Genomic DNA, 48039 nt, shown 5'->3' on the forward strand with positions numbered 1-48039 from the left:
CTTCGATCGCACGATATTCATCCAAGCTGTAGCGGCGCGAGATGGTAGAAATCATAGGTCTTAGGCGATCGCATTAGCTATAACACAACAATATTATTTTGTCACAGATTTACTTGTGAGGTGATATAATCCTGCGGTATATATTTATATTCTTTTTTCTACAAAAGACTTTATCTTTCTGGTTAGCTGTCTACGATGTCTGCAAGAGATAGATTTCATGAACTGGTTAGAACTGCCCTTGAGAAGGAAGGGTGGATAATTACTCATGATCCGTACCACATTGATTTGGGGTTTGTTGATTTTTACATAGACTTGGGTGCGGAACTGTTGCTAGCAGCGACCAAGGATGAGGAAAAGATTGCAGTTGAAATCAAAACGTTTTTGGCACCCTCAACTATTTCTGAGTTCCATACTGCAATTGGACAATTTATTAACTACCGCATTGCGTTGGAAGATGATGATCCAGAGCGGAGGTTGTATTTGGCAGTTCCCCTCGACGTTTATAAGCGATTTTTCAGATATCCATTTATTCAAACGGTTATTGTCCGTAACAAAATTCCCCTTTTGGTGTATGACACACAAAAACAGGAGATTGCAGAATGGATAAGCTAAATTTGTATCGTGAACTAATTCAGAAATTATTGACGGCGCGAGCAAAGTTGCGTTCTAATAGCGATCCAATAGAAAGTCAAACCATTTTTGATACTACAAAAGACCACTATCAGCTTGTGCATGTGGGATGGAAGGATAGTAGTACCCGGATTTATGGCTGTGTGCTGCATCTAGATATTAAAGATGGAAAAATTTGGGTGCAGCATGATGGAACGGAGGATGCGATCGCAGATCAACTCGTGAGCGAGGGAGTGCCTAAGCAAGATATTGTGATAGCATATCATGCACCTCATGTACGACAGTATACAGAGTTTGCTGTAGGCTAAATCTATTTAAAAAGCCTGTTTGCGAATAACGATCGCAAACAGGCTTGACTTTTTTATACTTCTAATTAGGCTTGTTCCCAAAGCTGACGTACATAGTCAGGTAGCCAGCTAGCAATTTCCTGAATCCGCTCTTCGGAAAGTTCGTCTTTGGTGGCAGAAAACACTGCTTTAACCGCTTGCTCTCGTTCGACCGATCGCGGCATTCCACTTTCATTAGCAACTCGGAACAGGAAGCGATCGGAATCAATCTTGAAGATGCCTGGGCCTTGCCAGGGTGGACGAACCCGGCTCAAAAATCCCACAATTGGATTGGTGTCTTTCCAGAGATCGGACACTTCAAACTGGAGTGCTTTCTCATCAGTAGGCACTGCCTCTGTATGTAGTTCTGACTCGACGCGATCGCTGGCTTCTGTGGTCATTAAGTCGCGCATGACGCGAAATACAACTTCGGTAAAGTCTCTTGCATCATAGGGATCTGCAAATCCGGCTTTGACCTGGACTTTTTCTAGGAACGAGCGATGTTCGTCAGCGATCGCAGTTCGAGTATCTTCAATCTCTGTTGGGTCAACTTCTGGAATATCTGTTCTAAAACTTTGATCTGGCATTGTTTTTTCTTCTGGTTATTAATTTTGAGTCTTTATGCTTACTTTATGTAAGGTCGCACAAATCAAAAACCCTTGTAATCTTCCAGAAGTTTGAGATGGTATCTATTCAAAAGTTAGAAATTTCTTTGATCTGCTCATAGCTGTAAAGTCATGGTTGAGGTGAGGAGAGCAATACTTCTGATGTTTGTGCCGGTCAGTGCCGAAAACCAGTCAAAATAAATGAGTTGGTATAAAATCAGCCGAAACAAAGATGCTAGAAACAACAAACATCGAAATTAACACCTCCTATGTCAAAGTACCCAACGATGACTTAGAAATCGATGCTTACTTAGCTCAACCAGCACAAAAAGGGACTTTTGGCGCGATTATAGTCTTTCCAGAAATTTTTGGAATCAATAGTAATATTCGAGATATTACAGAATTAATCGCCAAACAAGGATACGTGGCAATAGCTCCGGCGATGTATCAACGTATTGCTCCCGGTTTTCAGGCTGACTTTAGTGCTGAAGATGTTGGGTTTAGTCCAGAAAGCTATAGGCTGGGCTTGGAATATTATCAACAAGTGAAGTATCAAGAGATATTCAGCGATATTCAAGCTACCATTACTTATCTCAAAACTTTACCCAATGTCAAAAATAATGCAATTGGTGTGATTGGTTTCTGTTTTGGCGGTCATGTCGCTTATATGGCTGCGACTTTACCCGATATTAAAGCCACAGCTTCGTTTTATGGTGGCGGGATTACCACTGCTAGTTATGGTGAAGACACTCCAACCATTAATCGCACCTCGGAAATCCAAGGTACTATTTATGCATTTTTTGGTACAAGAGATACATTAGTTTCCCAGGAAGAAAACGAGCAAATTGAGGCAGAATTAAAGAAACATCAAATCAATTATCGTGTATTTCGATACGACGCCGGACATGGATTCTTCGCCGGATTTTTCAAAGACAAGTACCCATTTATGGAACAACACCCAAGTTACAATCCTGAAGCTGCTCCTGATGCTTGGCAACATGTTATAGAACTGTTTAAAAACCACTTGTGAGAAATCCGGGAATCGCATCGATCATGCAAGGTGCGTTACGTGAACAACAACAAACCCTGCTTTAGTAAGCTATGTGTCAGCCAGAGGCATACCGAAAATTATATGTATCTGCTCTAAAAAAATATACATAATTATTTGTACAATAAACAGATATATAATTTCCGTCTTCGTGTATGCCTTTATTCTTAGAGCAAGTTGAAAAGACAATACAAGAAATCGACTGTCTTGCTGACCCTTTAAGTCAGCGATATGGACGTTTACTTAACTGGCAAAATCCACCTGATCCGTTTTGGCATTATGGGATTGGTCTGTCAGATACACGCATTTTTGATACAGGTCGTGGGTTGTGTTCCTTTGAAAGAAGGGAGTCAAAATTTGTTGTTGGCATTGACCATATTGCTTTTGAGCCGAAGCAAACAATTGAGCGGCTCAAACAAGCCCTTCATGTTTTTGCTAATTGGGAGTACACTTTCACTGGCTGGAATTGTGAACACCTTGGTCGATTAGTTGCAACAGATGAACCAAGATGTTATCAAAGTAGTTTCATTTGGTGGTTGTCCGATATGACTCCTGAAGGAAACCACAAAACCGCACATCAAATCTTTCGAGATTACCTGAAGAAGGTTGATCCTAGTCTTACTCGGTAGTCCCATCGCTTGATTGCGTAGAAATTGTTTTTCAACCAGCCTCCGTAAGCGCAGCCTATTTACCCCTGATGATCAACTCGAATTAAAATATCTGCGTATATACGAAGCAGCTTTTTGTAGACATCGCACTCATTGAACAAGAGTGCGATCCTATTGCCTTTAAGCTTTTGAGTTTTTAAGCAGTAATTGACAACCACATAAAAATGGGTTTGGACTTTCGATGCGATCGTCTGCAAGCACTTCAATGGGAAGCTTGCTGTTGTAAATCAATTCGTCATAATCCATCAATGCATTCCACTTGATCTTGCCAGTTGGGAAGCCTAGCTGTGAACTACTATCTGATATTAATTCTTGCCATTTCTGAATTTCTGGATCTTGTGATTTGCAGTAATCGAGAATGGCAATCAAGGCACCAGGCTTAGTAACTCGCAGAATCTCTGCAAGGGCGCGGACTGGATCGCTAACGACACAGAGGGTAAATCCCGATGCTGCTGCATCAAAACTATTATCAGGAAAATCAAGATTGCAGAGATCCGATACCTTAAAGGTGATGTCTGCGGATACGGGCTTTTTACGTGCTTCATCCATCATCTTCTCAGAAAGATCGACACCGACGACACGTACATCTTCAGGATAGGCTGGAAGATTAAGACCAGTTCCTACCGCAGCATCTAGGACAGTTTGTCCTGGTTTTAGCTGCAAGGAAGCAATTAAGGGTTCGCGCTCAATGTGCCAGTAACGCTTCATAATTGCGTCATAATCCATCGATCCGCGATCGTAGGTTTCAATCACCTGATGTATTTGCATAAATTTTTTAACAAACAGAACTTCTGATTTGAACTATCTGTTCAACTGTATAATCTGTTAGCGCCCAAAATTTATATATTCTCTTACCAATAAAAAAACTTCATTGTATATTCTTTTACCAACAAAAAAACTTCATAATAGACATATTCTCTGATATACCTTGACCGACTATAGCAGCGAAGTGACAAGAGCGGTTGGTGTATTATCAATAATAGCGAGCGATCGCTTTAAACAGCAAATCATTGCTCAAGCTTCGTAAATTAGCAAAGGTATTGTTACTAACAGCACTTTCCAAGTCAATGAAGTGTACCCCTCCTCAACTTGAAATCTGCTGTATAATTCAAAACTATCTACATCTTCCTGTTCCCCCAAGCCTCAGCCATAATTCATATTTCAACCATTCCTTAGCCGCAGAGGAATCTGAATGATAAACTCGGTTCCTTTTTCAGGAGTTGAGAAACACTCCAGTTTACCGTTATGTTTTTCTGTGACAATTTGATAGCTGATAGACATACCCATGCCGGTTCCTTTGCCAACGGGTTTGGTAGTGAAAAAGGGATCGAATATTCGTTGCTGTAAATCTTTGGAAATACCGATTCCGTTATCTGCGATCGCCACTTCTAACCACGTTGAATTAACTACCGATGTGCGAATCTTAATTTGGCTGGGATTTTCTTTAATTTCCTGATAGGTAAGCTTAGTATTATTTTCTTCTAAAGCATCAATTGCATTTACTAAAATATTCATAAATACCTGATTGAGTTGTCCGGCATAGCATTCTACTAGGGGTACAGTGCCATAGTCTTTAATCACCTCAATTTCAGGTTGTTCTGGTTTCCCTTTGAGGCGGTGCTGCAAAATCATCAAAGTACTGTCGATGCCTTCATGAATATCGACCCGTTTAAATTCCGCTTCATCGATGCGAGAGAAATTCCGCAGCGACAGTACAATTTGGCGAATGCGATCGGTGCCTACTCTCATTGAAGACAACATTTTTGGCAAGTCTTCCTGCAAGAACTCTAGATCGATTTCTTCAGCAACGGTTTGAATTTCAGCAGCAGGGTAGGGATTATATTGCTGATACAACTGCATCAGTGCTAATAAATCCTGAGTATATTCCTGCACGTGGGCGAGGTTGCCATGAATAAAGTTAACTGGATTATTAATTTCGTGTGCAACTCCAGCCACTAATTGTCCCAAACTAGACATTTTTTCACTTTGAATAACTTGAGATTGAGTACGCTGCAATTCTCCTAATGCATTTTTAAGTTCAGTAGTGCGTTCTTCTACCCGTTCTTCTAGTTCTTCTTTGTTTTTCTCTAAAGCACTAAAGGATTCGTGTAATTGCCCTGCCATCTGGTTGAAAGAGTTAGATAGGGTATTAAGTTCTTGAATGGGGCTAGTTTCTAATGTCTGATTGAAATTACCAGATGCCATTGCCTCACTTGCCCAATTCAAACGCAAAATCGGGCGGACAATCCAATGAGAGGTAAACACGCCCATCACTGAGGCAACGACTAATGCGCCCAAACAAAGAGCGATCGTGGTGCGCGTGTTGGCGTTAATTTGTGCCATGAATGCGTTTTCTGGCACACTCACTACCATCAGCCAATCCAAGCCATATTTGTCACGCCAAGGTAAAACATGGACAAAATGCCGTTTTCCTTCCATCTCAAGTTGAAAATCTGTGTCTTGGGTGATAGAGCCAAACCCAGAGGTTTGGAAATGTCCGGCAACGTTCTGGATGATTGGGTTAGAACTATCGATCGCGTGCAATCGCCGGATCTCTTGATTGACCACGACAAAAGGCTTCTCTTTAGCAGAACTGGCAATTAATTTGCCATCCCGCTCCAAAAGGAACACCTGCCCAGACTTACTAATATTCAAACTGCGTAAAAAGTGGCTGAGTTTCAATAGGTGAATGTCTGTTGCAATCATTCCTAATAAGCGATTTTGCGAATCATAAATCGGACGACTAGCAGAGGCGCTGATGTAAGGTCCCGTTGGCAAATTTGTAGTCGCAATCTTTGCCCAAATAGGTTTACCAGCAGCGATGGGTTGGGTATACCAAGATTCAGTAAAATTGTTCCAAGTCCATCGAGTATTTATTTGAGTTCGATTACCTTGATTATCTGTGGCATAAGTGAAAGTATTATTGGGAAGCTTGGCAGTCCAATCATCAATAGTAATGGTTTTGCCATCATAACGAGCAACTCCTAGCCCCTCACCCGTTGTTAGTCCAATACCAATATAAGTTAGGTCATTAGCCTGCATCTGATCCCAGAAATACTTGCCAAGGGTTTCGCGATCGTTCACATCCAATAGTCCCCTGTGAATAGCATCTGCGTTGATCTGATTAAGTGTTTGCGGAATGGAAAGATAAGACTTCAGGTGTTCATCGACGACATCGCTGGTGCGCTCTATCAACTGTTCGGCTAGGTCGTTAACTGCTCTTTGTCCATTTTTAAAAGACAAATAACCTACTAAGCTGACTGCTGCAAAAATTTGGATAAGGAAGGGAACAATAAGAACAATCTGTAATGGTAACGCTTTAGCTTTGCTGAAATAGGGAGTCTTCATTACTGGAAGCTGAAAATTGTGCTGATTTGCTTCTATAGTTCCCAAGATGTTCGCATACTCACGTTTGTTGAAATTTTTTTGTCAAGTCAAAGGCGGCTTTAGGGTGAAATGGTACTTTCTTAAGCAAAAATTGCTGCCCAGATTCCCAACTTCTACCCTCCGGGTGTCTGTAAGAAGTCAGGGATCTAAATCCAGCGATTTAATTTAGTAAGTGACATTTAGATTTAGGGTGCGTTGCGGGGGTTTCTTCTCCTGTATTCGCCTTGTTTCCCCACAGGGAAATCAGGCATTACCCACCTAACTGGCTGACTCCCAATTGTCGCTGGCGTGACACAAAAAAATCAGAGTTTGAGACGTTCTAGATATTAGTAATAGCATCAGCACAAAATTTGGTTTTTTTAATGTAGTTTCATCAGTTCAACTTTTAAATTTGGAGTAATTTATGCAGCAATTTCAAGTAACATCAGATAGTTTGAATATACGTTCAGCACCGATTGTTGATGAAGCTAATCAAATAGCAACTCTTCCAAAAGGATATATTGTATCTAAAATAAAAAATTCGGATAATGACAAGTGGTGGAAGGTTGCAACTATCCTTGAAGGAAAAACTTTAGAAGGTTTTGTCGCTCAAAAATTTCTTAGTCCAGTCACAAAATTTTCGATCGAGACTGTTCTTAAAATTGGTGACATTCCCATTCTCCAGGCAAATGGAGAATCTGCATTTTTCTATGAAGCAGGTATGAGCATTAATGCTGATGGTGCGCCTAATGCTTATCACCCCGCAGATAAAGGGATTGATTTTTTGGCAAATGCTGGGAGTCCAAATAACTGGTGGGCACTAGCTGTAAATAACAACGGCAATCCATTTATTCAAAGTAGTACCGATCCATATCCTGGATACTATATTTCTACAACTGCATTATTTGACTCTGGATTTGTTAAACAAGATCCACATCGATATGTTGATTCAACAAAGATTCCGTATATTGTTCTTCCGGGAAATGGTGATTTTAGAAAGGCTACAGGCGTTAAATTAGGAGATTTTGCAGTTGTTTACAACACTAACAATGAAAAACTCGCTTTTGCAATTTATGCTGATGTTGGCCCTAAAAACCAGATTGGAGAGGGTTCAATAGCTTTGTCTCAGGCTGTTGGAAACGATCCATTAGTACAATCAAGAGTCAGGCGAGGAATTGCCAAGGATATCGTTTATATTGTTTTTCCGGGTTCTGGCAATGGAAAGCCAAGAACAATTTCAGAGATAGAAGCTGAAACTAAACGGTTTTTTGAAATATGGGGTGGCGTAGAACGGATCAAGTCTCTATAAAAGTGTACCTGATGGAAAATCTGAGGTGCGATCGCATCTAATATGTTCGGTTGCAGCTAATACTTATCGGTTAAGGGGAAAAGGGAAAGAAAAAACCTTTAACCCTTCCCCTTTAACCTTTTCCCCAAACCCAAGCCTGATACCTGTTCCCCTCATTTTCAGTAATAACGCACATCCTAAGTTGTCGCTGCTGGTTTCTTTCCATTCTTGCCCTCCACACTGGCAACGAATGAAGGTTGCTCATTACTGGGAGTTGGTGACTCGCCTCGTAGTCTTTTACGACGCTGTTTTTTAGGAACTCCTCCCGCCATACCGTACTCTACACTACTTTTGCCATATCGAGTTCCAACTGCCATTAGCATGTGTTCTGTCATATCTCCCAGTTCGTCTTCTGTTTCCAGCATTTCCCGATACAATTTATCCAAGCTAGAAAGCGCACTGTTATATGCATTTTCTTTAGTTCGCATCGTTTCGATCAGGGTTGAGAAGGCAGGTAAGGTGAGTCCATTGCCTAAATCTAAACTTGGATCGATAGAGTTTATGCTAGCCGCACGACGCACTGCTCTTTCTAACACTGAGGAAGTTCTTTTTCTCCGAGCCACGATCTACACCTTCTAATACAGTACGGTTAATATTCTTTACCTTAAAAAATTTCCGTATAGATCAGCCTGAGAGAATTCCGGCAAATCTGTAATGTTTTTTGCTACACAGAGATAATTACAGCAGATTGCGCGAACTACTTAAATGAGAAAGCAAACTGGGGTTTGAGAAAGTAAAAGCTGCTTTTGCTTGCGGAAAACACCAAAATGAGAAAGCAAACTGGGGTTTGAGAAAGTAAAAGCTGCTTTTGCTTGCGGAAAACACCAAAATGAGAAAGCAAACTGGGGTTTGAGAAAGTAAAAGCTGCTTTTGCTTACGGAAAACACCGAAATGAGAAAGCAAACTGGAGTTTGAGAAAGTAAAAGCAGCTTTTGCTAACTAAATTTGACTTTATCTATTTTCCCGATGCAGTAATCAGATTATGGTCATAGTAAAAATTTCAAATCGAAAATGGGTATAGCAAAATACAATAAAAAACTGTATTTTGTAAAACTAGTTAGGCAGTTTGCGGGCGACTACCATCCTTTTTTGCCTTGTACATTGTCTATAATTACAAAAGTCTAAATGGTAACACGCCGTGACCTTCAATTTGACTATTCCTTGCTCTGCTGGCGAACCAATCAATCTCACTGTCAGCGTGGGAGAAAACCTATTCATTCTTGGTGCTAACGGTACTGGCAAGTCCAGTTTGATGCAACAGTTATATACTCCTTATCATGCTAATGCGCGACGAATATCGGCACATCGCCAAAATTGGTTTTCTTCCAATGCAATGGATTTATCACCCAAGCAAAAGCAAGACTATGAATCCACTATGCGAAGCGTAGACACCAGTCTACACTCGCGCTGGAGAGACGATTACGCTACACAACGCACGAGCATTGCGATCTATGACCTCATTGACGCCGAAAACGTGCGTGCTCGATCAATTGCCGGTGCAGTCGATAGTAACAACATTGAGCTTGCAAAGACTCTTTCAAAGAAAGATGCTCCTATAAAGCTCATCAATGAGCTTCTACGTCTTTCAAATATTCCTATTGAGATATCTGTCGTTGAGAGCGCTCAGGTAGTTGCAAGCAAATGTGGCGGCACCCCCTACAGCATTGCGGAGCTTTCGGACGGCGAACGTAATGCCTTATTAATCGCGGCAAACGTACTGACTGTTAAGAACGGTACATTGTTACTAATTGATGAGCCGGAGCGCCACCTTCATCGCTCCATCATTTCACCGCTCCTAACACATTTGTTCTCCATACGGCATGATTGTGCATTCATTGTGTCTACGCACGACGTGATGCTGCCCCTCGATAATCCGGGCGCACGTACACTGCTTATCCGAGGCTGCACTTATGCTGGATCTTCCGTCAGTGGTTGGGACGCGGATCTTGTTCCCCTCGACACTGAGATCGATGATGACCTCAAAAAGGACATCCTTGGCGCACGCAGAAAGCTCCTATTCATCGAAGGCACCGAACGAAGCCTTGATAAACCGCTTTACAGTCTAGTGTTTCCAAACGTCTCCGTTGTTGCTAAATCGAACTGCCGTGATGTTGAACATGCTGTTTCCAGCATCCGGGACGCTGGCGATCTTCACTGGCTTCATGCTTTTGGTATCGTTGATAACGACCGACGGACGGAAGCGGACATTAACCAGCTCAAACAGAAGGGTGTATATGCCCTTTCGGTCTTCTCTGTCGAGTCGATCTATTACCATCCATCCGTTCAAGACCTTGTTGCACAGCGCTATGCAGTCGTTACTGGAGATGACGCTCCTACTCGTCTCGCTAATGCCAAAACTGCTGCGATTGCAGCAGTCCAGCCACATGTTCAACGCTTGAGTGAGCGAACTGCTGAAAAGGCTCTTCGTGAAGAGTTTTTTCGGCATTTGCCTCGAAGAGAACAAATTGCTAATGGTGAACCCATAAATGTTTATATTGATGGGGTTAGTGTTGTCACAGCAGAACGTGAAAGGTTACAAAATGCACTTGATGCTGGCAATTTGGCAGAAATTATCTCACAATATCCGGTTCGCGAAACGCCTGCCCTAGACAAGATCGCAAAAGAACTTGGGTTTCAAAACCGTGAACAGTATGAGAAGGCTGTACGGAAACTACTAATGGATGACAATGAGACACTAACTTTTATGAAATCTCTCTTCGGCACGTTGGAATCTGATATTGAGGCAGCATGATTGTATGTAATGCGATCGCATCCCTCTGTAAGATGCGTTGCGCTATGTTACACTAGTTTGTCTACATTTGACTAAAGCTCGGTTCTAATAGAACCGAGCTTTGATTGAGATTTTATTTGATGAGCGTCATAGCACTTAGAGGATGTTTTAAAAGTCCCGAAATTGATAAATTTGCAGTTCTGCACTGGGTTAAGTACAACGCCAGATTAAGGTTTTAGCTATGTACTAAGATACAGTGCTTTGCTAACTATGAGAGCAAAAAGCCCTTTTTAAACATCATCTTAGACAAGCGCAATTACTTTTGTATTAAGACAAAGGAATTTTACTTCCGAGTTAGGTTAAGCAGTTCTTTGGGAGAAGCAAGTAAATCAATAGCCACGAAGTAAATTTGACCTTGAGGATCGAGTAAAAATCGCCAAGCAATATTCATCCCAACATTACCGCCAAACCAAGGAGTTTCGACCGTACCAGTAATTTTATGCTGTGTATAACCATCTTCTATGGTTTCCGAAACGCCTTTGGTTGGCTTCATCACTAACCCTTGTCCCTCATCTCGTAGATAGGAAGTGATCGCTTCTCGACCAACAATTGGTTTTTGGAATGGTGGTTGCAGCGCACCATTGTTAGCAAATAAAGCAACAGCAGCTTCAAAGTTATCTGCATTCATCGCTTCAATGTATTTCAGCACTGTCGGTTCTGTAACTCCCTCAATAGTAAATTTGGGACTTAGAGATGCACGTGGAAACTTAAAGTTTATGACTTCTGCCTGTTTGTTATCAGCCACAGACGGATCGAAGCCCATATTTACTACAGTATTGCGTAGTACAGTAATTTGCTGACTCTGATCGATTCTCTGAACAGCTTGTAGCACTGTTTTAACTTCAGTTGACATTTGATAGCCAACTGGCATAGGAGCAACGATACCCTCTTTCATCCACTCTCCTAACTGCCACCAGAATCCCAGCTTGGCGTTGACACCAAAGTATGCATAGGAACGGCTAATAGGTGTATCAGCATTACTCGCTAAATCACTCATTAATTGCGTTTGCTCTTCATGAGACATCCGCTTAATATCGTTGAATATACCTTCCATTAATTGGAGATTTGCTTTTCCGGGAGCAGCTGGAGTAATTGTACGACCTAGTTCAGCGTAGGCATACCAAAGAAATGCCAGTTGATCCTCAATGTTGAGTTTAGCAAACATTGCTGTAGTGGCTGGAACAGCATCTGCCACTTGAGTGCTAGAGAAAATATTGCGTGCGGAATCGATAGTATAACTCATGCTTATTACCTTAAAGATTTAGCTATTTAGTAGTTGCTTTCGGCGACAATTTTGCAGTCTAGGGAATAAATCTAGAGCATTTTTCCTGGATGACACAATTATCTCTAGATATCCAAATCCGAATTATTATCATTCACTATGGCATCATAACTGGTAAACGTTAACAAAAGACTAAGGCTTAGAAGATTTATCTGATGAATATCATTGAAGGAAATGTATATCCACTATTTTTTTCAAATTTATAGTTTAATAAAAGTTCTGTTTTGAAAACCATATCTTCCTAAAGAAAGATATGTGGCTATATATTATCTATCTATATAGATAAATGTATCTGCATTTTAGACTTTTTTAGCAATAAAAATACAATTGCTCAATTGCTCAACTTTGTTTAAAACTGGCCGATAGTATTTCGGATAGTGAGGCACATTGTGGGATGCAGGATTTCTGCCAGATTTATATTCCACCAGAGACTATTGCTTGAGCGATCGCAGATGCAATCGAACAACCTGATGACATGGATGTTAGCAAAATTCTTATGCGCCTTACCGCCAGCCCTTATTGATTTTAAAGGTCGGATACTAGGTTAAAGAAAAATTTATTTTATTTGCGATCGCCATTTGTTTAAGGGATGACTTTGCCTCAATCCATGAAGCCAATCGCCTGGAGGTTATCTGTAGGTCAGTTGCTCAATCCTACCTAGACTGTATTAAATAATTGATTACACCTAAAATTATTAAATGAGCCGGGTAGAACACATAAAACCATCTAGCCCGCGAACCTTGTCTACCATTGAATTGAAAAACAATGAATCCTGCAAAAACTGCCCAAATTTGAAATATATAATTAATCGATAGAATTACTAAAATAAAGTGCAAGATGCACCAGTAGAGCAACCATACACCGGGTCTGAGTTTGTCTATTAAAGACATCAATAAAATTACTCCAATCCCATATCCTCCATACTCAAAGCCCAAGACCTCAGAAAGTGCTGCACACAATCCAGTAATTATTAATTGTTGCCATAATTGCGAGCAAAGCTTTACTAAGCGCAACATCACAAGTCCAAGAAGAAGCGTGAAGAGAATATTAAACGAGTACTTTTGGAAAACAAAAGTATAGATTGGCTGAGATATAATTGCTGTAATTAATAGCCTGCTTCCATAGCGGTATACATTTTGAGTGTGTTTTTCGCCTTTAGCCAGAAGCCATGCAAATAGGGGAAAGCTCAATCGCCCAAAAAAGTGCAATATTAAGAAGTCTGGCATTAGCAAATAGCACACATGATCCATAACCATGAACACTGCTGCTAAAATTTTAATGTTGAAAGCTGAAACTTTAATCATAACGCTGAGTTTTACCGTCAAAATTGCCAAATAGGTTCTTAACGATCGCTTACAGGTTCAAAAAATATCCTGAGTGAAATCTTCCGCTTCTTGGGAGTTGCCCAAACCTTCAACGCCAGTTCGCCGCCCAAGGAGAATCTTAGCTTGCTGGGTTGGCTGTGGTTCCCCAACCTATCTATAGATTCATAAAGCCGATGAATGAAAATCAAGATTTCAGGACTTACGCACAGTCTACAAATTCTCGGCGCTCTTGGCGTCTTGGCGGTTCGATAAATTAAGCTTTTTAGCAATTTTTGCGTAAGTCCTGGATTTCTAATTTTTATTTGGTAACAGTAATAAAAGAGCGCTACTAAATACTAGCAATTTGATAACATTAACAAAGTTGATGATTGTCTACGATCCAAATTAGGCGATGTCTACGACGGGCTAACGCCTACGCCCTCTTCAGCAGATTGGCAAAAACACTATGGCAAAGCGTAAGAAAAGCAATCTCCAGTGGATAAAAGAAACGCTTGAACTAAAACCCGATCATCGCTGGGAATCTCCATCAGGCTACAAAATATTTGTAGGAGATAGAGGCGCTATTCGCTTGAATGTTCCCCAAGACTGGGTTTTGGAGCCACAAGAAAAATCTTTCAAGTTCCTCGATAAAAAACCGCCCAACGATGATTGCTGTCTGGAAGTATCTTTCAATCGTCTGCCACCCAATGACTGGAGCCAGTTTCCGCTAAAATCCACGTTGAAGAAAGTCCTGGAAGACGACAGCCGCAACATCATTGCCAAGGGAGAAATTATTACCGTCAAGCGTCAAACTGCCAGAATTGTCTGGACAGAGATGAAGTTCATTGACACTCAAGAAGAACCACGGGAAGCTTTTTCGCGGACTTGCATTGGTTTGGGGTCGAATGTTCAGTGCTTGATTACATTCGATTATTGGGCAGATCAAGCAGAACAATTAATACCTGTTTGGGATGAAGCAATCCGTAGTCTCACATTAGGGTTGTATATCCGCGACCCCATGACTGGTTTGGCTTTCCCAGACTGAAGCCCAAGAAAGCAAATATCAATGAAAACACTATTCATCTTAGTTGCTCCAAAAAGAGCAAGTAAAACTCATATTGGAATTTTAGTCAATGCTCAGAGTCAGCGGCGATCGCTCATCAGATTGTAGTCGAAAAACATGGTGGAGCGATCGCTGTTAATTCAACTTTAGGTGATGGTACTGAATTTATAATTACGCTCCCAGTCAAAGGGGGATGAAGAGGCACAGGGGATAATTCCTAACTCTTAACTCAGCACTCTCAATGCCCAATCCCTTTATGCTAGATTTGAAGCGGGATAGTAATAAAGTTACAAAGCTATGGTTTAGGTTCTAATGCCTAACTGGTGCGCCATCTTTTAGTATGAGCGTATACCGCCGAGTACTTTAAACTATATTGCTTGATTAGCTCAGTTGGTAGAGCAATCGACTCATAATCGATCCGTCACAGGTTCGACTCCTGTATCAAACCCCAGGAAGTTAGCTCACTGGTAGAGCAATCGACTCATAATCGATGTGTTGTAGGTTCAATTCCTATACTTTCACCCAACCCTGTCCGGGTCAAAAGACAATACCCTTCCAAGGTAGCCAATATGGTACGGGAGAAATCCCAAAACGGTTCAAGTCCGTCATTTTCCAAACTCTGCGGTGTAAGTGTTCTGCTGTCGCTCATTACTCGTAAGGGCGATCTTCGGTAGCCACAGTCAAGGAGTAAGCGCAACTGCATTTCTTCCTAACTTGAGTATGTCCCTTCGTTTTCTACATCTAGTTTTCCTTTAGGATTCTAGATTGGTAAATTGAACGGTATATTTGAGCGCGGTTCTTTTTCTAGATTGCCATTGAGCAGTCTGGTAAAAGTAACAGCAATCTTAATCCAGTTTTTGAGAAGCTTTTGCCCACACCTAAACTGTAAACACTTGCACTTGCAGAGTAAAAAAAGCTTTTGTATTATGTACAGCAAAAATATAACTACTACCCCATTAGCGGCTGAAAGTAATCTAGAAAGGTTACGAACTGATAATTTAGCACTTTTGCGATCGCATGGTTTAGCTGAATATAATACTGCCGAAGAAATAGCCTTTGCAATGGGAATAAGCCTGGAAAAACTGCATTCTTTAACAACTAGTACATCCCTAACTACACATTATCTCCCCTTCAAAATTTCAAAAAAGACAGGTGGAGAAAGAATTATTTCTGCACCAAAGCCCGAACTTAAAGCTGCTCAAAGGTGGATTCTAGAGAATATTTTAGAGAAATTAGAAATTCATAATGCAGCGCACGGCTTTTGCAAAAATCGTTCGATAGTCACCAATGCTAAACCCCATGTTGGTGCAAATGTAATAGTCAATATTGATTTACAGAATTTTTTTCAGTCAATTTCTTACAAACGTGTCAAAGAATTATTTTCTGGATTTGGTTATTCAGAATCTACGGCGACAATTTTCGGGTTGATTTGTACAACTGCTGAAATAGCAATAAATGGACAAATTAACTATACAGCTTCAGAAAACCGCCATTTACCTCAAGGTTCGCCTGCAAGTCCTGCTATTTCTAATCTAGTTTGCCGTAATCTCGATAGTCGCCTTGCTGCGATCGCTGAAAATCTTGGGTTTTGCTATACGCGCTACGTTGACGATTTAACATTTTCTGCTTTTGAGGATGCATCGTCCAAAATATCCAATTTGATTAAAAACACTAAATTTATTATTATTAATAGTGAAAATTTTACCGTTAATGATAATAAAACCAAGATTTCCGGTAAATCTGTGCAGCAAGAAGTAACAGGTGTTATTGTAAATACGCAATTAAATATATCTAAAAAGACATTAAAAGCCTTTCGTGCAACTCTATATCAAATAGAACAAGAAGGTTTATCAGGAAAAAGTTGGGGAAAATCAACTAATTTAATTGCCGCAATTACCGGGTTTGCAAATTATGTAGCAATGATTAACCCGAACAAAGGTGCAGAATTGAAATCAAGTGTGGAACGCATCAAGCAGAAATATGGTGACTCCCAAACAGATGAAGTACGTTTTTAAAGCTGCTTATTTAGCTAGAAAAGAATTATTTAGGTGTACCTCAGCCAATAATAGCCAGCGCGAATGAAATTCACCCTTTTAACTTTTTTCCTGTGCTAGATTTGAACCGGGATAGTAACAAAGTCGCAAAGCTGTAGTTTGGGTTCTGTATACCCGACTGGTACGCTAACCTCTGGTAATAGCGTATACCGCCCAGTACTTTCAACTATTTCACCATGAAAGTTAGCTCATTTGGTAGAGCGGTCGGTGTATCGCCGATTAGTTGTAGGTTCGATTCCTATACTTTCACCAAAAACCCTCGCCCTGGGTACGGGCACCTTGTTAGGGACAAGGCCGCAGAATTATTGGGTATTGAAAAAGACCCAATCAAAAAACTTCTTGTTTTTTCTACTCTGTCATGCAGGTACTTATAACAGTAAAAGAGCTAGCGCAACTGTATCTCTCCATAACTTGAGTATGTTCCTTCCTTTTCCTACATCTGGTTTTCCTTTGGGGATTCTAGATTGGCAAAGCGAACGGCATATTTGAGCGCGGTTCTCTTTTTTTAGATTGCCATTGAGCAATTTGGGAAAAGCAACAGCAATCTTAATCCAGCTTTGGAGAAGCTTTTGCCCGCACCGGAACTGTAAAAACCTGCACTGGCAGAGTAAATAAATCTTTTGTAGTATATAGTAGTACAAGCTGCTAAAACTAATCTTTTAGCTTTTGTTTAAAGGGTTGTAAAGCCTAAGAACCTCAAAATGAATTCTGTCTACTCCAGTAGTTTAGCCGTGATACACAAGTGGTATTTGAGTTCAAGCAAGGTTATAAATGTGTTGTTCTAATTTTTTTAGCTAGTTGTAATTGCCTAGTTTAGTTAAGCTATCACACAAATTATTTATGCAAATTACTATGTGGGAAACGTTTTATATCAAACCTAACGAAATCGGCATCTTATATCACCGCAGTGACTTTAAGAAAATTTTGCAGCCCGGTACACATACTTATTTTGGTCGGCATTGGCAAGTAAAAATTCATGACCTCAACCAGCCACTAGCTCAGATTGAGAACCTAGAACTGTTGTTGCGAAATCACGAAGCCGAACTACAAGAACATTTATTGATTATCAGAACCGCATTCAATCAAGTTGCGTTAGTTCGCTACGGTCAGAATTGGGTAAGCGTTGCACCAAATAAATTGATTGCTTTTTGGCGTGGTTTTATTGAAGTAGAGTCTCATCTATTTAACTTGGAAGAAAGCTTAGAATTACCTAGTTATTTTGTACAGCAATTGCGCTCAGTTGCGTTGAATGGAGTGAAGAAGTTCCAAATCTCGGAGTCTGAGATTGGTTTACTATATCTGCAAAACAATTTTGTGCGACCTCTAGAACCAGGAGAGTATGCTTTTTGGTCGGTAGATAGAGATGTTACAGTCCGAATTCTCAGCCGGATTATCCCTAATCCAGACTTTCCCCTAGAAGATGTACTCATTGAAAAACATCCCGACTTTATTGCTGCCTACTGTCAAACAGTGCAATTGCTGACTTCGCAAGTAGCAATTGTGAGATATCGAGGGAAAGTGATTTCTATTTTGCCACCCACCAGCCGCAAGTTATTTTGGCAGGGTGTTGAAGTGGAAATTCTCGACATCAGCGCTGACGCTCAGTTGCAGCCTGCCTTAGTCGCTGAGTTAGTTGAGGGTTCAGCAGAAGTGAAATTGCTCAGTCGCAACTGTTTGCATATTTGTCAAGTTCCCGCCCAACACGTTGGACTAGTATACATTAATCAAGAGTTTCAAGGACTGCGATCGCCAGGAGTACACGCTTGGTGGTTATTTGGCCGCTCTTTTCAAACCGAAACCATTGACCTCCGACTCCAAAATATGGAAGTATCCGGTCAAGACATCTTGTCTAAAGATAAAGTACCTCTGCGGTTGAATTTGACCGCAGGCTTCCGCATCCAAGACCCATTGAGAGCAAAAAATGGGTTGTCAGATATTTCTGGGTTCTTATACAAAGAATTACAGTTTGCTTTGCGTGGTGCGGTCGGCGAACGCAACTTAGATGCTTTATTAGAAGATAAAGGTGCAATTGATAGAAGCATCTCTGAATACATTCGCCAGAAAGCCGCAGAATATGGAATTGAAGTAGATTCTGTAGGTGTCAAAGATATTATTTTACCTGGTGAGATTAAGACTATCTTGAGCAAGGTAGTTGAGGCAGAAAAAGCCGCTCAAGCAAACGTAGTTAGACGTAGAGAAGAAACTGCTGCTACTCGCAGTATGTTAAACACTGCCAAAGTGATGGAGGATAACCCTGTCGCATTGCGTTTGAAGGAACTCGAAGTATTAGAACGGATTGCAGAGAAGATCGATCGCATTCAAGTTAACGGTAGCTTGGATAGTATCTTAACAGACTTGATTCGCATGAATCCGTAGCGATCGGGGGGAATATTCACCAAAGAGAGCAGTGGAGGAAAGAAGAATACCTTTTCTCCCTCTGCTCATTAACTGGAGTTTAGACTAAAAGCGATATGAAGGAACGTAACTCAAATCAGATTACGGATTAAAAATACTTTTAAGCCAGTCTCAAAGCATACACAACCTTTCAGCAGTGTATAGTATATACACCTCAAAATAATTACAATAATAATCATGGATCAGGAGATTATTTGTTTTTTAGGGCTATCCCTGATATTTACAGCAATCTTGTCGATAATTCCTCTTCATCAAATCTTCTTCCGCGAACGGTAAGTGATTACAAAATCTTTAATTATTTATGTAGTTCTACTTAATTATTATGATGAGAGGATTCCAGATGAATATCCCAAATCGGTTAATTAGATGGAAACTTTCAGTCTAATAAATAGTTAAGTGGCTCCGCACACATTCCTTGCACTTGCCCATGAAAACAATCACTTTTGGCAGTTGCTTAAAGGTTAGTTTATGGTAGCCGCAGCATTGGTCAGTTATTTATAGAGTCGATATTTGAGGGGCTACAATGATTGGCTGCTTAAAGTTAGTTGGTTTTTTTATTCTGGGGCTTATTTACCTAATCTTATTGGCAGCAGCACCTAAAACAGCGATTATCTTAGGTGTGGTTAACCTTATAGGATATCTTCTTTGGTCAAGGCAGAAAAAAGAAAAGCAACGTAGAAGGGCTGAGGAGCAACGTAGAAGGGCTGAGGAGCAACGTATAAAGTCAATTGCCTTGGCGCGACAACGAGAAGATTTATATGAATACGACCCATCTATTCAAACTTCACATAAGCGGTCAACGAAAAACATTTTCGAGAACCCTAAAGAGTGGGCAGAGTCAATCGAACGGCGCTATGAGATGGCTCAAAAACACGTACAAGATGCAGAATTAGTTTTTAATGATGATGTTAAGAAATTCAATCAATATAGAAATTATTTGCAAATGGAGTTAATACCAAAGTATGAAAATGCAATTAGCCTATACTTCGATGAACTGTATCGCATAGATGAGAATATTCCAACACCAAGAGAACTAAAGGTTGCTATTGATTTTGTCTATCCCAGTAATTTACAGCCCAGTGCGATTCATGGAGAGTTGACGGAAATATCTCAAAAATTTGCACAGAACATAGCAAATTCTTTGCAAGGTAAAAATATTATGAATCTACAAAAAGGAGATGTTTCGTCTATTGCTATTTCCGTAGCAATTAGTGGGATTTTCTATCTATTTACTGCATCTCAGCAGCGTACAAAACTTGAGAAATTACAAGCAGATGTTGATCTGACGTGTGAACAAATCAGTGGGGCTATAAGAGCATATGGAAAATCTTCAGAAAAAATTAAGCAAGCAAAGTTGATTCATGAAATTGCTGTGAATTATATAATGCGCCATCTTGATACTGTGATTCAATTATCCTCGCAAAGCAAGAAATTTTCGGAATTGCAAGAAGCAGAGCGAAAAGCTGTTGAAGATTGTTATCGAGGTGGAGAGTCATTAAAGAAAATCTTGCAGCAAGACCTGATTCAACCTATCAATTAGGAATAATTGTAAACGTATGGATGACCAAATTATACCAAATAGACCCTATTCTGAAATTGTTGAAATTCGGCAGATTTCAGAATACATTGAATTGGCTTTTCAAATTGTCCCATTGGTTAACAAGGCATTAGAACTACCGAAACAACTTGCCGAAGAAGAGACTAAGAGATTAGCGATTCGAGAAAATGCTGACAACCAACGTAGAATGATTGAGCGTCGAATGGATCAGTTAGATTCTGAGTTGGCAGCTGATATTAATGCTATCAATGTTAGTATGAGGGTCTTTGAAAAAATGGTTGAAGATGGTCATATTGAACAGGCTATGATCTTGCATGAGCGAATTATTAGCAAGCTCTCAGGTCGGGTGAGCATTGCTGCTGACAAGTTCAATCAAAACAACCCCGATGGACAAGTTAAGTTTTACACAACTTGAAAAATGATAGTTTGGAAGCCATTTATTTAACCCTAAATTTTAATCGATGAGTACTCTGTCTATTACCAATAGAACCCTTAAGCTGGGTTCTACAGTTTATCAAGTTAGTAATATAACTAGCGTTGGGAAATATCGCATTAAACCGCGTTATACTTTTAAGATACGCTTCATAATCATATGTGGTTTATTCAGTTGGTTAGGGGTTGAATTGGCTAAGAGAAATCCAGATATGTTGGTCTTGAATTGGGTTATAGGAATTTTATCTTTTTTTGTTGTTCTGGGAATTTTAGAGCGATTTATTAGATCCAAGAAATATGGTCTCAGTATAATAACAAATTCTGGAGGTGTGCAATTAATTGCATCTACTAATCAAAGGCTTATAGATAAAATTATTGATAAGCTTATTGAGATTATGAACAACCGAGATGCGCCGGCAAACTACACGTTCAATGTTTCTGATGGCGACATTATAAATCAGAGCGGTCTCTTTGAAAATGGAGTCAAAGTTGGGTAATCAATATTCACTAGAATAAATTGGAGGCTAAAAGCTATGAGTAATCAAGGTGGACAAACCAATTACAATTCTGCTAGGGGAGATATTATTAATCAATCAGGATCTTTTGTAACTGGTGTTGATAAAAGCAAAATCCAAATCAACAACTCTCAAGATTTGGTGCAAGCTGCCAAAGATATTAAAGCTTTGCTAGATCAACTTTCAGTAGATTATCCCAGTGATAGTCCCAGAGTTTTGGGTGCGAAAGCTTTAGATGAAATTGACAAAAGTCCTGAACTAAAAGCCCGAATTCTCCGAGGAATGAAAGCAGGAAGTTTTGCAGCTTTGGAAAAGATGATTGATCACCCTGTCGCCAAATTTTTTATTGAAGGTGTGAAAGAAGTCTTAAAACCCTAAGTATAATGCTTTAGCAACGCGGCATAAAAACCCATAACTGAACTACCTCAAGATGTTAGCGATCGCAGTATTGTGATGACGTTAAGCATCACATGGCTATTTCAAATATCCCCAATGCTTTGAACCATCCAAACTAAAATTCCTAGAATTTCTTCCACAGGTGGGAGGGGATAATCCATCAGATCGATAGTGACAATATTTTCCTCAAGCTTCAGAAATCGCCATTGCGTACCACTGCTAATAGAACCATATATTACTGGAACTAGACGATTTTTTGCGGCATTGAATCTTTGTGCTGCAACCATTTCGGCAATACATTGTCCAAAGCCTGTTCTTAAATCAGCTTTTTTTTCTTCCACAATCACAATTGCAGGTGCTTCAATTTCTAAAACTTCAGGCGATCGACTCAAAAGGAAATCACACATTCCATTAAGTCCAACTGCCTCATCAACTGTAAAATCTTCTCCAGAGAATAAACCAATTTGCCGATTTAATATCCGTCTAACTTCCAATAATATTGGGTAAATAATTCCTTCTGAACGCGCTTTTTCACTTGCTGAAGAAACAAGTGGTAGACTTTCTTGAAGATATGCAGTCAGTGTAGCAGATGCTTCGATAGGTTTAGTGACAGGAATAAATCGCCCACCCTCCTGGGTTTTTAACCCGAAAGCTTCTTTAACTTTACTGATATTTGTAAACTGACTATAAGGCATAATTTCTAATTACTTTACAACTCCACATTCAGTCTAACGAGTTAGGGCAATGTCTACGACTGCTTCTTATATATCGCTACAATCATTCTCCGAGAACATCTGTGTATATTTACACTCAGCTCATTTTAAAATATATACTTGATAGATAAACTCTAATTATGCCGATTCAATGGCATGGAGTCGCTGTTATGTCAATTGATGAAGTGAAAAACCAGCAAAATAATCATCTAGTTCAACCCCCTACAGACTTAATAGAAAAACCAGTAAAGGCAAAAGACAAGAAAAAATCTAAAAAATCCAAACGGATTTTTGATGGTAGCACAGAAGTTTTTGCCAAGAAAATTCCCAAAAAGACTTTTGAAACTGAACTAAAGCAACTCCAGATTGAGCTAGTCAAAATGCAATACTGGATTAAGCACGTCGGCTATCGGGTTGTCGTCATCTTTGAAGGGCGCGATGCAGCAGGCAAAGGAGGAGTAATTAAACGCATTGCCGATCCACTCAATCCTCGTGGCTGTCGTGTGGTTGCTCTGGGAACTCCCTCCGATCGCGAGAAAACTCAGTGGTATTTTCAGCGCTACGTGCAACATCTTCCGACAGCAGGCGAAATTGTCCTCTTCGATCGCAGTTGGTACAACCGAGCCGGAGTTGAACGGGTGATGGGTTTTTGTACTGAAGCAGAATATCAAGAATTTATGCAATCTTGCCCGGAATTTGAACGAATGCTGGTGCGATCGGGCATTGTTTTAATCAAGTACTGGTTCTCCGTCAGCGATGACGAACAAGAAGAACGCTTTCTTTCTCGCAGTCACGATCCAGCAAGGCGATGGAAACTCAGTCCAATGGATTTGGAATCACGCGATCGCTGGGTAGAATATTCCAAAGCCAAAGATACCATGTTTGCTTACACGAATATTCCAGAAGCTCCCTGGTTTACCATTGAAGCAGATAATAAAAGACGAGCGCGGCTCAACTGCATTCATCATTTGTTGAGCAAAGTTCCTTACGAAGATATGACACCTCCTCCCTTAGAGCTTCCGTCTAGACCTGTGGCTGAGGATTATGTTCGCGCTCCCCGTAATGAGCAATTTTTTGTGCCTCAAGTCTATTAAGCAATATTCCTGAGTCAAAACTATGGCGTACAGCGACTTTACTCTAGAAAAAGTTTCGGCTGTTTTGGGAATCACCACCCAAGAAGCCGATTTATTTCCCAAGCTTGTACCTCTTTCTATTCCTTCGTGGTTAAATGAAACTTTAGGAAAGCGAACCCAATTAGCTCTGATTAGTGAAAAGGCTCGGAGCGAATTTATTATTGTACCGATTTTACTAGCCTGCCGCGATCTTAGCCAAGATAGCTTGGCTATTTTCTCTGGACAAAGACTTGACGTTGATCCTGCACAGGGCTTGATTGGGGAATGTGATTTTATTTTAGCAATCGCTCCACCTTTACCACCATTGCGTAGCCCAATTATCACTGTTGTAGAAGCGAAAAAAAATGATGTTGAAGCTGGGTTAGGACAGTGCATCGCACAAATGGTGGCGGCAGATTTATTCAATCGTTCATCTGGACAAGCAGAAATACCTGTCTATGGATGCGTGACAACAGGAGAAGTTTGGCAGTTTCTTCAACTTTCGGAAAAAGTGGCTTTGCTTGATAAGCAAAGATATTACTTGGATAACGTAGGAGCTATTTTGGCAATTGTACAGACAATTGTTCAGCAATTCAGTGGATGAATCTACTTTTGAGTTGGGGCGGTCGCTATAGTTTAGTCTAATAAAATGATACAAGTCAGTTGAACTTATTAGCCAATTATAGTGGTAGCGAACAGTCTAACAATTTGGTTAGATCAGGTAGTTTAAATAGATCGCCAGTTTATCTACATTATTCCTATTTATTACTAGGTAATATATATGTCAATTCATATTTTTTGGGACAACTCAAATATTTGGTTAGTCGGTCGTAATGTTTGCCAACAAAAGGAATCTAACGATGAAAATAACTTCCGTATTCACTTTTCTAATCTATTCGATTTTGTTGTAAATAATCGTAAAGTTGATTATGCTTTTGTTGGCGGTTCTATTCCACCAGCTAGCGATCCATTGTGGCAGAGATTTACAAATTTAGGAATTAATATTAATAAGCAAGAGCGAGGGCAAAGTAGTGGTGGCGAAGTTGCTGTAGATGAAATCATCCAACTTCAGATGGCTAATCAGGTGCTTGATGTAACCCCACCAGGCGTTATGGTACTTCTAACAGGTGATGGTAGCGGTTACAATAACGGTCAAGGCTTTATTAAACAATTAGAACGGGCACACAAGCATGGCTGGCAAATTGAGGTATTAAGCTGGGATTTAGGTTGCAATCGTTTATTGAAAAGATTTGCAGAGAATAACGGAGTTTACCGACCATTAGAAACTGTTTATGAGAAGGTGACATTTATCAATAATAAACGCTGGGCTATGGGAGCCTAGTTCTGTTCTAGCGATGAAATGTAAGCAGTATGACAATATGTTATAGCGGACGATTGACACTTCCTGTACAGTTGCAATTTTATTTGATTTGACAACCATTTAATTTAGCGATTAGACAGATGTTGCGAAGATAGCATCTACAGTTCCCAAATAATTTTCGAGCAAAAGCGATCGCACCATTTAATCTAAAAAATCGTCAATTAAAATAGTTTTCAATTTAACAGTTTTTCTTAAAGCAAAATGCAAGCAAAATCTAAAAACCAGACTCCATAAGAGTTATACTATCTAAAGCATCAAAACAGATTGTCCCTAAATAACCCTGCAACTTACATTTAGGCTAGAAATAGGCTCTTTTTTCTCTTGCCGCCAAAAAACCTTGCATTATATGATGTTGAGGAGCGATCGCTAGGTTCGGAGTAATCCCAAGAGTGCATTTGACGGAAAGGAAGACCCATCTTTTGGAAGACGTACTTCTCTTTCACACCAGAAGCAACTAGGTCAGGCTTCAGCGCTTTGATAAATTCCTCGAATTCGTAAGCGGTAACGTCGTCATAAACGATGGTGCCGTTTTCGATGTAGTGAGTGGTACGTTTGTAATCGTCATTATGAGCGAACTCATAACCTGTACCAATCATCTTCATGCCCAAGTCTAGGAAAGCTGGGACAACGTGGCGAGGACGTAGACCACCAACCATGATGGCAACAGTCTTACCATCCAAACGGGGGCGGTACTTAGCAATTACCGCATCCATTGTGGGCTGATACTTGGCGATAACTTTCTCAGCGTTTGCTTGGATTGTTTCGTCAAACTTAGAAGCGATTTCCCGTAAAGATTCAGCAATCTTGGTGGGGCCGAAGAAGTTGTATTCCAACCAGGGTATACGGTAGCTTAGAGCCTATAATGCTTATATATCAATGGTTCTGCAAGTCTGCGTTTCGCGTGGCTTGTTTTTGTCTTAAAGATTGCGATTTAAACATCCAAAACTCTAGTGAAATGGTAATTTGATTTGCAAATTGTGGCTTAAGGGGTGTGAAGTTTTAGCTGTATACCCAACAGAATTACTAATCGAACTTTAACCCTCGACTGGAGATGCAACAGTGGTGCATAAGTCAAAATTCGCTGGCGGATAACATTATGTTGTCCGGCAAATTTTTGCAACAACTTGCAGATTATTTGTCAAACTTTATACACTAGGCTAAAACGCGAGTGTATTGGCATGGAAGTATTGGGAAGGCAGATTAGCGAAAATGGAGTGCTGCATCTTATGGACAGCGAAAAAGCTGATCAGGAAACTTGGTTGACTCTGTGCGGTCGCCAAAATCGCACAACTAACGCTCTGCCGTTGCAAAAATTTGATGGTGGCAAGAACTGCTGTACAGTCTGCGTGAGGATGCAACGCGGTAATGAGTTGCTGCGCTCTCGACTAAATGCAGCATGAGTGCGTGGCAAGTGGGGTCTAGTTAGACTGCCTTTAAAATCCTTAGAATTCTGTGGCGAAACCTATTAGGTTTTTATCTTTATTGTTTGACAGCGTGTTTTCGGCAGGTAAATCATCCGTCGATAAGTATACTGTCCGACACGAACTGGGTGGCGATCGGTGGACTTGGTTTCTCTGGGGTTAATGTCGAAGAGATTAACTCCATTGCTGGCACTGCAATTTTAGGAAGAATTAAACCAGTGACAAGTTAACTTGCCGAAGAAATATTAGCGTGGTTTAGCGTGGTTTACTTTTCGGAAACATTAGATGTTTCCTCTAAGTTTCGCGTGGTTTGAAATTGTCGCTGTTTTTAGTGACTGACCACTGACACTCCCTATCGAGCCTTAACCCTTGAATGAGTTTCACTCAATGACAATTGCGTGACTACTGCGCGATCGCTAACTCTCAAGGGTTGAGCCTTAACCCCTAATCGGTTTGTCGTTGATTAAAACCGAATATTAGCGTATGAGATTTCCGCGAACCCTATAGGGGTTTGGAGAATATTAGTGCATGAGTTTTGCAACAGTTCTCGGACATAGAGAAATGTATAACATTTCCAAAGTACGCAACACTGCCACGGTTTACGGATGTTCGCCGGCTGGAGGGGTTAAGACTCCGCCAGGGCGATCGCGTTACGGTAGATTTATGGCGTGTCCCTTTTTAGTACCCATAAAGGCTTATTTTTCCAGCGGAGATATCTAATATCTCCTACTTCGATTTCCAATAACTAAGGTTTAATTGCAATAATTAAACCTTTGTTGGTGACTTGCTCTCTTCGATGGAGGAGTTGAGGCAGAGCCAGGGCGATCGCGTTACGGGCGATTTATGCCGTGTACTTTAGTAGCACCCATAGGGTATTAATCAACTTTTTGGTGACTTATAAGCAGTGCCCATTGCTGCACAACAACGGCTAAACCTTAAGGTTTGTATGAAGCTCTAGAGCGGATGGTCGCACCATTGCGGCTTGAACCGTTGAACCAACCCTTTGAACCACTGAACCAACTAACTGACGGGGAACGTAGCGATTTCGGCAACGGTTCAGAATTACGGTTCAGAACTTTGAACTGAATCAAACCGAGAGGAGACAGCCAAGAAAACGATTTTGAACCGTGGTTCAGGTCTTTGAACTGAACCAAACGCAAATCGCCGCAATGCGAACACAGAACGCTGTATCGCTCCTTGTAGCGTTTCCTCAGCACTAAAGGATTAAGCATCAATCGGGAGCAGTGCGATCGCATTGCGGATAATTTACGGCAACCTTCAGCGATCGCCAGATGATTTTGTACGCAATCAGCGGCCGCTGCACGTTGCGGCAGCTTCCAACTTCAACTTACGACTTCACCAACTAGCTGGTGGAAGTTGTAAGTCAGGAGTTGGAAGTTAAGGTACGACCAACCATCGCGGTGAAGATGGCTAACGTCTCCTCAATTCGGCAGCGGTGGCAGAAATAACCGAGCATTCGTATCCCGGTTGCGCTAACCAAAAGATATCCGCTTGAATTTCAGATACCACCAGTTTTTTGCCGTGCAAGCTAGGACGCACTGCACCGATGTACTCCACTTGATCGCCAACCTCAAAGGTGTCAATCGGGACGACATTTTTGGAATCGTTTACTTCATGATTTTGATTTTTGTGTGCGAAATTTTTTATTTTTGCTTCACTACAATTTTTAGGTAGCAACACTTCGGCTACATTGTTTGCTGTGTTTGGCTTAGAGACAGTTACTACCTTTGGAGATAATTGATTAATATCTTTAGTGGCTTCTGCTGCTGTCTCACTCTGTTCCTGTGGCAACCTCCACATTTGGGAGACCTTGCCATCAACTCTCTTCTTCTCACACTTCACCCACCCAATGCGCTTTAAGCACTCAGCTACCCGCATCTGTGAAAAGCGATCGTGCTTGGCAAGTTCGATTTGGAAACAGTCCCTCAAAATGTTGCTGACGGTGGTTTCTGATTGAAACTTCAAGAATGCGTCGATTGCTTCGTCCCAGGTATCGCTTACCTCATGGCGTTTATTTAGCAGGGCGTTACGCTTTTCGTCAGGTTTGTCCAAATAGTTCGCTTCACCGTTTCGGTAGGCGATAACAGCTGCTGCCCATAACAAATCCCGTTCTGAGGCCAGTTTGTCTACTGGGATTTGGTCAACGTTTACGGGGATAATCCAGTACCTTCTGTGTCCCTCTGGGTCAACTAAGAATTGCGCCGGGTTAACACTGCCCACAAAGCAGCTGGTTCTGGGGAAGGATTCAATCGAGCGCCCATAGGGAACCCGCAAGTTATCATCCTTGGTTGTGAGAAAACCTCGTAAACTCGCTATCTCTTTGCGTTTAAAAACTGATTCGAGTTCTGCTAGCTCTAAAAACCAAAATCGTCTCAGCTTGAGCCGTTCGTCTTTGTCATTGTTACCACTGGTAATCGTGTCATCGAACCAGTCAGGGTTAACAGCTAGCGTTCGCCAAAAGGTCGATTTTCTGATGCCTTGGTTTCCCTGCAATACTACAGCTGTGTCATGCTGACACCCAGGTTCAAATACCCGCTTCACTTGTCCAATTAAGTGTTTTCTCATGAAAACGTTGTGCAGCGGTTCATTGCTGCCAAAGTAGCGAGTCGCAAGATCATCTAATATCCCCTGGTCAACAGATGAATACTGTTGGGCTACGCGCTCCAAATACTCTTGTACCGGAGAGTAAGAACGTTTTTTGGCAAGACTAAGTACTATCTGCGATGCCTTCTCGCTGCTGATGTCGATGTCAAACTCATCAATCAAGTTAATTGCCAAGGTATCCATGTCCAGCGGTTCGCCGTCTAATTCCGGTCTGATGGTCATGGTGTTAAACCGTAGGCGAGTCCCCCATTCATCTCTCAGCAAGTTAAGGATTTGCTTGCTTTTACTCCGAGCTGGGAATATCTGCTCAAGGCTTGACTCAACTGTGCTTTGAATTTCTTGCTCCAGGTGCTTAATTTTATCTTTACCCCGCCGTGAAAGTTCTTTTTTGAATTCTTGCTCAAAATTGACCATTAACTCCCTCCATTCATATACGCTTTGTTTACACCGCTGTCTGAGTGTCCCTAGCTCAAGGGTTCTCTCCGATCCTCTCAGTAGCTTCATGGCAACTTTAGCAACCTCAGATGCAAGCCTGAATGCCAACGGTCGTTCGTCCTCCTTGATTCTCCAATTCTCGTAGGGTTGGGAAAAATGATGAATTTGAACTGCTAAGTCCCTGGCGCTTACAGCCTCGGTTACTAGGCACTCAAGGGGCTGATTTATCTCGTGGATGTAGCAGCTACCTCCAGCGGCTCGAATTCGCCAAACTGCGCCCTTGAATAGTGCCTCAGATGTTTCCGGCTCAAGAAGAATGTAATGTTCACCAGTAGATATCTCTTGTGTGGCTTGAGAGTACTCTATGACCTGAAATAACTGCGCCAAATGTCTTGCTTTAAATGCGTCAGCTACCCAAAGTGTCGGTAGGGCAATCTTGCTAACTCCAGTGTTTTCAGTCCACTCTGTCAACTGCTGCGTTGCTACTGGAAGTGTGGTACTCTGTTTCATAGGTTATTTGTTGGTGGGTGGGCATTCGTTTTCTCTGCTCGCCCAGCAATTTCCAAAAGCTTTACCCAATCTCAACACTGTTTACACCTCTACCCGGTTGTAGACAAGCCCCAAAACTTGATAAATTCAAGCTAAGTTTTGTTTTTTGTTCGGTATGCGGACTTGGGGGGGCTTGTCTTGGACTGGGCATGGAAGTGTTTCAGTGTAGAGATTGGTTAACTCTTTTTCAATTACCGGACTTTTTCTTATGTAAATTTTCTATAACTTCTGCATTTGTGTAAATGCAAAACTCCTATTAGAAAAACTTACAATTTCAGGAAAAACTGTATTAAGCATACATCGGTTAGAACCGTGTATCAATTGGCAATAGACTGGATAAACTCGACATTTTCCCCATGCAATCATGCGTATACAATAAGCATTTTGGCGGTAAAAACATTGTACAGCCGTCCCCACAAGGATTTGCAATTGTACACGGGTACAATGTTAGGAAAAACTACATCGGTTCTATTTGGTGATCATCGAACCATTCAACTTGGCGGTCTTCTAGCTCAAACCAAGGATGATTTTCAGGCAGTTCAACAAAATAAGCCCAGTCGATACCACTCCACCGAAGCCCCAGCACTGTCACTGGATGTAAAATCTCACCCTGCTTCACCTTTATCTTGTGCAGCACGGTCTGACCAATGTAATATTCGGGCTTGTCGAATTCTTTGCTGATCCGCAAACGCCAAAACTTTGACGCTTGTTGAAAAATGCCCAAAGTGGGCGCGTCAGACGCTAACATACTAAGTTGCCTCCTACTGGCGATTAACTGATAGGGGGAAGTCGTGCCGGACAGAGGAGGTCGTAGCCCTCTGTGCCGGGGCGCATTAATTATGAAACTGAGAGAATAGTAACACCAGTTAACAACGGTTAACAACTATTGTTAACCTTGCTTGCTGTACTGAGGGGTAAGATAGGTTAGTACCCTTTAAGTACTCCAATGCCAAGCAAAGTAACAGTTACAGTTGTTTTAACTGAAGACGAAAAGGAGAGATTGAAGCGTTTAGCAGACGCTCAAGACCGTTCACTAAGTTATCTGGCCGGTAAGTTTGTTAGAGAAGGACTAGCGCGCGCTGAGGCAGATCAAGAAAACTCCACACGCCAGATCAGATCGTCCGCATCATTGAAACTGGATGACTTGGATCAGGGATGATCATTTAACCATCATCTGTGGGTAGGAGAACCAGGGAGCGATGCGACGCGACGAACTTACTCGCTTTCCTTGAACTCACTGCTGTATTCATCTGTCTACATATAGAATACAGTACTGAATACAGGCTGTCAACCAAACTGTAGACAAGAACTCGGAAACCATCTACTATTGTAGACAGTTGTATTCAGTGGATAAGCTATGGTCAGCAAACAGTTTTCGTTTCGCTTGCCTGACGAAGTTGTGGAAGCGCTAGAACGATTACAGTTAGAAGGGGAGAGTCTAAACCAGACGGCTCAAAGGATACTCACAAAATCTGTAGGGTTGTCTACAGAGCCACTGTCTACAGTGTCTACATCTGTAGACATCGGAGAAATAGTGAGGCAAGAAGTAGAAAACGCGATCGCTAACTCCGAACGGTTGCAAGAGATGATTGCAGCCAATACCGCTTACTTGGCAGCAGGCATCAATGAAATTAAGCACTCAGTCGATGAGCGCCTGGGGGAGTTGAGCGCCTGAGAGAGAACGCTGCATCTCTTGGGCAATCACCAGTTTCCCTATCTACAGATGTAGACAGCACTGTAGACATAAACTCGACCCGCGATCGCGTTCTTGCCAAGCTGAAACTAGGGAGGCAGTCAACAGTCGGAAAGGCAATCGACGCATTTATCCGGGAACTTCAAAAACCGCCGATCGGCTCATAGCAGCTTCGCTACTTCCAGACCTTAATGTGCTGTTGCAAGCTAAACCGTTCACAAAAACTTCAAAGCAAGATCAGTACCTTTGCTGTATCAGTGTTTAGAAGTAATAAGGTAGAAATGAAGTAGCAAATTTTATTCTACTAATCAGTATTTTTATGAAGTTTTCGTCTAAAGTTTTGGCAGTTTTAACTTCAACTTTTGGTTTATTTTCAATCAATTTTGCTGTTTCTCTACCTGCTCAAGCGTCAGTGACATGTGAAGGTGGGACAATTAATAATTATTCAAATGGTTCGTTGGAAACTTGTATTCTTGGCCAAGATACGATCGTGCAGGTTTCCAGCCCCAGCACTGGGTTATCTAATTTTGAGTGCCAAGCCCAAAAATTTATATCTTTTGATGAGAAAGCACAGTTTACAGGTTGCCAGCTTTCACAGGAAATCCAACTTAGAAAAGGTAACTCAATTGAAACATGTCCAGCAGGATATAAAGTAGATGTTTCAGTTTCAACTGATGGTATTCAGTCCATTACTTGTAGACCCTAAGAAGATGTTTGGATAGTGGCGACTGCCTTGTTGTCATGTAACTCTAATTGCAATGCGGATCAATGCAAAAAACAATGCAGCCATAAGAGCGATACCTACCCGCCCTTGATTGCGATGCCTGCGGTGTTCTCGTTGCCATCGCACTCAAGGGCGGGTGCGCGGTTTGCATTAAAGTATTGTTCTAGCTTTTAATATCACAATGTAACTAGAACAGTGTTTAACCATGCCCCAAAAAGATGTAGACTTGGCTTTGACTGTGCCTCGATCCTGCCTCGATCCTGCCTCGATCATCGGTCACATGTGCCACACATAACCGCCTACACCTTATCTACAGTTTGTCTACAGTTGACTGTTGTCTGGCTTGAGTAGCTGTTGAGTAGCTTACGTGTTGTAGTGTAGTGGCACTGTTGAGGCTCAATATCCCATCCCTTCCTTGTCTACAATGTCTACAGAAAAATGGCGCTAAATTTTGGGGTGTAGACGGCTAAAAAGCTTTATCTGAGCCGTTTTTAGCAACTGTAGACAAAATTTCAATTCCTTAGAAAATAGCCAATTTTAACCCCAATGCATCGGCAAGGTCTTGCTGCTATGGAGGTGGCAACCGGAATAGGGTGAGGTAGGAGCTAAGGTCACAACCAAGTTAGGTAGTAGCAGCCTCTAATCCAAACACAGCAAGCAATGTAGCCGGAGTGTTGCTACCTAAAATTTTAGTGAAGGCAAAAAATAAAAAATTTCGCACACAAGAATCATGAGGTAGACAAACTCCGTAGTGTGTCAAGTAGACAGTACCTCGCTGATTTGATGCCGCGCCAGAGCTTGCCTGAGATATTCCACCTCAGCCCTTAGCCGTGCATTCTCCTGCTTCAACGTATCCATATCATCTTTTTTATTCACTGCCTGCTTAATTACCTTCCTCCGGTTCTCCAAGCTGAACCACTTCTGATAAATCTCAGTGTGAATCTCTACAGAATGCCCCAAATTGTCAGCAGCAGCTTTAATTGGAATGCCCATCATGTGCGCTCGAATCGCCCAAGCGTGGCGTAAGTCATAGGGCGTAAACGGAATATTTACGCGCCTAAACCAGGATGAACAATTAACCCGAATAGTGTTGATATCTGTAAAACTAGTTCTGTCATCAGTTTGAGCTTTCAAAAGTTCTAAATACTCTACGTTTTTTAAATCAAACAAGTAAACCCATTCAGGATGTAGTGGTAAAACTTCCCTGTAACCAGTCTTAGTATCTGGGTGAACCTTCCATGTATTATCTTTATTTTCAGGACTCAACCACCAATCAATTTCAGGATTTACAAACAGTTCTCTTGGGCGTAGTCCATAGGTAGCAAGCATTCCATACACCCATTCCCACATCTTCCAACTGTCTAAGCAATTCTTCTTGATTGTCAAGCTCCTAGTCAAAGAATAATGATGAAAAGATTCCTGATATTTGATGATATCCTCATCACTGGGAATGTCCCTAGCCTGACTTTTTGGTTGTGTAGCTTTAAAATGTTCGAGAGTGAAACCAGTTAAATTAAGAGTTGATTTTAAAACCTTCAACGATTTAACGGCGCTGTATTTGGCAGAATCTCCCGTCAACTCTGCAAGCTTCTTATCAATCTCCGGTTGAGTCAATAAGGTATCTAACCCAATCAATCGCCGTAAATACTCTTTGTAATAGAAAAAGGTGTGTTTACTTTTTTCTGTTAACTTGCGTGTTTTGAAATACTCAGTTTCAAACTCTTCTAAAACATCACCAAGGGTTTGGGATCTGTTGCTGACCTTAGCGATTTTACCCAGATATTTATCAGTCCATTCAAACTGTTTACGGGCGAGCAGCTTGCCTAGCTCGTTTGCCTCTTCCTCAGCTGTTCTCAAACCGTCCAAGCTTGCAGGGATATTTAGCGAAATCTTGTACTGCTTAAAACCAGTTCCTTTCGTGTCGCGATCGCCTGGCTTGATTGGTAGAGATGCCTGCAATTGAATAGTGTCCCGTGCCACGACCAAACCAACTTTGACCTTAGCGGCTTTTAGACGGGCCCTAGTGTCTGTCAAACCTTTATCAAACTTGCGTTCCAGATGCTGCCGAGTAGCCTTCATGTGTTCCTGCGTTCCTAGATAGCTGCCATCGGTAGATGCTGGCGGAGTGAAATCCTCAAAAACGTCCTGCCCTTTGCTTTTCATTGTGTCTTAAATGTGTCTTAAAATTTAGTCCATTTAGAACAATGTTTAAACTGAGCAAAGTTAGACGTGGACTAAATCCTGGTATCACAAGATATTAAATCATACTTTGTACAGGGTATACCATAAGCTTCTTCCATGTGACGGCTGATGTAGTTCATCGACCGGTAACAGTGGATGAGGTTCATCTTCACATTGGGGGTCATCAACATTTCGTTGATGGTGCCATCACCAGACCACTGAGCGACTACGCGCAAGCCGATTTCTTCTAACAGGATGCGGCTAGCCCAAGCATCTCCACCGATGTTGTAGTCACCAATGATGGCTACATCATAAGGAGTACCTTCAAACTTGAGTGTACCGTCTTTTTTCGCTTGGTCGGATCTGGTGAATACCCAGTCACGAACCATGTCGTTAGCAATGTGGTGTCCCAAAGATTGGGAAACACCCCGGAAGCCTTCGCAACGCACAGGTACAACTGGCTTGCCAATTTCTTTCGATGTCTTCCGAGCAACTGCTTCGATGTCATCCCCAATTAGACCGATGGGACATTCTGATTGAATGGAAACACCACGGTTGAGTGGGAAAAGTACATCAAGTTCTTGGATGAGCTTGGTAAGTTTCTTGTCACCACCAAAAACGATATCTCGTTCTTGGAAGTCAGAGGTGAAGTGCATGGTACCAAAGGTGTCAATACCTGTGGTGCCGATGTAGTAGTTACGACGACCAGACCAAGACCAGTAACCGCAACCTACAGGCCCGTGGCTGATGTGGATCATGTCCTTGATAGGGCCCCAAACCACACCTTTAGAACCGGCGTAAGCACAACCACGAGCGGTCATTACCCCAGGAAGGGATTTGATGTTAGACTTAACGCCGCAATCGGACTTACCTTCTTCGTATACGCCTAAGTGCTTTTCCCGTTTTTTCTTAGCTTTATCGGGGTAAGCGTTTAGAACTTCTTTAATTAGTTCTTTTCTTTCTTCGATGATGTTTTGATTTTCTGGAGGTGTCATATTTAGCCTCTGTGACTTGTAAGGATCGGGGCATAGGGGGACTAGGAGTCCCCTCTAAGGTTAGGGGGGAGATGCAAGTGAGAGGGGAAAAGGTAAGATATGGAACTCTTCCTTTTTCCTTGTGCTAAAGCGTTATTTATTAGCAGCGAATTATACTACAGGAGCTTCAGCAGCACTCTTACCAACCAACATTGCGGTATTTTCGTCGCTTTCGAGGATACCGAATTCAATCAACAATTCTTCTAGTTCTTCCATTTCGATGGGTGTAGGAATAGCTAGATTCTTGTTGTCGATAATTTTTTGAGCCAATGTCCGGTATTCGTTAGCTTGGTTGCTTTCTGGTGCGTACTCGTTAACAGTCATCCGGCGCAATTCTGCGTGTTGAACGATGTTGTCACGGGGTACGAAGTGAATCATTTGGGTGTTCAACCGTTTTGCCAAGGTTTCGATTAGTTCGATTTCTCGGTCAGTGTTACGGCTGTTACAAATCAAACCACCCAAACGCACGCCACCTGTGTGTGCATACTTAAGAACACCACGAGCGATGTTGTTAGCAGCATACATCGCCATCATTTCACCTGATGTCACGATGTAGATTTCTTGTGCCTTGCCTTCACGGATAGGCATTGCGAAACCACCACACACAACGTCACCTAATACGTCGTAAGATACGAAGTCTAGGTCTTGGTAAGCACCGTTTTCTTCTAAGAAGTTGATGGCGGTGATGATACCACGACCGGCGCAACCTACGCCGGGTTCTGGCCCACCAGATTCTACGCAACGAACGTCACGGAAACCGGTTAGCATTACTTCTTCGAGTTCGATATCTTCTACTGCACCACGTTCTGCGGCGAGGTGAAGAACGGTTGTTTGAGCCTTGCTGTGCAGCATCAAACGGGTGGAGTCAGCTTTAGGGTCGCAACCGACGATGAGGATGCGTTGACCCATTTCTGCCATAGCTGCCAAAGTGTTTTGGGAAGTGGTAGATTTACCGATACCGCCCTTACCGTAGAAAGCTATCTGTCTAATGTTTTCGTCTGTCATTGTTCGTGTTTCCCTGCAATTGGTTGGTTGGTGGGTCTGTGCGTTTGTCAGTTGCGTTCACGCCAGTTGAGCGACAGTAGTGAGCGCGTGTAGAGCATCGTTGGTAGCGTTGGCATAAATGCCTGCTGGGGGCGATCGCTCCACAGCCAAAATTATTGACAGTAAGTTCATCGATCTTCCTCGTTAAAATTTTTTTCTTTTGATTTTTTGTCCTTTGTCCTTTGTCATTTGTGTTGACAAAGAACAAAGAAAATTACGCGATTTACAAATACGTCATAATGTGTTTCAGCTTGCAAGATTCAATAGGACTTGATGTTGTTATTTGTCAACAATCAATACATAAGTCCTATTACTTGTTCAAAATAGCGCCCTTCATATTTGTGACGCGATCTAGTGCAGCTTTGGTGTCTTCTGCTGACACTCCACGCACAGCCATTGCTTCACCGAGATGCTTGGCGATCGCATCGAAGTGTGGTTGCTGTAGGTTCATTCCAGCGTGGGTTTTGTCCATTGGACGACCGCCGTATTGCTTTGGCCCCTCAAATATTTGACCTAAGAAAGCAACTAGATGATTGCGTTGCTTCGCCATGTCTGTACCAGCAAAAATGGGGCTGAGGAGGCTGTCTGCGGCAATGCGTTTGTGGAGTTCATCTACTACTTGTTCAATAGCTGGTTGTCCACCAATGTTGTCGTACAATGTGCTCATATCCTGTTCCTTTGAAGCGAGTTGGATGATGAAATTTGCAAGTAGGCACTTAATCTTTTTGCCTATATGCTGTTAGCCGTGATAGCTAATTTAGCTATCGGTTGTCGGTAGGATTGAAGCATTGATGTGGAGACAATTATATGGTTCAAATCCTACTTTCTGTTCCTGGCTGAATGCATATTAGAGCGTATTTGTAGAATACGTTAAGTCCTACAGCAATTCCTAAACTGCTTCGACTACAAGGCTCTTGCTGACACGATCTTGTAATCTGGCTTCGATCGCAATTTTCAGAGTTGCTGTACTACTAGAACAGGAACCGCAAGCACCTTGCAGTACAACTTTAACGCGATCGCCTTCTACATCATAGAGTTCTACATCTCCCCCGTCTGCAATGAGTACGGGTCTGACTTCTTCATCAAGAACCTTTTGAATTAGAGCAATCTTTTGGACGTTTGTTAGCGCTCGTTCCTTAGATGTAACAATTTCTGTGGCAACTTGTACGCCGTAATTGTTGAGAGCAGGTGAGGCGTATTCCTGTTGAACTGATCTAATAATATCATCAATGTTCGCCAGACAGGAACCGCATCCGCCACCAGCTTTCACATAATTTGTTACTTGTTCGGCATCCGTGAGATGATTTTCTAGAATCACGCGACGAATCTTAGACTCGCTGATGCCAAAGCAACTGCAAACTAATGCACCTTCATCATCATCATCGTGGGTAGCTAGAGGAATGCCACGATAATTATAGATAGCGGCTTCTAGCGCTTCTTGTCCCATGACAGAGCAGTGCATCTTTGCTTCTGGCAAACCACCCAGGTAATCTGCAATGTCTTTATTGGACACTTTCAAAGCTTCATCTAAAGTTAAACCTTTGACCATTTCGGTTAATGCACTAGAAGATGCGATCGCACTAGTACAACCAAAGGTTTGAAACCGAGCATCTAGAATCTTATCAGATTCTACTTCTACTTTCAGGTGCAATCTCAGAGCATCGCCGCAAGCAATACTGCCGATTTCACCCGTTGCAACCTTAACTCCAGCTTCGCCCGTTTCTTCAATTTCTCCCTGATTTTTGGGATCGTAAAACAGTTCTAATACTTTATCGGTGTAGTCCCACATATTATTAAGTGTTGAGTGCTGAGTTATGAGTTATGAGTGGGGGGATTGGGGAAGGGGTAATGGGGAAGGGGGAAGGGGAAAAATCATTCCTTTACCCTTTACCCTTTACCCTTTAACCTTTAACCTTTTTTCCCAGTCCCTAACGATGCGCTAGTGCTTGTTCTTGTCCTTGCAACCAACTTGCGTCATCATTTTTGAAGGGTGAGAGGGCGCGTAAACGTTCTACAATGCTGGGCATTACCTCTATTACTCGATCGATTTCGGCTTCTGTGGTGTAGCGACAAAGACTGAAGCGAATTGAACCGTGCAAAGTTGTGTAGGGTAAGCCCATTGCCCGCAGGACGTGGGAAGGTTCCAGAGAACCGGAGGTACAAGCAGAACCGGATGATGCACAGATACCGTATTTGTTCAATAACAGTAGAATTGCTTCACCTTCGATGTACTTGAAGCCGATATTGGTTGTGTTTGGCAATCTCTGCGTAACGTCACCGTTAACTACACAATCGGGGATTTTAGCTAGTAAAGTTTGTTCGAGGCGATCGCGCAGCTTTCTTTCTCTGGCGATCGATTCCTCTAAGTGTAACATTTCTAGTTCCGCAGCTTTGCCCAAGGCGATAATTGCTGGAACATTCTCAGTTCCCGCCCTACGTCCGCGTTCTTGGTGTCCCCCAAGAATGAAGGGACGGAACCGAACTCCGCGCCGAATATATAAAGCACCAATTCCTTTCGGCCCGTGCAGCTTGTGACCAGACAGGGTTAACATATCCACGGTGCTAGTCTTCATATTTAAGGGGATTTTTCCCACTGCTTGCACTGCATCTACATGGAAGATAGCGCCAGATTCTTTGACGCGCAACCCAATTTGCTCAATCGGGAAAACCGTGCCGGTTTCGTTATTAGCATACATAATTGTCACCAGGGCGGTGTTACCCGTCAAGGAAGCTTCTAGTTCATCTAGATCGAGCTGCCCTTGATTATTTACTGATAGATAGGTAACACTATAACCTTGGGTTTCTAATTGTTTGCAGACATTCAGTACTGCGGGATGTTCTACTTGAGTAGTGACGATATGTCGCTTTTCTGGTTGCGCCAACAGTGCGGCTCGAATTGCGGCGTTATCTCCCTCAGTTCCACAACTTGTGTAGACAATTTCTGACTCATCGGCTCCCAGGATGGCTGCAAGTTGTTCTCTTGCTGTTCTCACTGCTTTACCGACTTGCCCACCAAAGGTATGCATACTGGAGGGATTGCCGTAATAATCTGTGAGGTAAGGTAACATTACCTCTATAACTTCTGGGTCTACCTTAGTGGTAGCATTATTATCGAGATAGATGCAGTTATTTTGCATTGTTGTCTTCAATTAAGAATTACGAATTATTTAATTAAGCTTCAGAACCCACTGATTGGGATTGACGCTTTTGCAACTGCTCAGAGTATTTTTGGGAATAGCTTTGAAACCAACGTTCCCAGTAATCTTGTTTATTTGTTAATTTAGCGACTACACGGTTGTAATTGGTAAACCAGCCTTCCCAGTAATCGCTAGGCTGCTTAATGCAACCGTCGCAGGTGGGACAACCAGCTTTACACTGAGGCACGGTATGAATGCTACCAATACAGTTTGTACAAAGTTCAGGGTCAATCCAGTGCTGTCCGTCAACCACTTTAACTGCATTTGTGGGACATACCGTTAGACAGAGATTGCAGGAAATACACTGGCTAGTAAGAATTTTGTAAGCCATGATTTATTCTCCTTTTTTGGGAATGGGGCAGTGGGCATTGGGCATTGAGGATTGGCTTTAGGGGAGGGCATTAGGGATATACTTCTTATCCCATGCCCCATGCCCTATGCCCCATGCCCTATTCGTTATTCCCTAATTCTTTAACGTATTGCTCGTAGAACTCCAAAGCAACCTTTTCAATCACGTCGTAAGCTTCAATAGTCTTGATTCCAGCTTCTTGCAATTTTTCTTGAGGACAGTTACCAATCTTGGAGACTAGAACTGCTTTGCAATCTGCGATCGCTTTCATAATATGCTCAAAGGAAGCTTCTTCGCCGTATCCACCTTGGCAGTATTGGTCAATTTTGCGATGGCTGACAAAGCGAACTTCATCTCCACCCACTTCGTAAATTTGGAATTCTTTCGCATGACCGAAGTGTTGGTTAACCAATCCGCCGCCTTTGGTTGCTACTGCAACTAGGACTTTCGGACTGTTGGCAAATTTCTTGCCGGCAAGCGCCTTATCTTTGGCTACTTTCAGTTCTTCTTTAAATTTCTCAATCCCGTCATGAACTTCTTGACGTTTCTCCATGTCATAATCTGGAGTCATTTCCAAGAATTTCTCTTTAGAAAATTCTTGGCTGCGGTCTTCTCCCAACAATCCGACTGCATCGGCGCGGCACTGGCGACAGTGGCGCATCATTTTCATGTTACCGGAGCAGTTGTCTTGAACTTCTTTGAGTTCTTTGGGTGTGGGGCCGCGTTGACCGATTAAACCGAAGTGTGTGCCATGTTCTGGTGCAGAAATCAATGGCATGATGTTGTGCAAGAATGCACCTTTCTCACGAATGACTCGATTCACTTCGACTAAGTGATGGTCATTAATTCCAGGAATCATCACTGAGTTAACTTTGCACAAGATATCAGCATCTTTCAGGGCTTGCAATCCTTCCATCTGTCTTTCGTGGAGGATTTTCGCACCTTCAAGACCTCTATAACGCTTGCGTCTGTAGTGAACCCAAGGATAAATCTGAGCACCGATCTCTGGATCTACCATGTTAATGGTGATCGTCACGTGATCTATATTTAATTGTTTAATGCGATCGATGTAGTCGGGCAGCATTAAACCATTGGTTGATAAACACAGCTTGATGTCTGGTGCTTGTTCTGCAATCAACTCAAATGTGCGGAAAGTCTTATCTGGGTTCGCCAGAGGGTCGCCAGGGCCGGCAATTCCCACAACTGTCATTTGGGGAATCTTGCCGCCAATGACCAAAGCTTTGTGTGCTGCTTGTTCTGGTGTTAGCAATTCGCTAACTACTCCAGGACGGCTTTCGTTAGCGCAGTCATATTTGCGGTTGCAATAGTTGCATTGGATGTTGCAAGCTGGTGCAACTGCAACGTGCATCCGGGCGTAGTGGTGATGAGCGTCTTCGCTGTAGCAGGGATGTTTCGCAATACGTTCTTCGAGCTTTTCGTCCCTTTCCACGGTGGCGCTACTCGGGCTGTCGCAGCCGCAACCACCTGATTTTGCTTGGGTTGGCGATTCCGTAGCGTTGGAGTTGAGGAGTCGTGTAGACGGTGATGTCATTTAGTTTCGCAAAAGGTCGGTGGACTTGGCTGCCACTGTGGGAGATGCCGTTGCTACTCTTTCATGCCCAGAATTGAAGTCGCGTCTTCCACACTGCCTGCAAACCTTTGGGTGAGGGCGACTTGTTTTCAAGTCAGGCAGGCGATAGGTATCTGATGTTCGGCTGGTGTGTGTCAACGTTCGGTTCTTGGGTAGAATTTGTGCTTACAGCCGCGACTTCTCTTCACTTCAGGCATGGTGCTATGTCATCCCTCCACTCACCCTTCGCTTTGTTTTGTTTCAGAGCGTTAGGTGATTGGCGATATAAGATTTATAGCAGCCGTCTCCCAGCCAGATGTTGCGTCTCTCTAGGATAGAATTTATTGGATTTATTACATTTGTACTCAAATACCAAAAACCCTAATTCTTCAAGCATTACAAGAATTAAAAAAGTTTTTTTCAGGTAGGGGTTCTAGTCTTTTTTGGTTGGGGTTCTAGTGTTTATAGATGGGGGTTCAGGATTTCTTTGTACTCAGCCACAACCCAATCCCAGCAAAGAATTTAATCTAATTGCAACTTGGATTTTGGTTATTTAAATGTGTACTCAGATTGCCCTCAATTTGCGTCAGAAGCAATAAATGCCAGGGGTTTGAGGGTGAAAAACTGGAGTAATCTATATTGTTTTACTCCAGAAACGTGCGAAATTCAATTCTGTATCTAACATATCATTTTTTTGAGGGTAAAAATGCACTTCATATTCTTTTAATTTTTCTTTGAGAATGATGTTCAATTATGTCTTTAAGCCTTATCTGGCAAGCCCTATGAGTTAGTGGGAATAGACGTGTTGCTGCACATAATTTTCAAAAAACTTAACTTTTAACCCCTTTTTTTTCATTCCCACAATGAGGAGATGGGTAGGAAACTCTCAGGTTTTGTGTTTGAGAGAAACAACAAACTATAATCTAACATGATTGAGCGATCGCAATGAATTTTCTGAATTGCTCACTACAAACCTTAACAAAAAACCCCATTCCCAACACGGCAAGGGGCAAAATTTAAAATATTTCTTCTTATAGGAGAGAGGTTTTCCAGATACCGCTCTTTGTTGCTGATACTATTTAGCTACAATCAAACCAAGCGTGAAAAAATCTTAAGTTATGATAGCCATTTCCCAACAGCCGCTAAAAATGACCGTTGAGGAATATCTGGAATGGGAACCTCAGCAAGACCTTCGCTACGAATATGCCAATGGCGAAGTGTTTGCGATGACAGGCGGTACAATTCCCCATAATGACATTGCACTAAATCTCTACAGACCTTTGTACCCTCATTTGCGTTCCAGGGGTTGTGGAGTGAATGTGTCAGATGTGAAAATGCAACTCACTGCCCAGAGTCGCTACTATTATCCTGATGTTATTGTCAGTTGCGACCCTGAAGACCTTAATGCCCGCAACTTTATTCAACATCCCAAGCTGATTGCCGAAGTTCTTTCACCAGGTACAAGCGCGAAAGATCGGGGTGAAAAATTTACTTATTATCTGACAATCCCCAGTTTGCAAGAATATATCTTGATTGACTCAGAACAAATCTCCGTCGAACGTTACTGTCGGGGTGAAGGTAGGATGTGGCTTTACTATCCCTACACGGGTGGAGATATCGTCACTTTATCGAGCATTGAATTTGAGTGTCCAATTGAATTGCTGTATGAAGGTGTTGTATTTACCACCGAAGAATAAAGAGAATGTTCTGTATTAACTTTTAAAGAACGATGTCTACGACGGGCTGCGCCTACGCACCTTAAGCAACTGCATAGCCTGTGTAGGGTCTTAACTCCGGTGGACGAAACCCCAGAACAATATGTTCTTTAGGAATTCCAGCCCGTTCTAAATCGGCGGCAATGCCTTCTTCCGTGCCATCCCGTTGAATCCAGATTTTGCCATTAATCAGGTCAATATGAACCAGACAGCCATGAATGCGGCGATCGCCATCCCAACCTATATCCATCCACAAATAGCGATCGCGGTTTCGATCAAACACCACTTCTGATTGAATATTGGCATAAGAATAGGGTAGTGAAGCATATTCAGTGAGGATAGTTTCAATCACCTGGCGATAGTGGTCTAACTTGGTATAATCCATTGTTTAATGACCTCCTGTTTTGGATCGAATGTAATCAGCTTTAAACGATGATTTCTCAGTAACAGTTTGCCGATAGGTTCTTCAAATAAATCATCAAAAACACTGTTAGGTACTGCAAGATATAGTACTCGCTCTGGCTCCAATTCAATCAATATATCCTGATATAAAATATACTGACCCAATGCTTTTTCTAAATCATCAACATCCGATCTCCCAGTAAAACTTTTAATCTCAACTGCAATTTTGGATTCTGCTTTTTCCGCCGCCAACAGATAAAGGTCTCTAGCATGATATTTTTATTTTAGGAAATCGCTACACTAGATTTATCAGGAAAAACAGGCTGTCTGAGTTCATTCAGCAAAAGATGGTAGCAGGAGGAATGCGATGAAAGCAGTGGTTATCCATAGGTATGGCGGCGCTGAAGTGTTGCAGTATGAAGATGTGGAACAGCCGAAAATTGATTCAACGCAGTTACTTGTGAAAGTTCGTGCTAGTAGCGTTAATCCCATTGATTGGAAAATTCGCCAAGGGATGTTGAGTTTGATTACCGGCAGCAAATTTCCGAAGATTCTGGGGTTTGATGTGGCGGGAGATGTGGTAGCCGTTGGCTCTGGTGTCACCCGTTTTAAACCAGGAGATGCTATTTACGGCAGTACTAGCTTTCCTGGAGGAGGTTATGCCGAATTTGCAGCTGTTCCAGAAAGTGTGGTGGTTCTCAAACCAACGAACTTATCTTATGAAGAAGCTGCGGCTGTGCCTTTAGCAGCACTCACGGCTCTGCAAGCACTGCGAAGCTATTTTCAGAAATAGACCATGCGATAGGGATACAGCAATGCTCTGCCCTGACAACAGATGTAGTTCAGATATATGAAAATTGCTGTAAAGTATTAAATCCAAAATCCAAAATTTAAAATCAAAAATTCGGTGAGTGGTGCTACTTGACCTCTATAAACGAGATGATATTATCAAGACCATTTTCAAGGAATTTATAATCACCACCAGTATAGTCACGGCATAAACCACCAGTTTCATGTTGGCATACACGTACCCCTGTACCCGGTGGTACACTTAATGAACTAATACTGTCATTACCAACAATATTTAAGTCACCTCGGTTGGCTTTGTATACTCCTGGAGTCGTAGGAAAAGACTGGGAAATTCCACCAAAGTTAGGGTCTTTGTAAACTTTAACCTGTTGTGACGGCGTGGGCGTGTAGGAGAGCTTATAGATGCTGCCGCTGTAGTCATCCGAAATTAACAAATTACCTTGCCGATCTACTGCCATATCCACAGGTCGCCCCCAGGTTTCTTGCGTTGCTGGAACTACCCAATTGGTGACTAAATCTATCTCCTGTCCTGGGGTCTTTGTCGTACTGTTCCAGGGAAAGTAAGCTATTTTGTAGCCCGTTTTCTTTTGCCGATTCCATGAACCATGCAGCCCTGCCACTACTCCATTTGAGTATAGGCTGGGAAAGTTGGTATTTTGTAAGAATGTTAGTCCCAAGGGAGCGGAATGGGCTTGGATACCTTTGCTAATCCTGTCCATTGCATTGCAATTAACACTTCCGTTAGCATTGAACTGATAGTCGCGGTCAAATGGCATATTGTTAAGGCCGTTTGACGTGTCAGGATTGGGATTGCAGAATGGCCAACCGTAGTTACCGCCATCTCGAACTTTCGTGAACTCCTCTGGTGGGTGGTTGTCTACATAGGAGGGGATAATCTTGCCGTAATTGCCACTGCTATCGTTGAAAGGATAGGCGATGTTATCTCGATTATTAACGACTACCCAAAGATCGTTTGTACCAGGTAAGAATGCTAACCCTTCGGCATTACGTAAACCTTGGGCAAAAAGCCGCTGATTGGTTCCATTAGCGTTGTACTGGTAAATTGCACCACGCTTTGGAGTACTGACGGTATCTTCCTTACAAGCATTGCATGTAGAGGCGATCGACACGTACAGTTTGTGGTTGGCATCAAGTGCGATATTTTTCAGTTCGTGACCATAAGCGCCTTTGAGTTCCCGTGTGCTGCTGTCTGGTAAGCCAACTACAACGATTTGACGGTTTTTTGCGATTAAGTCTCCAGAGTTGTAGATGAAGCGGTTAATTTGATGACTCTCAGATATATAAACGTATGTGGTGTTGTCAATTTTGTGAAACACAATGTCGTGTGGTTTGCGTAGACCCGTTACGAAGTCAGAAATAATCGGGTCTTTGCTGCCATTTGGACGGACAATTAACACTTTACCAGAACTGGGCTGTGATACTAGAAGATCCCCATTGGGAGCAACTGCCATAAAGCGAGCTTTGTTAATGCGAGCATAAACAGAGATGGAGAAATTGGGCGGCACTTTCAAGTAACGGGTAGTATTAAAGGGCCAAGAAGTCATTGTACTAGGCACTTTCAGCTTGGTTTCAACAGACGCAGGGGGCGGTTGGCCGATCGCTGCGGTGCTAAGAACCTCTAAGGACATCAAACTAATTAGTGATGCAGATAGTATACGTCCGAGCATCTGTGTTGGTTTTAGAGTAAATGCAACCATTTTTATCCTCCCTCTACCTTGGTAGCGATATATATTACACATAATTCTTGGCTAGCCGATTTAACCGAGAATTTGAACAAAGTTAACTCAGGAGTATTATTTTTTTGAAACACTTAAAATATCTTTATCTACTGCTATTTTTTCTAACTCATCAAAAAATGGGCGAACCGATAAAAAAGGCAGAGCGATCGCTCTTGTCAACTAAAATATTCCTCAAGCTAGCCTCGAAACCATTAGAGTGTCTTAACAGCCTTCCTTCTCGGTCAAAAAGCCAAGTTTGTGTTTGCAAAACCCAAGGCTGAAGACTTGGTTTTTCTCAAATAGTGGTAATTGATTGCACGTATCCCTTGGTATAACTAGCGGCGGCTCATAGTTGTAGCGAAAGTGAGCATGCTATGGGGGAAATTGCGTTGGCGCAGCCCGTCGTAGACATCGCATCTCAAAACTTAAGTAAATGGATTAAGTATGGCAATACCGCATCCCTCGAAGTCCTTTGTATTTCTTGTTACTAATGTGATTTGGTGAATTTCGGCGGTTGCGGCAATGATTATGTCCGCTTGAGTGCGAGGTTTTCCTTGAGTTTGTAAGTATCCTCTTAATTCACCCGCACGTTTAGCAATTTCTGAGCTGACAGGGATTAGTTGACAGTAAGTTAGCAAAAAATTATCAAGCCACGTTTGAATCCTGTGATTGGGTTTTGCTGATAAGCCATAGCAAATTTCTTCCAATGTAATAGCACTCAGAAAAATTGATGAGATGCTTTTACTCCAGGCAATGACTCCAGGATTGGGTAATGGACGAGCTAATTCACTGATAATGTTAGTATCGCAGAGAAAGCTCATACTATTCCTCAGCAAATGGGATATGGCGATCGCCACATCGTGGAGGAGTTTCTAAAATGTAATTTTCTTCAGCACAGAGTTGACGTAGTTCGACAAAAGCATCTGCGAGGGAAGAGACTTTTTGTTGCTGATGCCAAGCAAGGAAATCTTGGAAAAGTTTAGGTTCTACGATCGCAGCAACTAATTTGTCTTGATTGAAGATTAATTGAGGTTCTGATGCAATAGCATCAATCACCTCTGGCAGTTTTTGTTGTGCTTCGTCAAGTTTCCAGTTCATTTGTTTTAAAAGTTTGACTGCTAATTATAACCTAGCGTAACTTATACCCATTCTCTATTCCGGTATCACCAGAGAATGGCTGTATTGGTACGATCTCTCAGGAAAACGCTATCCTATGCCGCAAGAGAGAATTCAAAGTTTCGCAGAGAAATTGCGTAGGCGTAGACATCGTAGTTTCCAATTAATCTGAAAAACCAACGCCAAACCTAACCCCCTAAGCTGCTTCCCGACGCGGGAAGGGGGAAAATTCAAAGTCTCTCTCCTTTTAGGAGAGAGATTTAGAGAGAGGTTTTCCAAATTCCCTGAAATCTGGAAACATTAGACCTCTTGCAAAAGTCGCTCAGGAAGATTTTATTTTGGGGAGACAAAGCTCATAATTGTAGAGAGCAGCAATCAGATTAAACCTTAAACTAAATCTTTTTCGGCGATTTCTATAAGTAAGGGAC

At 42.0% G+C, this 48039-nt stretch carries 47 protein-coding genes, 3 tRNA genes and 3 pseudogenes (1 of these 53 cut by a window edge); 28 read left to right on the forward strand and 25 right to left on the reverse strand.

Annotated elements, in window-relative coordinates:
* Nucleotides 1-55, reverse strand: partial view of a Uma2 family endonuclease gene (locus tag AC1F2U_RS21650; protein ID WP_480262947.1) — the beginning only. 515 nt of this gene lie to the left of the window's left edge; 55 of the gene's 570 nt are visible here — the first part of the coding sequence; the start codon lies at nt 53-55; the stop codon falls past the left edge of the window.
* 140 nt (nt 56-195) lie between these two features.
* Here AC1F2U_RS21650 and AC1F2U_RS21655 point away from each other — a divergent pair, with 140 nt between their 5' ends.
* Nucleotides 196-612 carry a XisH family protein gene (locus AC1F2U_RS21655; protein ID WP_480262948.1) on the forward strand — a complete coding sequence of 139 codons (417 nt, stop codon included), beginning with the start codon at nt 196-198 and terminating at the stop codon, nt 610-612.
* Nucleotides 600-938, forward strand: coding sequence for an element excision factor XisI family protein (locus AC1F2U_RS21660; protein ID WP_480262949.1), 339 nt, complete (start codon nt 600-602; stop codon nt 936-938). Before AC1F2U_RS21655 ends, AC1F2U_RS21660 begins: the two co-directional genes overlap by 13 nt.
* 65 nt (nt 939-1003) lie before the next feature.
* Here the strand turns inward: AC1F2U_RS21660 and AC1F2U_RS21665 are convergent, their stop codons facing one another.
* The gene (locus AC1F2U_RS21665) at nt 1004-1543 is read right to left on the reverse strand and encodes a DUF2267 domain-containing protein (RefSeq protein ID WP_480262950.1); all 540 of its coding nucleotides are present in this window, start codon (nt 1541-1543) and stop codon (nt 1004-1006) included.
* A 250-nt stretch (nt 1544-1793) separates the two neighbouring features.
* Here AC1F2U_RS21665 and AC1F2U_RS21670 point away from each other — a divergent pair, with 250 nt between their 5' ends.
* Nucleotides 1794-2591: a dienelactone hydrolase family protein gene (locus AC1F2U_RS21670; RefSeq protein ID WP_480262951.1), complete on the forward strand. Its 798-nt coding sequence runs from the start codon at nt 1794-1796 to the stop codon at nt 2589-2591.
* A 173-nt stretch (nt 2592-2764) separates the two neighbouring features.
* Nucleotides 2765-3238 (forward strand): hypothetical protein, encoded by a 474-nt coding sequence (locus tag AC1F2U_RS21675; RefSeq protein ID WP_094349953.1) that lies wholly within the window; start codon nt 2765-2767, stop codon nt 3236-3238.
* A gap of 159 nt (nt 3239-3397) precedes the next feature.
* Here AC1F2U_RS21675 and AC1F2U_RS21680 read toward each other — a convergent pair whose 3' ends face one another.
* Nucleotides 3398-4045, reverse strand: a complete 648-nt coding sequence (locus tag AC1F2U_RS21680) for a class I SAM-dependent methyltransferase (protein WP_480262952.1) — start codon at nt 4043-4045, stop codon at nt 3398-3400.
* Nucleotides 4046-4438: 393 nt separating this feature from the next.
* The gene (locus AC1F2U_RS21685; protein ID WP_480262987.1) at nt 4439-6625 is read right to left on the reverse strand and encodes a sensor histidine kinase; all 2187 of its coding nucleotides are present in this window, start codon (nt 6623-6625) and stop codon (nt 4439-4441) included.
* Nucleotides 6626-7067: 442 nt separating this feature from the next.
* Between AC1F2U_RS21685 and AC1F2U_RS21690 the strand changes: the two genes are divergently transcribed.
* A complete protein-coding gene (locus tag AC1F2U_RS21690; RefSeq protein WP_480262953.1) occupies nt 7068-7952 on the forward strand; it encodes a glycoside hydrolase family 75 protein in 885 nt (294 codons plus the stop codon).
* 176 nt (nt 7953-8128) lie between these two features.
* Here AC1F2U_RS21690 and AC1F2U_RS21695 read toward each other — a convergent pair whose 3' ends face one another.
* A complete protein-coding gene (locus tag AC1F2U_RS21695) occupies nt 8129-8554 on the reverse strand; it encodes a hypothetical protein (RefSeq protein ID WP_480262954.1) in 426 nt (141 codons plus the stop codon).
* A 575-nt stretch (nt 8555-9129) separates the two neighbouring features.
* Here AC1F2U_RS21695 and AC1F2U_RS21700 point away from each other — a divergent pair.
* Nucleotides 9130-10743 carry an AAA family ATPase gene (locus AC1F2U_RS21700; protein ID WP_480262955.1) on the forward strand — a complete coding sequence of 538 codons (1614 nt, stop codon included), beginning with the start codon at nt 9130-9132 and terminating at the stop codon, nt 10741-10743.
* A 322-nt stretch (nt 10744-11065) separates the two neighbouring features.
* Here AC1F2U_RS21700 and AC1F2U_RS21705 read toward each other — a convergent pair whose 3' ends face one another.
* Together AC1F2U_RS21705 and AC1F2U_RS21710 are read right to left on the reverse strand one after the other, a co-directional pair.
* The gene (locus tag AC1F2U_RS21705) at nt 11066-12025 is read right to left on the reverse strand and encodes an orange carotenoid protein N-terminal domain-containing protein (RefSeq protein ID WP_480262956.1); all 960 of its coding nucleotides are present in this window, start codon (nt 12023-12025) and stop codon (nt 11066-11068) included.
* 692 nt (nt 12026-12717) lie between these two features.
* On the reverse strand, nt 12718-13368 hold the full coding sequence (locus AC1F2U_RS21710; RefSeq protein WP_480262957.1) for a TraX family protein: 651 nt from the start codon (nt 13366-13368) through the stop codon (nt 12718-12720).
* A gap of 466 nt (nt 13369-13834) precedes the next feature.
* On the opposite strand from AC1F2U_RS21710, the gene AC1F2U_RS21715 reads away from it, so the two are divergent.
* The 10 genes from AC1F2U_RS21715 to AC1F2U_RS21760 all read left to right on the forward strand — a co-directional run bounded on the left by AC1F2U_RS21715 (nt 13835) and on the right by AC1F2U_RS21760 (nt 21783).
* A complete protein-coding gene (locus tag AC1F2U_RS21715) occupies nt 13835-14413 on the forward strand; it encodes a hypothetical protein (RefSeq protein ID WP_335036874.1) in 579 nt (192 codons plus the stop codon).
* Between the two features lie 393 nt (nt 14414-14806).
* Nucleotides 14807-14882: transfer RNA gene (locus tag AC1F2U_RS21720), tRNA-Met, on the forward strand.
* Nucleotides 14882-14956 (forward strand) — tRNA-Met (locus AC1F2U_RS21725). Before AC1F2U_RS21720 ends, AC1F2U_RS21725 begins: the two co-directional genes overlap by 1 nt.
* A 401-nt stretch (nt 14957-15357) precedes the next feature.
* On the forward strand, nt 15358-16446 hold the full coding sequence (locus tag AC1F2U_RS21730; RefSeq protein ID WP_480262958.1) for a reverse transcriptase family protein: 1089 nt from the start codon (nt 15358-15360) through the stop codon (nt 16444-16446).
* Nucleotides 16447-16662: 216 nt separating this feature from the next.
* Nucleotides 16663-16735 (forward strand) — tRNA-Ile (locus AC1F2U_RS21735).
* A 602-nt stretch (nt 16736-17337) separates the two neighbouring features.
* Nucleotides 17338-18861, forward strand: coding sequence for a slipin family protein (locus AC1F2U_RS21740; RefSeq protein WP_480262988.1), 1524 nt, complete (start codon nt 17338-17340; stop codon nt 18859-18861).
* A gap of 562 nt (nt 18862-19423) precedes the next feature.
* The gene (locus AC1F2U_RS21745; RefSeq protein ID WP_480262959.1) at nt 19424-20440 is read left to right on the forward strand and encodes a hypothetical protein; all 1017 of its coding nucleotides are present in this window, start codon (nt 19424-19426) and stop codon (nt 20438-20440) included.
* Nucleotides 20441-20456: 16 nt separating this feature from the next.
* On the forward strand, nt 20457-20873 hold the full coding sequence (locus tag AC1F2U_RS21750; protein WP_480262960.1) for a hypothetical protein: 417 nt from the start codon (nt 20457-20459) through the stop codon (nt 20871-20873).
* 46 nt (nt 20874-20919) lie between these two features.
* Nucleotides 20920-21387 (forward strand): DUF6232 family protein, encoded by a 468-nt coding sequence (locus tag AC1F2U_RS21755; protein WP_480262961.1) that lies wholly within the window; start codon nt 20920-20922, stop codon nt 21385-21387.
* Between the two features lie 36 nt (nt 21388-21423).
* Complete coding sequence (locus AC1F2U_RS21760) at nt 21424-21783, forward strand: hypothetical protein (RefSeq protein ID WP_480262962.1); 360 nt, start codon at nt 21424-21426, stop codon at nt 21781-21783.
* Between the two features lie 101 nt (nt 21784-21884).
* Here the strand turns inward: AC1F2U_RS21760 and AC1F2U_RS21765 are convergent, their stop codons facing one another.
* A complete protein-coding gene (locus AC1F2U_RS21765; RefSeq protein WP_480262963.1) occupies nt 21885-22496 on the reverse strand; it encodes a hypothetical protein in 612 nt (203 codons plus the stop codon).
* Nucleotides 22497-22684: 188 nt separating this feature from the next.
* On the opposite strand from AC1F2U_RS21765, the gene ppk2 reads away from it, so the two are divergent.
* The 3 genes from ppk2 (at nt 22685) to AC1F2U_RS21780 (ending at nt 24968) form a co-directional block, all read left to right on the forward strand.
* Complete coding sequence (ppk2, locus tag AC1F2U_RS21770) at nt 22685-23608, forward strand: polyphosphate kinase 2 (RefSeq protein WP_480262964.1); 924 nt, start codon at nt 22685-22687, stop codon at nt 23606-23608.
* A gap of 22 nt (nt 23609-23630) precedes the next feature.
* Nucleotides 23631-24230, forward strand: a complete 600-nt coding sequence (locus AC1F2U_RS21775) for a hypothetical protein (RefSeq protein WP_480262965.1) — start codon at nt 23631-23633, stop codon at nt 24228-24230.
* A gap of 177 nt (nt 24231-24407) precedes the next feature.
* Entirely contained in the window at nt 24408-24968 is a 561-nt protein-coding gene (locus AC1F2U_RS21780) for an NYN domain-containing protein (protein WP_480262966.1), read from the forward strand.
* 332 nt (nt 24969-25300) lie between these two features.
* Here the strand turns inward: AC1F2U_RS21780 and AC1F2U_RS21785 are convergent.
* A pseudogene (locus AC1F2U_RS21785) lies at nt 25301-25858 on the reverse strand (nitrogenase component 1); the annotation flags it as partial.
* A gap of 375 nt (nt 25859-26233) precedes the next feature.
* Here AC1F2U_RS21785 and AC1F2U_RS21790 point away from each other — a divergent pair.
* The 4 genes from AC1F2U_RS21790 to AC1F2U_RS21805 all read left to right on the forward strand — a co-directional run bounded on the left by AC1F2U_RS21790 (nt 26234) and on the right by AC1F2U_RS21805 (nt 27514).
* On the forward strand, nt 26234-26407 hold the full coding sequence (locus AC1F2U_RS21790) for a hypothetical protein (RefSeq protein WP_480262967.1): 174 nt from the start codon (nt 26234-26236) through the stop codon (nt 26405-26407).
* A 52-nt stretch (nt 26408-26459) separates the two neighbouring features.
* Nucleotides 26460-26591 (forward strand): hypothetical protein, encoded by a 132-nt coding sequence (locus AC1F2U_RS21795; RefSeq protein WP_480262968.1) that lies wholly within the window; start codon nt 26460-26462, stop codon nt 26589-26591.
* A gap of 365 nt (nt 26592-26956) precedes the next feature.
* Complete coding sequence (locus tag AC1F2U_RS21800; protein WP_480262969.1) at nt 26957-27148, forward strand: hypothetical protein; 192 nt, start codon at nt 26957-26959, stop codon at nt 27146-27148.
* A 243-nt stretch (nt 27149-27391) separates the two neighbouring features.
* A complete protein-coding gene (locus AC1F2U_RS21805; RefSeq protein ID WP_480262970.1) occupies nt 27392-27514 on the forward strand; it encodes a hypothetical protein in 123 nt (40 codons plus the stop codon).
* Nucleotides 27515-27859: 345 nt separating this feature from the next.
* On the opposite strand, the gene AC1F2U_RS21810 is transcribed toward AC1F2U_RS21805, so the two are convergent.
* Complete coding sequence (locus tag AC1F2U_RS21810) at nt 27860-29998, reverse strand: virulence-associated E family protein (protein ID WP_480262971.1); 2139 nt, start codon at nt 29996-29998, stop codon at nt 27860-27862.
* Between the two features lie 496 nt (nt 29999-30494).
* Nucleotides 30495-30785, reverse strand: a complete 291-nt coding sequence (locus AC1F2U_RS21815) for a hypothetical protein (RefSeq protein WP_480262972.1) — start codon at nt 30783-30785, stop codon at nt 30495-30497.
* Nucleotides 30786-30983: 198 nt separating this feature from the next.
* Between AC1F2U_RS21815 and AC1F2U_RS21820 the strand changes: the two genes are divergently transcribed.
* The 3 genes from AC1F2U_RS21820 (at nt 30984) to AC1F2U_RS21830 (ending at nt 32436) form a co-directional block, all read left to right on the forward strand.
* Complete coding sequence (locus AC1F2U_RS21820; protein WP_480262973.1) at nt 30984-31196, forward strand: ribbon-helix-helix domain-containing protein; 213 nt, start codon at nt 30984-30986, stop codon at nt 31194-31196.
* A 198-nt stretch (nt 31197-31394) separates the two neighbouring features.
* The gene (locus AC1F2U_RS21825; RefSeq protein ID WP_480262974.1) at nt 31395-31712 is read left to right on the forward strand and encodes a YlcI/YnfO family protein; all 318 of its coding nucleotides are present in this window, start codon (nt 31395-31397) and stop codon (nt 31710-31712) included.
* A 358-nt stretch (nt 31713-32070) separates the two neighbouring features.
* Complete coding sequence (locus tag AC1F2U_RS21830; RefSeq protein WP_480262975.1) at nt 32071-32436, forward strand: hypothetical protein; 366 nt, start codon at nt 32071-32073, stop codon at nt 32434-32436.
* Between the two features lie 774 nt (nt 32437-33210).
* Here the strand turns inward: AC1F2U_RS21830 and AC1F2U_RS21835 are convergent.
* From AC1F2U_RS21835 to AC1F2U_RS21875, 9 genes and pseudogenes are all read right to left on the reverse strand, one after another.
* Nucleotides 33211-34617 (reverse strand): site-specific integrase, encoded by a 1407-nt coding sequence (locus AC1F2U_RS21835; protein ID WP_480262976.1) that lies wholly within the window; start codon nt 34615-34617, stop codon nt 33211-33213.
* Between the two features lie 98 nt (nt 34618-34715).
* Nucleotides 34716-35630: pseudogene (locus tag AC1F2U_RS21840) on the reverse strand (nitrogenase component 1); the annotation flags it as partial.
* Nucleotides 35631-35780: 150 nt separating this feature from the next.
* Entirely contained in the window at nt 35781-36674 is an 894-nt protein-coding gene (gene nifH / locus AC1F2U_RS21845; protein WP_322674540.1) for a nitrogenase iron protein, read from the reverse strand.
* Nucleotides 36675-37023: 349 nt separating this feature from the next.
* Nucleotides 37024-37380 (reverse strand): globin domain-containing protein, encoded by a 357-nt coding sequence (locus tag AC1F2U_RS21850; protein ID WP_094327393.1) that lies wholly within the window; start codon nt 37378-37380, stop codon nt 37024-37026.
* Nucleotides 37381-37602: 222 nt separating this feature from the next.
* Nucleotides 37603-38502 (reverse strand): Fe-S cluster assembly protein NifU, encoded by a 900-nt coding sequence (gene nifU, locus AC1F2U_RS21855; RefSeq protein ID WP_069073113.1) that lies wholly within the window; start codon nt 38500-38502, stop codon nt 37603-37605.
* A gap of 139 nt (nt 38503-38641) precedes the next feature.
* Nucleotides 38642-39850 carry a cysteine desulfurase NifS gene (gene nifS / locus AC1F2U_RS21860; RefSeq protein ID WP_480262977.1) on the reverse strand — a complete coding sequence of 403 codons (1209 nt, stop codon included), beginning with the start codon at nt 39848-39850 and terminating at the stop codon, nt 38642-38644.
* 34 nt (nt 39851-39884) lie between these two features.
* Nucleotides 39885-40241, reverse strand: coding sequence for a 4Fe-4S binding protein (locus AC1F2U_RS21865; RefSeq protein ID WP_334843529.1), 357 nt, complete (start codon nt 40239-40241; stop codon nt 39885-39887).
* A 118-nt stretch (nt 40242-40359) separates the two neighbouring features.
* Nucleotides 40360-41811 carry a nitrogenase cofactor biosynthesis protein NifB gene (gene nifB / locus AC1F2U_RS21870; RefSeq protein ID WP_480262978.1) on the reverse strand — a complete coding sequence of 484 codons (1452 nt, stop codon included), beginning with the start codon at nt 41809-41811 and terminating at the stop codon, nt 40360-40362.
* Nucleotides 41812-41988, reverse strand: coding sequence for a hypothetical protein (locus AC1F2U_RS21875; protein WP_480262979.1), 177 nt, complete (start codon nt 41986-41988; stop codon nt 41812-41814). It lies immediately after the preceding gene.
* 959 nt (nt 41989-42947) lie between these two features.
* Between AC1F2U_RS21875 and AC1F2U_RS21880 the strand changes: the two genes are divergently transcribed.
* Nucleotides 42948-43526: a Uma2 family endonuclease gene (locus tag AC1F2U_RS21880; protein WP_480262980.1), complete on the forward strand. Its 579-nt coding sequence runs from the start codon at nt 42948-42950 to the stop codon at nt 43524-43526.
* 61 nt (nt 43527-43587) lie between these two features.
* Here the strand turns inward: AC1F2U_RS21880 and AC1F2U_RS21885 are convergent, their stop codons facing one another.
* Both AC1F2U_RS21885 and AC1F2U_RS21890 read right to left on the reverse strand, forming a co-directional pair.
* Nucleotides 43588-43929, reverse strand: coding sequence for an element excision factor XisI family protein (locus AC1F2U_RS21885; protein WP_480262981.1), 342 nt, complete (start codon nt 43927-43929; stop codon nt 43588-43590).
* Nucleotides 43911-44198 carry an element excision factor XisH family protein gene (locus AC1F2U_RS21890; RefSeq protein ID WP_480262982.1) on the reverse strand — a complete coding sequence of 96 codons (288 nt, stop codon included), beginning with the start codon at nt 44196-44198 and terminating at the stop codon, nt 43911-43913. Before AC1F2U_RS21890 ends, AC1F2U_RS21885 begins: the two co-directional genes overlap by 19 nt.
* Before the next feature lie 115 nt (nt 44199-44313).
* On the opposite strand from AC1F2U_RS21890, the pseudogene AC1F2U_RS21895 reads away from it, so the two are divergent.
* Nucleotides 44314-44721: pseudogene (locus AC1F2U_RS21895) on the forward strand (NADP-dependent oxidoreductase); the annotation flags it as partial.
* A 142-nt stretch (nt 44722-44863) separates the two neighbouring features.
* Here the strand turns inward: AC1F2U_RS21895 and AC1F2U_RS21900 are convergent.
* The 3 genes from AC1F2U_RS21900 to AC1F2U_RS21910 form a co-directional block, all read right to left on the reverse strand.
* Nucleotides 44864-46474 carry a PQQ-dependent sugar dehydrogenase gene (locus AC1F2U_RS21900; RefSeq protein WP_480262983.1) on the reverse strand — a complete coding sequence of 537 codons (1611 nt, stop codon included), beginning with the start codon at nt 46472-46474 and terminating at the stop codon, nt 44864-44866.
* Nucleotides 46475-46920: 446 nt separating this feature from the next.
* Nucleotides 46921-47316 (reverse strand): PIN domain-containing protein, encoded by a 396-nt coding sequence (locus AC1F2U_RS21905; protein ID WP_480262984.1) that lies wholly within the window; start codon nt 47314-47316, stop codon nt 46921-46923.
* Nucleotide 47317: 1 nt separating this feature from the next.
* Entirely contained in the window at nt 47318-47593 is a 276-nt protein-coding gene (locus tag AC1F2U_RS21910; protein WP_480262985.1) for a prevent-host-death protein, read from the reverse strand.
* Nucleotides 47594-48039: the final 446 nt, after the last annotated feature.

The sequence above is a fragment of the Nostoc sp. LEGE 12454 genome (genome assembly GCF_056620565.1).

Coding starts and splice junctions, on each gene's coding strand:
- AC1F2U_RS21655 (WP_480262948.1), top strand. CDS start 196: ATGTCTGCAAGAGATAGATTTCATGAACTGGTTAGAACTGCCCTTGAG.
- AC1F2U_RS21660 (WP_480262949.1), top strand. CDS start 600: ATGGATAAGCTAAATTTGTATCGTGAACTAATTCAGAAATTATTGACG.
- AC1F2U_RS21665 (WP_480262950.1), bottom strand. CDS start 1,543: ATGCCAGATCAAAGTTTTAGAACAGATATTCCAGAAGTTGACCCAACA.
- AC1F2U_RS21670 (WP_480262951.1), top strand. CDS start 1,794: ATGCTAGAAACAACAAACATCGAAATTAACACCTCCTATGTCAAAGTA.
- AC1F2U_RS21675 (WP_094349953.1), top strand. CDS start 2,765: ATGCCTTTATTCTTAGAGCAAGTTGAAAAGACAATACAAGAAATCGAC.
- AC1F2U_RS21680 (WP_480262952.1), bottom strand. CDS start 4,045: ATGCAAATACATCAGGTGATTGAAACCTACGATCGCGGATCGATGGAT.
- AC1F2U_RS21685 (WP_480262987.1), bottom strand. CDS start 6,625: ATGAAGACTCCCTATTTCAGCAAAGCTAAAGCGTTACCATTACAGATT.
- AC1F2U_RS21690 (WP_480262953.1), top strand. CDS start 7,068: ATGCAGCAATTTCAAGTAACATCAGATAGTTTGAATATACGTTCAGCA.
- AC1F2U_RS21705 (WP_480262956.1), bottom strand. CDS start 12,025: ATGAGTTATACTATCGATTCCGCACGCAATATTTTCTCTAGCACTCAA.
- AC1F2U_RS21710 (WP_480262957.1), bottom strand. CDS start 13,368: ATGATTAAAGTTTCAGCTTTCAACATTAAAATTTTAGCAGCAGTGTTC.
- AC1F2U_RS21715 (WP_335036874.1), top strand. CDS start 13,835: ATGGCAAAGCGTAAGAAAAGCAATCTCCAGTGGATAAAAGAAACGCTT.
- AC1F2U_RS21730 (WP_480262958.1), top strand. CDS start 15,358: ATGTACAGCAAAAATATAACTACTACCCCATTAGCGGCTGAAAGTAAT.
- AC1F2U_RS21740 (WP_480262988.1), top strand. CDS start 17,338: ATGTGGGAAACGTTTTATATCAAACCTAACGAAATCGGCATCTTATAT.
- AC1F2U_RS21745 (WP_480262959.1), top strand. CDS start 19,424: ATGATTGGCTGCTTAAAGTTAGTTGGTTTTTTTATTCTGGGGCTTATT.
- AC1F2U_RS21750 (WP_480262960.1), top strand. CDS start 20,457: ATGGATGACCAAATTATACCAAATAGACCCTATTCTGAAATTGTTGAA.
- AC1F2U_RS21755 (WP_480262961.1), top strand. CDS start 20,920: ATGAGTACTCTGTCTATTACCAATAGAACCCTTAAGCTGGGTTCTACA.
- AC1F2U_RS21760 (WP_480262962.1), top strand. CDS start 21,424: ATGAGTAATCAAGGTGGACAAACCAATTACAATTCTGCTAGGGGAGAT.
- AC1F2U_RS21765 (WP_480262963.1), bottom strand. CDS start 22,496: ATGCCTTATAGTCAGTTTACAAATATCAGTAAAGTTAAAGAAGCTTTC.
- ppk2 (WP_480262964.1), top strand. CDS start 22,685: ATGTCAATTGATGAAGTGAAAAACCAGCAAAATAATCATCTAGTTCAA.
- AC1F2U_RS21775 (WP_480262965.1), top strand. CDS start 23,631: ATGGCGTACAGCGACTTTACTCTAGAAAAAGTTTCGGCTGTTTTGGGA.
- AC1F2U_RS21780 (WP_480262966.1), top strand. CDS start 24,408: ATGTCAATTCATATTTTTTGGGACAACTCAAATATTTGGTTAGTCGGT.
- AC1F2U_RS21790 (WP_480262967.1), top strand. CDS start 26,234: ATGGACAGCGAAAAAGCTGATCAGGAAACTTGGTTGACTCTGTGCGGT.
- AC1F2U_RS21800 (WP_480262969.1), top strand. CDS start 26,957: ATGAGTTTTGCAACAGTTCTCGGACATAGAGAAATGTATAACATTTCC.
- AC1F2U_RS21805 (WP_480262970.1), top strand. CDS start 27,392: ATGGTCGCACCATTGCGGCTTGAACCGTTGAACCAACCCTTTGAACCA.
- AC1F2U_RS21810 (WP_480262971.1), bottom strand. CDS start 29,998: ATGAAACAGAGTACCACACTTCCAGTAGCAACGCAGCAGTTGACAGAG.
- AC1F2U_RS21815 (WP_480262972.1), bottom strand. CDS start 30,785: ATGTTAGCGTCTGACGCGCCCACTTTGGGCATTTTTCAACAAGCGTCA.
- AC1F2U_RS21820 (WP_480262973.1), top strand. CDS start 30,984: ATGCCAAGCAAAGTAACAGTTACAGTTGTTTTAACTGAAGACGAAAAG.
- AC1F2U_RS21825 (WP_480262974.1), top strand. CDS start 31,395: ATGGTCAGCAAACAGTTTTCGTTTCGCTTGCCTGACGAAGTTGTGGAA.
- AC1F2U_RS21835 (WP_480262976.1), bottom strand. CDS start 34,617: ATGAAAAGCAAAGGGCAGGACGTTTTTGAGGATTTCACTCCGCCAGCA.
- nifH (WP_322674540.1), bottom strand. CDS start 36,674: ATGACAGACGAAAACATTAGACAGATAGCTTTCTACGGTAAGGGCGGT.
- AC1F2U_RS21850 (WP_094327393.1), bottom strand. CDS start 37,380: ATGAGCACATTGTACGACAACATTGGTGGACAACCAGCTATTGAACAA.
- nifU (WP_069073113.1), bottom strand. CDS start 38,502: ATGTGGGACTACACCGATAAAGTATTAGAACTGTTTTACGATCCCAAA.
- nifS (WP_480262977.1), bottom strand. CDS start 39,850: ATGCAAAATAACTGCATCTATCTCGATAATAATGCTACCACTAAGGTA.
- AC1F2U_RS21865 (WP_334843529.1), bottom strand. CDS start 40,241: ATGGCTTACAAAATTCTTACTAGCCAGTGTATTTCCTGCAATCTCTGT.
- nifB (WP_480262978.1), bottom strand. CDS start 41,811: ATGACATCACCGTCTACACGACTCCTCAACTCCAACGCTACGGAATCG.
- AC1F2U_RS21880 (WP_480262980.1), top strand. CDS start 42,948: ATGATAGCCATTTCCCAACAGCCGCTAAAAATGACCGTTGAGGAATAT.
- AC1F2U_RS21885 (WP_480262981.1), bottom strand. CDS start 43,929: ATGGATTATACCAAGTTAGACCACTATCGCCAGGTGATTGAAACTATC.
- AC1F2U_RS21900 (WP_480262983.1), bottom strand. CDS start 46,474: ATGGTTGCATTTACTCTAAAACCAACACAGATGCTCGGACGTATACTA.
- AC1F2U_RS21905 (WP_480262984.1), bottom strand. CDS start 47,316: ATGAGCTTTCTCTGCGATACTAACATTATCAGTGAATTAGCTCGTCCA.
- AC1F2U_RS21910 (WP_480262985.1), bottom strand. CDS start 47,593: ATGAACTGGAAACTTGACGAAGCACAACAAAAACTGCCAGAGGTGATT.